Annotated in this window: 51 protein-coding genes and 1 pseudogene (1 of these 52 cut by a window edge); 25 read left to right on the top strand and 27 right to left on the bottom strand. The window is 70.8% G+C overall.

Annotation, left to right across the window (positions count from 1 at the left end; all coding sequences use genetic code 11):
• Window positions 1-1874: the 5' portion of an ATP-dependent Clp protease ATP-binding subunit gene (locus OU416_RS30870; protein ID WP_270930570.1), read on the bottom strand. 610 nt of this gene lie to the left of the window's left edge; 1874 of the gene's 2484 nt are visible here — the first part of the coding sequence; it begins with the start codon at window positions 1872-1874; its stop codon lies off the left edge, out of view.
• Window positions 1875-2083: 209 nt separating this feature from the next.
• Here OU416_RS30870 and OU416_RS30865 point away from each other — a divergent pair, with 209 nt between their 5' ends.
• The 4 genes from OU416_RS30865 to OU416_RS30850 all read left to right on the top strand — a co-directional run bounded on the left by OU416_RS30865 (window position 2084) and on the right by OU416_RS30850 (window position 5336).
• Window positions 2084-2710: a class I SAM-dependent methyltransferase gene (locus OU416_RS30865; protein WP_372907122.1), complete on the top strand. Its 627-nt coding sequence runs from the start codon at window positions 2084-2086 to the stop codon at window positions 2708-2710.
• A gap of 57 nt (window positions 2711-2767) precedes the next feature.
• Window positions 2768-3256, top strand: a complete 489-nt coding sequence (locus OU416_RS30860) for an XdhC family protein (protein ID WP_270930569.1) — start codon at window positions 2768-2770, stop codon at window positions 3254-3256.
• Window positions 3257-3363: 107 nt separating this feature from the next.
• On the top strand, window positions 3364-4104 hold the full coding sequence (locus tag OU416_RS30855; protein ID WP_270930568.1) for an Abi-alpha family protein: 741 nt from the start codon (window positions 3364-3366) through the stop codon (window positions 4102-4104).
• Window positions 4101-5336: a DUF445 domain-containing protein gene (locus OU416_RS30850; protein WP_270930567.1), complete on the top strand. Its 1236-nt coding sequence runs from the start codon at window positions 4101-4103 to the stop codon at window positions 5334-5336. Before OU416_RS30855 ends, OU416_RS30850 begins: the two co-directional genes overlap by 4 nt.
• Here the strand turns inward: OU416_RS30850 and recQ are convergent, their stop codons facing one another.
• Complete coding sequence (recQ, locus tag OU416_RS30845) at window positions 5337-7184, bottom strand: DNA helicase RecQ (protein WP_270930566.1); 1848 nt, start codon at window positions 7182-7184, stop codon at window positions 5337-5339.
• A gap of 389 nt (window positions 7185-7573) precedes the next feature.
• Here recQ and OU416_RS30840 point away from each other — a divergent pair, with 389 nt between their 5' ends.
• Window positions 7574-8689: an LLM class flavin-dependent oxidoreductase gene (locus tag OU416_RS30840; RefSeq protein WP_270930565.1), complete on the top strand. Its 1116-nt coding sequence runs from the start codon at window positions 7574-7576 to the stop codon at window positions 8687-8689.
• Window positions 8686-9285, top strand: coding sequence for an FMN reductase (locus OU416_RS30835; RefSeq protein ID WP_270930564.1), 600 nt, complete (start codon window positions 8686-8688; stop codon window positions 9283-9285). Before OU416_RS30840 ends, OU416_RS30835 begins: the two co-directional genes overlap by 4 nt.
• Window positions 9286-9329: 44 nt before the next feature.
• On the opposite strand, the gene OU416_RS30830 is transcribed toward OU416_RS30835, so the two are convergent.
• Window positions 9330-10028, bottom strand: a complete 699-nt coding sequence (locus tag OU416_RS30830) for an alpha/beta hydrolase (RefSeq protein ID WP_270930563.1) — start codon at window positions 10026-10028, stop codon at window positions 9330-9332.
• A gap of 153 nt (window positions 10029-10181) precedes the next feature.
• Here OU416_RS30830 and OU416_RS30825 point away from each other — a divergent pair, with 153 nt between their 5' ends.
• Window positions 10182-10814, top strand: coding sequence for an isochorismatase family protein (locus OU416_RS30825; protein WP_270930562.1), 633 nt, complete (start codon window positions 10182-10184; stop codon window positions 10812-10814).
• Window positions 10815-10912: 98 nt separating this feature from the next.
• Here the strand turns inward: OU416_RS30825 and OU416_RS30820 are convergent, their stop codons facing one another.
• Entirely contained in the window at window positions 10913-11398 is a 486-nt protein-coding gene (locus tag OU416_RS30820; RefSeq protein WP_270930561.1) for an AAA family ATPase, read from the bottom strand.
• A gap of 134 nt (window positions 11399-11532) precedes the next feature.
• On the opposite strand from OU416_RS30820, the gene OU416_RS30815 reads away from it, so the two are divergent.
• Complete coding sequence (locus OU416_RS30815; protein ID WP_270930560.1) at window positions 11533-12906, top strand: type I glutamate--ammonia ligase; 1374 nt, start codon at window positions 11533-11535, stop codon at window positions 12904-12906.
• A 4-nt stretch (window positions 12907-12910) separates the two neighbouring features.
• Here the strand turns inward: OU416_RS30815 and OU416_RS30810 are convergent, their stop codons facing one another.
• Window positions 12911-14323, bottom strand: a complete 1413-nt coding sequence (locus tag OU416_RS30810; RefSeq protein ID WP_270930559.1) for an amidase — start codon at window positions 14321-14323, stop codon at window positions 12911-12913.
• Between the two features lie 156 nt (window positions 14324-14479).
• Here OU416_RS30810 and OU416_RS30805 point away from each other — a divergent pair, with 156 nt between their 5' ends.
• From OU416_RS30805 to OU416_RS30790, 4 genes are all read left to right on the top strand, one after another.
• Entirely contained in the window at window positions 14480-15658 is a 1179-nt protein-coding gene (locus OU416_RS30805) for a TetR/AcrR family transcriptional regulator (RefSeq protein WP_270930558.1), read from the top strand.
• Window positions 15659-15874: 216 nt separating this feature from the next.
• Entirely contained in the window at window positions 15875-17512 is a 1638-nt protein-coding gene (locus OU416_RS30800) for an acyl-CoA carboxylase subunit beta (RefSeq protein ID WP_270930557.1), read from the top strand.
• A 22-nt stretch (window positions 17513-17534) separates the two neighbouring features.
• Entirely contained in the window at window positions 17535-17789 is a 255-nt protein-coding gene (locus OU416_RS30795; protein WP_270930556.1) for an acyl-CoA carboxylase epsilon subunit, read from the top strand.
• A 57-nt stretch (window positions 17790-17846) separates the two neighbouring features.
• Window positions 17847-19610, top strand: a complete 1764-nt coding sequence (locus OU416_RS30790) for an acetyl/propionyl/methylcrotonyl-CoA carboxylase subunit alpha (RefSeq protein ID WP_270930587.1) — start codon at window positions 17847-17849, stop codon at window positions 19608-19610.
• Window positions 19611-19665: 55 nt separating this feature from the next.
• Here OU416_RS30790 and OU416_RS30785 read toward each other — a convergent pair whose 3' ends face one another.
• From OU416_RS30785 to OU416_RS30765, 5 genes are all read right to left on the bottom strand, one after another.
• A complete protein-coding gene (locus tag OU416_RS30785) occupies window positions 19666-20862 on the bottom strand; it encodes an MFS transporter (protein WP_270930555.1) in 1197 nt (398 codons plus the stop codon).
• A gap of 36 nt (window positions 20863-20898) precedes the next feature.
• Window positions 20899-21321 carry a MerR family transcriptional regulator gene (locus OU416_RS30780; RefSeq protein ID WP_270930554.1) on the bottom strand — a complete coding sequence of 141 codons (423 nt, stop codon included), beginning with the start codon at window positions 21319-21321 and terminating at the stop codon, window positions 20899-20901.
• Between the two features lie 78 nt (window positions 21322-21399).
• Window positions 21400-21717: a DUF1048 domain-containing protein gene (locus OU416_RS30775; RefSeq protein WP_270930553.1), complete on the bottom strand. Its 318-nt coding sequence runs from the start codon at window positions 21715-21717 to the stop codon at window positions 21400-21402.
• A gap of 1 nt (window position 21718) precedes the next feature.
• On the bottom strand, window positions 21719-22075 hold the full coding sequence (locus OU416_RS30770; protein ID WP_270930552.1) for a DUF1048 domain-containing protein: 357 nt from the start codon (window positions 22073-22075) through the stop codon (window positions 21719-21721).
• Window positions 22072-22398 carry a PadR family transcriptional regulator gene (locus OU416_RS30765; protein WP_270930551.1) on the bottom strand — a complete coding sequence of 109 codons (327 nt, stop codon included), beginning with the start codon at window positions 22396-22398 and terminating at the stop codon, window positions 22072-22074. Before OU416_RS30765 ends, OU416_RS30770 begins: the two co-directional genes overlap by 4 nt.
• Before the next feature lie 275 nt (window positions 22399-22673).
• Between OU416_RS30765 and OU416_RS30760 the strand changes: the two genes are divergently transcribed.
• Window positions 22674-23972, top strand: a complete 1299-nt coding sequence (locus OU416_RS30760) for a family 43 glycosylhydrolase (RefSeq protein ID WP_270930550.1) — start codon at window positions 22674-22676, stop codon at window positions 23970-23972.
• A 40-nt stretch (window positions 23973-24012) separates the two neighbouring features.
• Window positions 24013-24294: pseudogene (locus tag OU416_RS30755) on the top strand (DUF885 family protein); the annotation flags it as partial.
• Here the strand turns inward: OU416_RS30755 and OU416_RS30750 are convergent.
• Window positions 24266-26140, bottom strand: coding sequence for a CocE/NonD family hydrolase (locus OU416_RS30750; protein WP_270930549.1), 1875 nt, complete (start codon window positions 26138-26140; stop codon window positions 24266-24268). The pseudogene OU416_RS30755 and the gene OU416_RS30750 sit on opposite strands and share 29 nt — an antisense overlap.
• 87 nt (window positions 26141-26227) lie before the next feature.
• Entirely contained in the window at window positions 26228-27004 is a 777-nt protein-coding gene (locus tag OU416_RS30745; RefSeq protein ID WP_270930548.1) for an ATP-binding cassette domain-containing protein, read from the bottom strand.
• A gap of 240 nt (window positions 27005-27244) precedes the next feature.
• Between OU416_RS30745 and OU416_RS30740 the strand changes: the two genes are divergently transcribed.
• Together OU416_RS30740 and OU416_RS30735 are read left to right on the top strand one after the other, a co-directional pair.
• The gene (locus OU416_RS30740; protein WP_270930547.1) at window positions 27245-29098 is read left to right on the top strand and encodes an AAA family ATPase; all 1854 of its coding nucleotides are present in this window, start codon (window positions 27245-27247) and stop codon (window positions 29096-29098) included.
• Window positions 29099-29112: 14 nt separating this feature from the next.
• Complete coding sequence (locus OU416_RS30735) at window positions 29113-30648, top strand: ABC transporter substrate-binding protein (protein WP_270930546.1); 1536 nt, start codon at window positions 29113-29115, stop codon at window positions 30646-30648.
• Window positions 30649-30725: 77 nt separating this feature from the next.
• Here the strand turns inward: OU416_RS30735 and OU416_RS30730 are convergent, their stop codons facing one another.
• Window positions 30726-31538 (bottom strand): class I SAM-dependent methyltransferase, encoded by an 813-nt coding sequence (locus tag OU416_RS30730; protein WP_270930545.1) that lies wholly within the window; start codon window positions 31536-31538, stop codon window positions 30726-30728.
• A gap of 66 nt (window positions 31539-31604) precedes the next feature.
• Between OU416_RS30730 and OU416_RS30725 the strand changes: the two genes are divergently transcribed.
• Window positions 31605-32225: a TetR/AcrR family transcriptional regulator gene (locus OU416_RS30725; protein ID WP_270930544.1), complete on the top strand. Its 621-nt coding sequence runs from the start codon at window positions 31605-31607 to the stop codon at window positions 32223-32225.
• Between the two features lie 60 nt (window positions 32226-32285).
• On the opposite strand, the gene OU416_RS30720 is transcribed toward OU416_RS30725, so the two are convergent.
• Complete coding sequence (locus OU416_RS30720) at window positions 32286-33539, bottom strand: amidohydrolase (RefSeq protein WP_270930543.1); 1254 nt, start codon at window positions 33537-33539, stop codon at window positions 32286-32288.
• 20 nt (window positions 33540-33559) lie between these two features.
• Window positions 33560-35083 carry an AbgT family transporter gene (locus OU416_RS30715; protein ID WP_270930542.1) on the bottom strand — a complete coding sequence of 508 codons (1524 nt, stop codon included), beginning with the start codon at window positions 35081-35083 and terminating at the stop codon, window positions 33560-33562.
• 120 nt (window positions 35084-35203) lie between these two features.
• Here OU416_RS30715 and OU416_RS30710 point away from each other — a divergent pair, with 120 nt between their 5' ends.
• Window positions 35204-36247 carry an Lrp/AsnC family transcriptional regulator gene (locus OU416_RS30710; RefSeq protein WP_270930541.1) on the top strand — a complete coding sequence of 348 codons (1044 nt, stop codon included), beginning with the start codon at window positions 35204-35206 and terminating at the stop codon, window positions 36245-36247.
• Between the two features lie 32 nt (window positions 36248-36279).
• Here the strand turns inward: OU416_RS30710 and OU416_RS30705 are convergent, their stop codons facing one another.
• The 4 genes from OU416_RS30705 to OU416_RS30690 form a co-directional block, all read right to left on the bottom strand.
• Window positions 36280-36549 carry a hypothetical protein gene (locus tag OU416_RS30705; protein ID WP_270930540.1) on the bottom strand — a complete coding sequence of 90 codons (270 nt, stop codon included), beginning with the start codon at window positions 36547-36549 and terminating at the stop codon, window positions 36280-36282.
• 527 nt (window positions 36550-37076) lie between these two features.
• Window positions 37077-38207 carry an amidohydrolase family protein gene (locus OU416_RS30700; RefSeq protein ID WP_270930539.1) on the bottom strand — a complete coding sequence of 377 codons (1131 nt, stop codon included), beginning with the start codon at window positions 38205-38207 and terminating at the stop codon, window positions 37077-37079.
• Window positions 38208-38362: 155 nt separating this feature from the next.
• On the bottom strand, window positions 38363-39385 hold the full coding sequence (locus OU416_RS30695) for an MBL fold metallo-hydrolase (protein WP_270930538.1): 1023 nt from the start codon (window positions 39383-39385) through the stop codon (window positions 38363-38365).
• A 179-nt stretch (window positions 39386-39564) separates the two neighbouring features.
• Window positions 39565-40311 (bottom strand): SDR family NAD(P)-dependent oxidoreductase, encoded by a 747-nt coding sequence (locus OU416_RS30690; protein WP_270930537.1) that lies wholly within the window; start codon window positions 40309-40311, stop codon window positions 39565-39567.
• Between the two features lie 94 nt (window positions 40312-40405).
• Here OU416_RS30690 and OU416_RS30685 point away from each other — a divergent pair, with 94 nt between their 5' ends.
• Window positions 40406-40999: a TetR/AcrR family transcriptional regulator gene (locus OU416_RS30685; RefSeq protein WP_270930536.1), complete on the top strand. Its 594-nt coding sequence runs from the start codon at window positions 40406-40408 to the stop codon at window positions 40997-40999.
• Window positions 41000-41061: 62 nt separating this feature from the next.
• On the opposite strand, the gene OU416_RS30680 is transcribed toward OU416_RS30685, so the two are convergent.
• A complete protein-coding gene (locus OU416_RS30680; protein ID WP_270930535.1) occupies window positions 41062-42018 on the bottom strand; it encodes a LysR family transcriptional regulator in 957 nt (318 codons plus the stop codon).
• Between the two features lie 130 nt (window positions 42019-42148).
• On the opposite strand from OU416_RS30680, the gene OU416_RS30675 reads away from it, so the two are divergent.
• Together OU416_RS30675 and OU416_RS30670 are read left to right on the top strand one after the other, a co-directional pair.
• Window positions 42149-44035 (top strand): collagenase, encoded by a 1887-nt coding sequence (locus OU416_RS30675; protein WP_270930534.1) that lies wholly within the window; start codon window positions 42149-42151, stop codon window positions 44033-44035.
• A 213-nt stretch (window positions 44036-44248) separates the two neighbouring features.
• Window positions 44249-44527 carry a DUF3040 domain-containing protein gene (locus OU416_RS30670; protein WP_270930533.1) on the top strand — a complete coding sequence of 93 codons (279 nt, stop codon included), beginning with the start codon at window positions 44249-44251 and terminating at the stop codon, window positions 44525-44527.
• 12 nt (window positions 44528-44539) lie between these two features.
• Here OU416_RS30670 and OU416_RS30665 read toward each other — a convergent pair whose 3' ends face one another.
• The 4 genes from OU416_RS30665 to OU416_RS30650 form a co-directional block, all read right to left on the bottom strand.
• On the bottom strand, window positions 44540-44734 hold the full coding sequence (locus OU416_RS30665) for a DUF2795 domain-containing protein (RefSeq protein ID WP_270930532.1): 195 nt from the start codon (window positions 44732-44734) through the stop codon (window positions 44540-44542).
• A 30-nt stretch (window positions 44735-44764) separates the two neighbouring features.
• A complete protein-coding gene (locus tag OU416_RS30660; RefSeq protein WP_270930586.1) occupies window positions 44765-46597 on the bottom strand; it encodes a transketolase in 1833 nt (610 codons plus the stop codon).
• A 202-nt stretch (window positions 46598-46799) separates the two neighbouring features.
• Complete coding sequence (locus OU416_RS30655; RefSeq protein ID WP_093147355.1) at window positions 46800-47312, bottom strand: histidine kinase; 513 nt, start codon at window positions 47310-47312, stop codon at window positions 46800-46802.
• A 498-nt stretch (window positions 47313-47810) separates the two neighbouring features.
• Window positions 47811-49073 (bottom strand): aminotransferase family protein, encoded by a 1263-nt coding sequence (locus OU416_RS30650; RefSeq protein ID WP_270930531.1) that lies wholly within the window; start codon window positions 49071-49073, stop codon window positions 47811-47813.
• Window positions 49074-49548: 475 nt separating this feature from the next.
• Between OU416_RS30650 and ssuE the strand changes: the two genes are divergently transcribed.
• Window positions 49549-50109 carry an NADPH-dependent FMN reductase gene (gene ssuE, locus OU416_RS30645; RefSeq protein WP_270930530.1) on the top strand — a complete coding sequence of 187 codons (561 nt, stop codon included), beginning with the start codon at window positions 49549-49551 and terminating at the stop codon, window positions 50107-50109.
• A 49-nt stretch (window positions 50110-50158) separates the two neighbouring features.
• On the opposite strand, the gene OU416_RS30640 is transcribed toward ssuE, so the two are convergent.
• Window positions 50159-51052, bottom strand: coding sequence for an ABC transporter substrate-binding protein (locus OU416_RS30640; protein WP_270930529.1), 894 nt, complete (start codon window positions 51050-51052; stop codon window positions 50159-50161).
• Window positions 51053-51519: 467 nt separating this feature from the next.
• Between OU416_RS30640 and OU416_RS30635 the strand changes: the two genes are divergently transcribed.
• From OU416_RS30635 to OU416_RS30625, 3 genes are all read left to right on the top strand, one after another.
• On the top strand, window positions 51520-52440 hold the full coding sequence (locus tag OU416_RS30635) for an amino acid ABC transporter permease (protein ID WP_270930528.1): 921 nt from the start codon (window positions 51520-51522) through the stop codon (window positions 52438-52440).
• Window positions 52440-53192, top strand: a complete 753-nt coding sequence (locus OU416_RS30630) for an amino acid ABC transporter ATP-binding protein (protein WP_270930527.1) — start codon at window positions 52440-52442, stop codon at window positions 53190-53192. Before OU416_RS30635 ends, OU416_RS30630 begins: the two co-directional genes overlap by 1 nt.
• 146 nt (window positions 53193-53338) lie before the next feature.
• Entirely contained in the window at window positions 53339-53926 is a 588-nt protein-coding gene (locus OU416_RS30625; protein WP_270930526.1) for an HAD family hydrolase, read from the top strand.
• 40 nt (window positions 53927-53966) lie between these two features.
• Here the strand turns inward: OU416_RS30625 and OU416_RS30620 are convergent, their stop codons facing one another.
• On the bottom strand, window positions 53967-54554 hold the full coding sequence (locus OU416_RS30620) for a TetR/AcrR family transcriptional regulator (protein ID WP_270930525.1): 588 nt from the start codon (window positions 54552-54554) through the stop codon (window positions 53967-53969).
• Between the two features lie 10 nt (window positions 54555-54564).
• Window positions 54565-55968, bottom strand: a complete 1404-nt coding sequence (locus tag OU416_RS30615; RefSeq protein ID WP_270930524.1) for an MFS transporter — start codon at window positions 55966-55968, stop codon at window positions 54565-54567.
• Window positions 55969-56309: the final 341 nt, after the last annotated feature.

Below are 56309 nucleotides of genomic sequence, written 5' to 3'. Positions count from 1 at the left end.
CGCACGGCCTCGGTCAGCTCACCGGCCTCGCCGTGGCCGACGTAGCCGGGCGGGGCGCCGACCAGGCGGCTCGCGGTGTGCCGCTCCTGGAACTCGCTCATGTCCAGCCGGATCATCCGCTGCTCGTCGCCGAACAGGGATTCGGCCAGCGCCTTGGCCAGTTCGGTCTTGCCGACGCCCGTCGGCCCGAGGAACAGGAAGCTGCCCACCGGGCGCTTCGGGTCGCCGAGCCCGCTGCGCGAGCGCCGCACCGCGCGGGCCAGCGCCCGCACCGCGTCGTCCTGGCCGACCACGCGTTCGTGCAGCTCCTGCTCGAGGTTCTGCAGCCGCTCCTTCTCCGCGGCGGTCAGCCTGCTGACCGGAACCCCGGTCGCCCGCGCCACGATCTCGGCGATGTCCTCGGCGGTGACCTCCAGAACTCCGGTGGCGGCCGCGTCGCCGAGCCCGGAGCGGGCCTGGTTGATCTCGTCGCGCAGCGCCGAAGCGCGCTCGTAGTCCTCCTCGGCGACCGCCTCGTCCTTCAGCTGCTCCAGCCGCTCGATGCGGTCGCGCAGCGCGGCCTCGTCCGGCGTCAGCGCGGCCAGCCGCTTGCGGGCCCCGGCCTGGTCGATCAGGTCGATCGCCTTGTCCGGCAGGAACCGGTCGTTGATGTACTGGTCGGACAGCCGGGCCGCGGCCTGCACCGCCTCCTCGGTGTAGCGGACCTGGTGGTGCTCCTCGTAGTTCTCGCGCAGGCCCTGCAGGATCAGCACGGTGTCCGGCACGCTCGGCTCGGGCACCTGCACCGGCTGGAACCGCCGCTCCAGCGCGGGGTCCTTCTCGATGTGCTTGCGGTACTCGTCGAGGGTCGTCGCCCCGATCACGTGCAGTTCACCGCGGGCCAGGCGGGGCTTGAGCATGTTGCCCGCGTCCATGGCGCCCTCGGCACCACCGGCGCCGACCACGGTGTGCAGCTCGTCGACGAAGACGATCAGCTCGTCGCGGTGCTCGGAGACCTCGTCGATGACCTTGGTCATCCGCTCCTCGAAGTCGCCGCGGTAGCGGGTCCCGGCCAGCATGCCGGACAGGTCCAGCTGCACGACCCGCTTGCCGTCGAGCACCTGCGGCACCTGACCGGCGACGATGCGCTGCGCCAGGCCTTCGGCGATCGCGGTCTTGCCGACCCCGGCCTCGCCGACCAGCACCGGGTTGTTCTTGGTGCGCCGGGACAGGATCTCCACGGCCTGCTCGATCTCGGTGGCGCGGCCGATCACCGGGTCGAGCTCGCCGGCCCGGGCCCGCGCGGTCAGGTCGCGACCGTACTGGTCGAGGGTCGGGGTGCTGCTGTCCTCGGCGGACGGCGCGGGTTCGGTCTGCGGGCGCTGGGTCGCGGCGCGCAGCGCCTCGGGGCCCGCACCGGCGGAACCGAGCAGCCGCCCGGTCTCCGACTCGGGGCTGGCCGACATCGCCAGCAGCACGTGCAGCGGGCTGATGTAGGTGGAGCCGAGCGCGCGGGCGACCCGGTGCGCGTCGGCGAGCACCGTGCGCGCCGCCAGGGTCAGCGTCACCTGCTGGTCACCGGTGGCGTCACCGGCGGCGGGCAGGTGCTCCTCGACCTCCGCCGCGAACGCGTCGGGGTCGACGCCGACCTGCTTCAGCTGGGCGCGGGTGGGCTCCTCGTGCGCGGCCGACCACAGCAGGTGCAGCGCGTCCAGGTCGCTTTGCCCGCGGTCCCGGGCGAAGCGCGCGGCACCGCTGACCAGCTGCTGGGCCTGCTCGGTCAGCAGCTGCCCGATGTCGATGCGCCGGGAGCCGGACGCGGCGTCGTCGGCCCCGAAGAAGCGCGCGAAGTACTCGTCGAACGGGCCACCTGCTGGTCCGAAGAACGTCGCCATGCCTAACCTCCTCGCGACGGTGTTGCTGGCTTCCGCCGCCATCTACTTGAGTCCGTTGCTATCAACCAACGTCAGTCCGCGCCGGGTAATTCCCAGCAGTCACACGAGTGGCGCACGTCACTGCGCCCACGTCTCGGCGATCGAGGTGTTGACTTCGAGCGAGGTCGAAGTTGCACGTTGTGACCAGGGAGTTCGTGGAGAGGATGAACATGACTTCGGTTGAGCGTTCGGCGTTCGACGCCGCGTACGAAGAGGGCACGGCACCGTGGGTGATCGGCGAGCCGCAGCCGGCCGTCGTCGAGCTGGAGCGGGCCGGCGGCATCAGCGGGAAGGTGCTGGACCCGGGCTGCGGCGCCGGTGAGCACACGATCCTGCTGGCCGGGCTGGGCTACGACGTGCTCGGCGTGGACTTCTCCGGCCCGGCGCTCGAGCGGGCGCGGGCCAACGCCGCCGAGCGGCAGGTCGAGGCCCGGTTCGAGGTCGCCGACGCGCTGGCGCTGGACGGCGGCCCGTACGACACGGTGGTGGACAGCGCGCTGTTCCACGTCTTCGGCCCGGAAGACCGGGCGAAGTACGTGCGCAGCCTGCACGCGGTGTGCCGCCCGGGTGCGACCGTGCACGTCCTCGCGCTGTCGGACACCGAGCCCGGCTTCGGCCCGCGCCTGCCGGAGTCGGTGATCCGCGAGGCGTTCGACGTGCCGGGCTGGCGGCTGGAGGAGGTCCAGGAGCGCCGCTACCGGGGCATCGCGCGCGGCGAGCGCGCCGACGGGCTGGGCGTCGCCGATGGATCGCTGGTGGACGTCGCCGCCTGGCTGGCCCGCGCCACCCGGCTCTGACGTCCACAGTGGAGTCTGGGGGTGGTTCCGGCCGGCCGCGGCTGGCATCCTCGGTCCATGACCGAAGATGCTGCGTGCGCGGTGGCGCACGGCGAGGTGCCGGTGGACGAGGGCGACCGCGCGCTGATCGCGGTGTTCGCCTCACCGGTGGCCGAGCACCTGCTGCGGTACGGCCGGGACCTCGGCTTCCGGACGGTGCTGGTCGATCCGGACCCCGCCGCGGACGGCGCGGTGGCCGAAGTCCCGGAGCTGGGGCCGGACACCGACGTCGTGGTGACCGACCACCACCGCGCGGAGATCGGCCCGGTGCTGCGCGAGGTGCTCGAGCGCGATGTCCGCTGGGTCGGCGTCATGGGCAACCCGCGTCACGCCGGGCCGCACGTCGCCGCGCTGCGAGAGCTCGGCGTCCCGGAGTCCGAGATCGCCCGGGTGCACCGCCCGATCGGCCTCAACATCGGTTCCCGGACGCCGCCCGAGATCGCCATCGCGACCCTGGCCGGGTTGCTGGCCGACCGCAACGGAAAGCCGGGCGGCTTCGCCTTCTGAGGCGCCTCCGCGGATGCTCGCTTTAGCCGGGGTGCCCTGGTTATGCTCCGGGCACCCGGCGCCGGGTCGACCCGGTGTCCGGGTGGTGCGGAGCGGAGGGGTGCGGGGTGGACGGTGATCGGGCGAGCGGATCGCAGTCCGAAGCGCTGGGTGATCTGGTCGGCTGGGCGGCGAGAACCGGTTGGGGCGCGGCGCGCATCGGCTTCGGCCTGATCAAGCAGCTGCCCGGCGGGGTCGAGGCCGAGCGCGGGTTCCGGACGGTGGAGCAGGTCGTGGCCACCGGCGTGCGCCAGTGGCTCGACGACGTGGACTCCCGGCCTGCGGAGACCTCGGACGACCCGGTGGAACCGGCCGAGGAAGCTCCGAAACCGCCTGACCTGCGCGAGCGGATGGCCGAGCTGCTGCACCGCTCGGCCATGACCGGCCGTGAAGAAGCCGCCGAAGACCTGTACTCCGGCATCCTCCGGCTCCTCACCCCGGACGAGGCCCGCATCCTGGCCGGGCTGGGCGACGGCTCGGCGTACCCGGTGCTGCACGTGGCCGAGCGCGGCGTGGTGGGCGGAACCGCCCGGTTCGTGCTGCGCAACGGCTCGACGGTGGGGCGCGCGGTGGGCGTCTCGCTGACCGAGGAGGTGCCGCACTACCTGACCCGTCTGCACGCGTTCGGCCTGGTCGAGATGGGCCCGGCGCTGCCGGGCCTGGACGACCAGTACGAGCTGCTGCAGACCGATTCCCGGGTGCGCGAGGCGCTGCGCTCGTCGAAGGCGGCCAAACCGGTGCGCCGCAGCGTGCGGATATCGGCGCTGGGGGCCAGGTTCTGGAAGCGGTGCGCGGAGGGGGTGGGATGAACGCGATCGTCCAGGACTTCGCCGAGCACTGGCCGATCTACCTGTCGATCCCGGTGGTGGCCGCGCTCATCGGCTACGTCACCAAGGTGATCGCGATCCGGATGATGTTCGGCCCGGTCGAGTTCAAGGGGATCAGACCGTTCCTGGGCTGGCAGGGCATCGTGCCCAAGCACGCCGCGAAGATGGCCGGGGTCGCCTGCGACACGCTGACCCAGCAGCTGATCAGGCCGCAGGAGGTGCTGGACCGGCTGGATCCCGAGCGCATCGTCGCCGAGGTCTCCGAGCCGCTGCGGCAGACCATCGAGGAGATCGTCCGGGAGGTCGCCTCGGCCTACCAGCCGGGGTTGTGGGAGTCGTTGCCGCGCAGCGTGCAGCGGGCGGTGATCAGCCGGGTGCAGGCCGACGCGCCGCGGCTGCTCGCCGAGGTGCTGGCCGAGATCAAGTCCGATGTGGACAACGTCTTCGACCTCAAGGACATGGTGGTCACCAGCCTGGTCCGGGACAAGGAGCTGCTGAACCGGATCTTCCTGGAGGCCGGCGGCAAGGAGTTCCAGTTCATCCGCCGCTCCGGCGCGGTGTTCGGCGCGCTGATCGGCCTGGTGCAGATGTCGGCCTGGGTGGTGTTCAAGGTGCCGCTCATCATGCCGCTGTTCGGCCTGTTCACCGGCTGGTTCACCGACTGGCTCGCGCTCAAGATGATCTTCCACCCGCGCCGGCCGAAGCGCTACTTCGGGCTCTTCGAGTGGCAGGGGCTGTTCCACAAGCGCCGCGACGAGGTCGCCGAGGCCTACTGCGAGCTGATCGCGGCGGAGATCATCACCCCGCGCAACGTCATCGAGGCGGTGCTGCGCGGCCCGATGTCGGACAAGGTGATGGTCCTGGTGCAGCGCCAGGTCGACGACGAGCTCAGCCGCCGCGCGAGCATCGCCAAACCGCTGCTGGTGCTGGCCATCGGCGGCCGCCGCTACCAGGACCTCAAGCAGCGGATCTCGGAGCTGCTGATGGCCAAGCTGCCGCAGACGATGGGCTACGTGGAGGACTACGCGGCCGACGCGATGGACATCCGAAACACCCTGGTCGGCAAGATGAAGGAGCTCGACGCGGAGGAGTTCGAGGAACTCCTGCGCCCGGCGTTCCGCGAGGAGGAGCGCACCCTCATCGCCACCGGCGCCGCACTCGGCTTCATCGTCGGAGAGGCCCAGGTGCTCGCCCTGGAGCACCTGGCCCCGTGATCACTCCTCCGCGGCGAGGGCTTCCAGAACCGCTTGGCCGTACTTGTTGAGCTTCTGCTCGCCGATGCCGCTGATGCCGCCGAGCTCGTCCAGCGTGGTGGGCCGGACCGCGGCGATCTGCCGCAGCGTCGCGTCGTGGAAGATGATGAACGGCGCTTTGCCCTCTTCGCGCGCGGTGGCCAGCCGCCAGGCGCGCAGCTTCTGGAAGACCGGCTCGGCCTCGGCGGGCATCTCCTGCGGGGCGGCCTTGGCGGTCTTGGTCTTGGGCGCCGATGCGACGCGCTTGGGCTCGGTGCGCAGCAGGACCTGGCGCGGATCTTCCCGGCGCAGCACCTCGCCGCTGGATTCGGTGAGCACCAGCGTGCCGTAGTCGCCCTCGACGGAGAGCAGGCGCTGCGCGAGCAGCTGCCGGATCACGCTGCGCCACTCGTTGTCGCTGATGTCGGCGCCGACCCCGAACACGCTCAGCGAGTCGTGCCGGAACTGCTCGACCTTCGGGGTCTTCTTGCCGCGCAGGATGTCGATGACCTGCCCGGCGCCGAACCGCTGGTTGCGCTCGCGGTCGAGCCGGACCACGGTCGACAGCAGCTTCTGCGCGGCGACCGTGCCGTCCCAGGACTCCGGCGGGCTCAGGCAGGTGTCGCAGTTCTGGCAGGCCACCGGGGTGTCCTGGCCGAAGTAGGCGAGCAGCTGGGTGCGGCGGCAGCTCACCGTCTCGCACAGCGCCAGCATCGAGTCCAGGTGCCGGGACAGCGTGCGGCGGTGGGCCTCGCCGCCGTCGGAGAGGTCGATCAGCTTGCGCTGCTGCACCACGTCCTGCAGGCCGTAGGCCATCCAGGCGGTGGAGGGCTGCCCGTCGCGGCCCGCGCGGCCGGTCTCCTGGTAGTAGCCCTCGACGGACTTGGGCAGGTCGAGGTGCGCGACGAAGCGCACGTCGGGCTTGTCGATGCCCATCCCGAAGGCGATGGTCGCCACCATCACCAGGCCTTCCTCGCGCAGGAACCGCGCCTGGTGCCGCGCGCGGACCTCCTTGTCGAGACCGGCGTGGTAGGGCAGCGCGTCGATGCCGTTGGCGACCAGGAACTCCGCGGTCCGCTCCACCTCGGCGCGGGAGAGCCGGTAGACGATGCCCGCGTCCCCGGCGTGCTCGCTGCGCAGGAACTGCAGCAGCTGCTTGCGCGGGTCGTTCTTCGGCACGATCCGGTACTGGATGTTGGGCCGGTCGAAGTCGGCGACGAAGTGGCGGGCCTCGGTCAGCTCCAGCCGGGTGGCGATCTCCTGGCGGGTCGCCGGGGTGGCGGTGGCGGTCAGCGCGATGCGCGGCACCTCCGGCCAGCGCTCGTGCAGCACCGACAGGTTCAGGTAGTCGGGCCGGAAGTCGTGGCCCCACTGCGCCACGCAGTGCGCCTCGTCGATGGCGAACAGCGAGACCTCGCCGCGGCCGAGCAGCTCCAGCGTCGAGTCCAGGTTGAGCCGTTCCGGTGCGAGGTAGAGCAGGTCGAGCTCGCCGGAGGCGAACGCCTGCTCGGTGCGGCGGCGCTGCTCGTAGGTCTGGGTGGAGTTGAGGAACCCGGCCTGCACGCCGAGCTCGTTGAGCGCGTCCACCTGGTCCTGCATCAGCGCGATCAGCGGCGAGACGACGACCCCGACGCCCGGCCGGACCAGCGCCGGGATCTGGTAGCACAGCGACTTGCCGCCACCGGTGGGCATCAGCACCAGCGCATCGCCGCCACCGATGACCTGCTCGACGATCTCCTGCTGCGAGCCGCGGAAGGAGTCGTAGCCGAACACCCGCTGGAGGACCTGCTGCGCATCGGTCAAGAGATCGGGGGAAGCCACGGCGCGCATCTTAGAGGTCCTCCTGGGGTCACGTTGCGTGGCGGTGCGGGTAGCGGAACCTCAGCGCCCGCCTGGACTCCGGGATTCCGGACTTATGTATGCCCAATACACGCTCGGGCTGTCCTCGCCAGGTGAACGCTGAGAACCCGCGGCGGTGCGAGCGCCGAAGGTGGGCCAAGCGGCTGCGCCGCTTCAAAGACGAAGGTGATCGTACTCAGGTCGGGTGGCTGCCCCCGGCTCCGCCGGTGCCGACATGCGGGGGCGTGTCGGGCACCGGCTGTGACGTGCGTCCCGGCGGGGTGGGCTGGCGCCAGGAATAGCTCGTAGGGAAGAATCGTTCTCGGAAGTAGTTGAATCTCGTACTAAAGGGGCGGGATCTGGCCAGCGAGGGAGCTGACATGCAGTTCGGAATCTTCTCGGTCGGTGACGTCACCGCGGACCCGACCACCGGCCGCACGCCCACCGAGGCCGAGCGGATCAAGGCCATGGTGCGGATCGCGCTGAAGGCCGAGGAGGTGGGGCTGGACGTCTTCGCCACCGGCGAGCACCACAACCCGCCCTTCGTGCCGTCCTCGCCGACCACCATGCTCGGCTACGTGGCGGCCCGCACCGAGCGGCTGATCCTGTCCACCTCGACCACGCTGATCACCACCAACGACCCGGTGAAGATCGCCGAGGACTTCGCGATGCTGCAGCACCTGGCAGGCGGCCGGGTGGACCTGATGATGGGGCGCGGCAACACCGGCCCGGTGTACCCGTGGTTCGGCCAGGACATCCGCCAGGGCATCCCGCTGGCGATCGAGAACTACCACCTGCTGCACCGGTTGTGGCGCGAGGACGTGGTGGACTGGGAGGGCAAGTTCCGCACCCCGCTGCAGGGCTTCACCTCCACACCGCGCCCGCTGGACGACGTGCCGCCGTTCGTCTGGCACGGCTCCATCCGCAGCCCGGAGATCGCCGAGCAGGCCGCCTACTACGGCGACGGCTTCTTCCACAACAACATCTTCTGGCCCGCGCAGCACACCCAGCGGATGGTCGAGCTGTACCGGCGGCGCTTCGAGCACTACGGGCACGGCTCGGCGGACCAGGCGATCGTCGGCCTGGGCGGCCAGGTGTTCATGCGCAAGAACTCCCAGGACGCGGTGCGCGAGTTCCGGCCGTACTTCGACCACGCGCCGGTCTACGGCGGCGGGCCGTCGCTGGAGGAGTTCACCGAGCAGACCCCGCTGACCGTGGGCAGCCCGCAGGAGGTCATCGACCGGACGCTGGGCTTCCGCGAGTACGTCGGCGACTACCAGCGCCAGCTGTTCCTGATGGACCACGCCGGGCTGCCGCTGAAGACGGTGCTGGAGCAGCTGGACCTGCTCGGCGAGGAGGTCGTCCCGGTGCTGCGCAAGGAGTTCGCAGGGCTGCGGCCCAGCCACGTCCCGGAGGCGCCGACGCACGCCTCCCTGCTGGCCGCGAAGAACGAGAAGGACGCGAAGGACACGGCGAAGGCAGGGGTGGCGGAATGACCGAGCGGAAGCTGGTCGTGGTCTCGGCCGGGCTGAGCCAGCCGTCGTCGACCAGGTTGCTGGCCGACCGGCTGGCGGCGGCCACCGAGCGGGAACTGCCGGTGCGCACCCGGGTGGTGGAGCTGCGCGACCACGCCAAGGACGTGGCCGACAACCTGGTCACCGGGTTCCCGGGCACCGAGCTGCGCGAGGTGCTCGACGAGGTGGCGGCGGCCGACGGGCTGATCGCGGTGACACCGATCTTCCAGGCCTCCTACAGCGGCTTGTTCAAGTCGTTCTTCGACGTGCTGGACAACGAGTCGCTGCAGGGCAAACCGGTGCTGATCGGTGCCACGGGTGGCTCGCCGCGCCACTCGCTGGCGCTGGAGCACGCGATGCGCCCGATGTTCAGCTACCTGCGCGCGGTCGTGGTGCCGACGGCGGTCTACGCGGCGTCGGAGGACTGGGGCAACGGTGGCGACGGCACCGCGCTGGCCGACCGCATCGACCGCGCGGCGGCCGAGTTCGCGGCCCTGATCGCCGCCCGCCCGGCGACCTCCCGGCCCGATCCCTTCGAGGACGTCGTCCCCTTCGAGCAGCTGATGGCCCAGAACTGACGGCCGCCCGCCCCGGCGCGCTTCCGCCGCGCTGGGGCGGGCCGTCACGAACCGGTCGCGTCCTTGGCGGCCTCCTCGATCAGGTCGGCCACGGCTACCGGCTGCGAGGCCAGGGACGCGTGGCCGGTCTCGAGTTCGACGGTGCGGCGCGGCGACATCCGCTGCGCCATGCGCCGCTCGTTGTCCGGGGCGATCATCCGGTCGTTCGCCGAGACCTGGTACCAGGTGGGCTTGTTCCGCCACGCCGGGGCGCTCACGGTGTCGCCGAAGGTCGAGGCCAGCGGGGCCTTCTGGGTGACGGCCATGACCAGGGCCTCGTTCTCGGGCAGGTCCTGGCAGAAGCTCTCGCGGAACTTGTCCTGCCTGATCCAGAGGTAGCCGTCCGAGTCCTGGTCGAGGTTCTGGATCGCCTCCGGCGGCATCTCCTGGCTGAGCTGCCCCGGGCTCTCCCCGGCGTCCGGTGCGAACGCGGCGACGTAGACCAGGCCGGTGACGCCGGGGAGGTCACCGGCCTCGGTGATCACCGCACCGCCGTAGGAGTGGCCCACCAGCACGACGGGACCGTTCACCTGGTCGACCATCTTGCGGGTTCGCTCGGCGTCCTCGGCGAGCGACGTCAGCGGATTCTCGACCGCGCGAATCGAGCGGTACCCGCGCTGGTCGAGCTCGACGATGACGTTCGCCCAGTGCGCGGCACCTCCCCAGAAACCGTGCACGAGCACGATCGTCGGTCGTTCCGACATGAGATCCCCCCAATCGCGATGTGCGCCGAACGACGCTACGCGGGACGCGATCCGCTCGCAGGCCGCGCGGAATCCCGTTTGCGCCTCCCGTTGCGGGGTAGACCTCTCTTGGCCGTGCGAGTCGGTGACCTCCGCGCCCGAAGGGAGATGGCCATGGCCAAGACCGAGCCCGAGCCCCGACGTGATCCCCGGACCGACCACCTGCTCACGCCCGAGAACTGCATCGTCGCGCTGATCGACTACCAGCCCGAGCAGTACGCGACGATCACCTCCAGCACCCGCGAGGAGATCGACCTGAACGTGGTCGCGGTGTGCAAGCTGGCCACGGCCTACGGAGTGCCGGTCGTGCTCTCCACGGTCGGGGTCGACATGGGCGTGAACGAGGGCACCGCGCAGCTGATCCGCGACGAGCTGCCGGGCGTCGAGGAGATCGACCGCACCGGCGTCAACGCCTGGGAGGACCCCGACTTCCACGAGGCGATCGAGAGCTCGCGGCGCCGCAAGGTGGTCATCGCCGGGCTCTGGACCGAGGTCTGCCTGACCTACCCGACCCTCGACATGCTCGCCGCGGGCTACGACGTCCACCCGGTGGCCGACGCGGTCGGCGGGATCAGCCCGGTGGCGCACGAGCGCGCGTTCGACCGCATGATCGCGGCCGGCGCGCGGCCGGTCACCGCGATCTCCTTCGGCGCGGAGCTGATGCGCAACTGGGCGCGCCCCGACTCCGACAACCTCCGCAAGGTCATGCGCTGGTACTTTCCCGAACGCCAGCGCCTCGGCCTCTGACGACCTCCGCTGCCTGGAGTGGTGGGTCGATCTCGTGAGAACCGCGGTCGGGCGGCCCTGCGGTGCCGGAGCCGCCTAGAGCGAGGTTCGGACAGTTCTCAGCCGTCGATGACGATCATCGGTAGCCCTTCATCGACAGCGGGCGACTCGAAGATCGACGCGAGGTGACGTACGGCGGCCGCATCGAGAGGGTGCGCTCCGGGCTCACCATCGGCGGTCCTCGCCTCGGCGCGTGCCACAGCTGTCTCCAGAGGTACCCGGACGTAGTGCAGGCGCACGGCGAAGCCTGCATCCATGGCGCGTGCGCGCCACTGCGCCCGGCGTGCCCTGCTCCACTGGTTCCAGTCCAGCACCACGTCGGTACCGGTGCGCAGTACCTGCAGCGCCGTCTCCCAGATCAGCTCCTTGCACACCTCGGCTCGCATCGCGTACTCGGCGGTGTCGTACCGGTGCGGGTAGAGGCGCAGCATCCATTCATCCAGCCCGAATCGGACGGCGGGCAACTGCTCGGCGAGATGCCGGGCGTACGTCGTCTTCCCCCCGCCGTTCAGTCCGCACAGCAGGTGAACGACAACCTCCGGCACGCCAACCACTCCGATCTCGCTGCCCGGACCTCCGTGGCACGAGCCTACTGATCACCGGCCTCCGATGTTGACGTTCACCCGGGTGACGGTCGAGTTCTCGCGAAATCGCGGTGTTCCGGCGCTACCGTGGTGGGATGGGTGATCGGATTCCGGTGTCCGAGCCGGCCGGGATGGTCGATGTCGCGCAGTTGCGCCTCGACGGCGTGGAGCTGGTCGAGGTGTCCTTTGTGGACAACGCGGGGAACGTGCGGGTCAAGGCGGTGCCGCTGGACCGGCTGTCCGATGCGGCGCGGTTCGGGGTCGGGGCCTCGCCCTGCTTCGAGACGTTCACCTTCGACGACGTGATGGTGCGCGGCCGCTACCTGGGCGGGCCGGACGGCGATCTGCGCCTGGTGCCGGACCTGGACCGGCTGGTGCGGTTGGCGGCGATGCCCGGGTGGGCCTGGGCGCCCGCCGACAAGTTCACCCAGGACGGCGGCCGGTTCGTCGGCTGCCAGCGGGCGTTCGCCGCACGGCAGGTCCGGGACGTCGCGGCCGCCGGGCTGACGGCCCGTGCGGCTTTCGAGCACGAATGGGCGCTGGGGCAGCCAGACTCGGAGGAGTTCGTCCCGGCCTTCGACGGCCCCGCCTACAGCCAGATTCGGCTGGAGGCCACCGCCGACTACGCGCGCGAGCTCGTCGCCGCCCTGCGCGGCCAGGGTCTGCAGGTCCAGCAGTTCCACCCCGAGTACGCGCTCGGCCAGGTCGAGCTCTCGGTGGCGGCGACCGACCCGGTCACCGCGGCCGACGACGCGGTTCTGGTGCGGCACACCGTGCGCGTGGTGTCGCGGCGGCACGGCTGGCGGGCCAGCTTCGCCCCGTGCCTGGTGCCCGGTGGCGCTGGCTCCGGCGGGCACCTGCACCTGTCGGTGCGCGATGCGGACGGGAACCTGTTCGCCGGTGGGAGCGGTCCGCACGGGCTGCGCCCGGCGGGGGAGTCGTTCCTGGCCGGGATCCTGCGGGAACTCCCCGCGCTGCTGGCCATCGGCGCGGGCAACCCGGCGAGCTTCCTGCGCCTGGAGCCGTCCCGCTGGGCCGGGGTGTGGCAGGTGTGGGGTCGTGAGGCGCGCGAGGCGGCGTTGCGGCTGATCACCGGGACGACCGGGACCCAGGAGTGGGCGGCCAACGTCGAGGTGAAGTGCTTCGACGCCACCTCGAACCCCTACCTCGCGGTCGGAGCGGTGCTCGCGGCCGGTCTTGCGGGTGTGCGCGAAAAGCTCCGGCTGCCGGCGGAGGTCGCAGGAGACCCGGCGACGCTGGACGAGCACGACCGAACCGCGGCCGGAATCCGCCGACTGCCCACGAACGCGGCCGAAGCAGCCGACGCCCTGGCCGAATCGGCGGTGCTGGCCGAGGCGATGGGGCCGGAGCTGCACGACGCGATGCTGACCGTCCGCCGCGCCGAAGCCGAGCGCTACGCCGACGCCGACCCGGCGGAGATCGCCGCCGCCACCCGCTGGCGCTGGTGAGCCATCATCGCGCGGTGAGCTCGAACGCCCTGGCCAGGCGCAGCAGGTCCGATTCGGCGTGGTGGGCGCCGATGAGCTGCACTCCCACCGGGAGCCCGTCGCCGGTGAGCCCCGCCGGGACGGAGATCGCCGGGAGCCCGATCACGCTGACGCCGAAGGTGTAGCGGACGAAGGTCGGGAACGGGTCGGCCGGACGTCCGTTGTGCTGCATCAGGCCGCTCTGGGCCAGCGGGATCGCCGGTGCGGGAGCGGTGGGCGTGAGCAGAACGTCCACATCGGACAGCGCGGTCAGGTAGCCGCGGCGGATGGCGGGCACGGTCTGCTCGACCGCGGTCAGGTAGGCGTGCGCGGGCACCGGAGAGGCGTCCGGGCCGACCTGGCTGCCGAGCAGCGCGGCGACGTCGGCGCCGAAACCGCCCAGCTGCTCCTCGATCGAACCGAGCCCGCGCTCGCGGAACAGCTCGGCCACCAGCACGACCGCCTCCGGCGTGGCGATCAGGAACCCGGTCTCGCTGCCGATCTCGGCGTGCTCGACGGTGACCTCCCGCAGCTCGGCACCGGCATCGGCGAACCGCTGCGCGGCTGCCCGGTACAGCCGCTCGACCTCCGGGTGGTTGTCCGCCCAGTAGTCGCCGACCGGAACACCGATGCGGACACCGCGCAGCGCCGCGGGATCGGTGGGCAGCTCGCCCGGCGCCACCGTCTCGCCACCGGTGAGGACGTGCATCAGCAGCGCGGCATCGGTGACGTCCCGGGTGATCGGCCCGGCGACGTCGAAGCCCGCCGACACCCGCAGCACGCCCTCCAGCGGCAGCCGGTCGCGCGTCGGCTTCAGCCCGACCGCACCGCAGACCGCCGCCGGGATGCGCACGGAGCCGCCGGTGTCGGTGCCCATGGCGGCGGGCACGATGCGGGCGGCGACGGCAGCGCCGGACCCGCCGCTGGAACCGCCCGCGCTGCGCGCCGGGTCGTGCGGGTTGCGCACCGGGCCGAAGTGCGGGTTGTCCGAGGTGATGCCGAAGCTGTACTCGTGCATGTTGGTCTTGCCGAGCACGAGCGCACCGGCTCCGGTCAAGCGCTGCACCACCGCGGCATCGGTGTCGGGCACCCAGTCCCGCAGCACTGCCATTCCGCCGGTGGTCCTGGTGCCCGAGGTGGTGTAGTTGTCCTTGAGGCTGACGGGAACTCCATGCAGCGGCCCGACCGGCCCGCGCTCGGCGAGCTGCCGGTCGAGTTCCCCGGCGCGCTGGGCGGCGTCCTCGGCGATGGTGATGTGGGTGTTGAGCTCGTCGTGCGCCGCCTGCGCCAGGCAAGCCGAGACCAGCTCACGGCTGGACAGCCCGCCGTCGCGGATCTGCGCCGCGAGCGCGGTGACCCCGCTGCCGATCAGGTCGGCGTGCTCCGAAGCTGCTGCCATGCGTCGACTCCCGATCGTCCGGTGTGGATCGCCCGCCGGAGTATCGCCCGGGACGGGCCCGATCGAAAGACCCGCCGGGTAAGGGTTCTACGTACGCGGCAGCGGGCCCCGGCCGCGCACGTATGCTCGGGGTCGGCTGGGGAAGGGACGGACGCGATGCCTGAGGTGACCAATCCGCCTGCCCGGAACACGCGCCCGCGCAACCGGCGCGCGCTGATCACCGCGGCCGCGGCGGACCTGTTCTACCGCCAGGGCTACGCGCGGGTGGGCATGAGCGACATCGCCGAGGCCGTCGGCGTCGGCTCCTCGGCCCTGTACCGGCACTTCGCGGGCAAGCAGCAGCTGCTGACCAGGGTGGTGCTCGACGAGCTGCACCCGTTCAGCGAGATCACCGCCGAGGTCGCCGACCTGGACCAGGTGGTCGAGCGGCTCGCCGCGGCCGCGCTGGAGCACCGGCAGCTGGGCGTGCTCTGGCAGCGCGAGGCCCGGCAGCTGCCCGAGGAGCAGCGCGACGCGCTGCGCAAGGAGCTGCGCGAGGTGGCCAGCGGCCTGGCCGAGGTGGCCCGCGCCTTCCGGCCGGAGCTGACCGGGCAGGACGCCCGCTTCCGCGCCTGGTGCACCTTCAGCGTGCTGACCAGCCCGTCCTACCACCAGGTCGACCTGCCGAGGCGGGAGTTCGAGCAGCTGCTGCGGGCGATGGTGGTGGTCATCGGCAACCAGCCCCCGCACCGGTTCGCCGAGCGCCGCGACGACTCCGAGCAGCGCTCGGCGCTGTTCGCCGGCCGCGCCTCCCGGCGCCGGTTGCTGCTGGCCGCCGCGATGCGGCTGTTCTCCGACGCCGGCTACACCAAGGTGACCACCGAGGACGTCGGCGCGGCGGCCGGGATCGCCGGGCCCAGCCTCTACAACTACTTCGCCAGCAAGCAGGAGCTGCTCGGCACCGTGATCACCCGCGGCAACGCGTGGCTGGAGGTCGAGCTCGAACGCACCCTGGCCAGCACCCCGGCCGCCGCCGACGCGCTGCGCGAGCTGCTGCGCTCCTACATCACCTTCGCCTTCGACCACGGGCGCTTCATCGACATCCTGGTCAGCGAGGTCAACCACCTGCCGGACGCCGAGCGGCACCGGGCCCGGCAGACCCAGCACGCCTACGTCGCCGAGTGGGTCGGGCTGCTGTGCGAGGCGCGGCCCGAGCTGGACCAGGTGCGCTCCCGCATCCTGGTGCAGGCGGCGCTGACGGTGGCCAACGACATGGCGCGCACCGGCGCGGTCCGCGACGTGGACGCGCTGCTGCGCGTCGGAGCGGCCCTGATGCTGGATACCCCGATCGGCTGAGTGCGCTCGGCCACAGCGTGAGCCTCGACTACCCGTCATTCACTTAACCGGCGAATCCGCAGCTGGTTGCCGGTTCGGGTGAGCTATCCGCAGGTCACTTCCGCATTGACTGGAGACGGCTGCCGAACTAATCTCCGCGAGGGCCAGTGCTGCGCCCGCCGAGCGGCCGGAGCGCGGATACTGGGGTCGAGCAGGTAACGAGGACGGGTTGGTTGCATGAGCAGCGCGACGGAGCCGGTCGGTCAGCCGCCGGCGGACGTGCCGGACATCCACACGACCGCGGGCAAGCTGGCGGATCTGTACCGGCGCAACGACGAGGCGGTGCACGCCGGCTCGGAGCGCGCGGTGGCCAAGCAGCACGCCAAGGGCAAGTACACCGCTCGTGAGCGGATCGACCTGCTGCTGGACCCGGGCTCGTTCGTGGAGCTCGACGAGCACGCCCGGCACCGCTCCACCAACTTCGGCCTGGACGCCAACCGCCCCTACGGCGACGGCGTGGTGACCGGCTACGGCACCGTCGACGGCCGCAAGGTGTGCGTGTTCTCCCAGGACTTCACCGTCTTCGGCGGCTCGCTGGGCGAGGTCTTCGGCGAGAAGATCGTCAAGGTGATGGACCTGGCGCTCAAGACCGGCTGCCCGCTGATCGGCATCAACGACTCCGGCGGCGCGCGGATCCAGGAGGGCGTCGCGGCGCTGGGCCTCTACGCCGAGATCTTCAAGCGCAACACCCACGCCTCCGGCGTGATCCCGCAGATCTCGCTGATCATGGGCCCGTGCGCGGGCGGCGCGGTGTACTCGCCGGCGATCACCGACTTCACCGTGATGGTCGACCAGACCTCGCACATGTTCATCACCGGCCCGGACGTGATCAAGACCGTCACCGGTGAGGACGTCACCTTCGAGGACCTCGGCGGCGCCCGCACGCACAACTCGCGCTCGGGCAACGCGCACTACCTGGCCGCCGACGAGGACGACGCGATCGGCTACGTCAAGGAACTGCTGTCGTTCCTGCCGAGCAACAACCTCGCCGAGGCGCCGGTCTTCGACGCCGACATCGCCGAGGGCGCGATCGCGGACTCCATCACCGACGTCGACCGCGAGCTGGACGTCCTGGTCCCGGACTCGCCGAACCAGCCCTACGACATGCTCCAGGTCATCTCCCGCGTCGTCGACGACGAGGACTTCCTGGAGACCGGATCGCTGTTCGCGCCGAACATCATCACCGGCTTCGGCCGCGTCGAGGGCCGCCCGGTGGGCGTGGTGGCCAACCAGCCCACCCAGTTCGCGGGCACCCTGGACATCGACGCCAGCGAGAAGGCCGCCCGCTTCGTGCGGACCTGCGACGCCTTCAACATCCCGGTGCTGACCTTCGTGGACGTGCCGGGCTTCCTGCCGGGCACCGACCAGGAGTGGAACGGCATCATCCGCCGCGGCGCGAAGCTGCTCTACGCCTACGCCGAGGCGACCGTCCCGCTGGTCACCGTGATCACCCGCAAGGCCTACGGCGGCGCCTACGACGTGATGGGCTCCAAGCACCTGGGCGCGGACGTCAACCTGGCCTGGCCGACGGCGCAGATCGCGGTGATGGGCGCGCAGGGCGCGGTCAACATCCTCTACCGGCGCCAGCTGGCCGAGGCCGCGGACAACGGCGAGGACGTCGAAGCGGCGCGGGCGCGGTTGCAGCAGGAGTACGAGGACACCCTGTGCAACCCCTACGTCGCCGCCGAGCGTGGCTACGTCGACTCGGTGATCCCGCCGTCGTTCACCCGCGGCTACGTGGCGCGGTCGCTGCGGATGCTGCGCGACAAGCGGGAGAGCCTGCCCGCCAAGAAGCACGGCAACATCCCGCTGTGACCGCTGCCGGAGGAGGAGCGCAATGAGCCACGACGCGGACGCGGTGCCGGAGCGGCCGGTGCTGCGCATCGTGCGCGGTGATCCCGACGAGGTCGAGCTCGCCGCGCTGACCGCCGCGCTGACCGGCCTGGCCGCGGCCGGGGCCGCGTCGGCCGAGCCGCGGCCCGAGCCGATGTCGCGGTGGGGCGACCCCGCCGCGGCGGTCCGCCACCCCGCCGGGCGGCGGCCGCTGATCCCCGGCCCGCACGCCTGGCGCGCTTCAGCGCTGCCGGGCTGATCAGACAAGAGTTTTCGCCAGTCCGGCGTCGCGCCGGGAGTTGAGGAGTTGGCCACTGTGGACGTGACGCCGATCAGCAAGGTCCTGATCGCCAACCGCGGTGAGATCGCGGTGCGGGTGATCCGCGCCTGCAAGGACGAGGGCATCGCCTCGGTCGCGGTGTACGCCGAGCCGGACGCGGACGCGCTGTTCGTGCGGCTGGCCGACGAGGCCTTCGCGCTGGGCGGGTCGACCCCCGGCGAGTCGTACCTGAACATCGACAAGATCATCGACGTGGCCAAGCGCTCCGAGGCCGACGCGGTGCACCCCGGTTACGGGTTCCTGTCGGAGAACGCCGACTTCGCCCAGGCGGTGCTGGACGCGGGCCTGATCTGGGTCGGCCCGTCGCCGCAGGCGATCCGCGACCTCGGCGACAAGGTCACCGCCCGGCACATCGCCACCCGCGCGGGCGCGCCGCTGGTGCCCGGCACCAAGGACCCGGTGTCCGGCGCCGACGAGGTGGTCGCCTTCGCCGAGGAGCACGGCCTGCCGGTGGCCATCAAGGCCGCCTTCGGCGGTGGCGGCCGCGGCCTGAAGGTCGCCCGGACCATCGAGGAGATCCCCGAGCTCTACGCCTCGGCGGTGCGCGAGGCCGAGACCGCGTTCGGGCGCGGCGAGTGCTTCGTGGAGCGCTACCTGGACCGGCCGCGGCACGTGGAGGCCCAGGTGCTGGCCGACCAGCACGGCAACGTGGTCGTGGTCGGCACCCGCGACTGCTCGCTGCAGCGCCGCCACCAGAAGCTGGTCGAGGAGGCCCCGGCGCCGTTCCTCAGCGACGAGCAGCACCGCACCATCCACGAGGCGGCCCGCGCGATCTGCGCCGAGGCCGGCTACTACGGCGCGGGCACCGTGGAGTTCCTGGTCGGCCTGGACGGGACGATCTCGTTCCTGGAGGTCAACACCCGGCTGCAGGTCGAGCACCCGGTGTCGGAGGAGACCACCGGCATCGACCTGGTGCGCGGGCAGTTCCGTATCGCCGAGGGCGCGAAGCTCGAGCACACCGAGGACCCGAAGCCGCGCGGCCACTCCATCGAGTTCCGCATCAACGGCGAGGACGCGGGCCGCGGCTTCCTGCCCGCGCCCGGCACCGTGGCCCGCTTCGTCGCGCCGCAGGGCCCCGGCGTGCGGGTGGACGCGGGCGTGGAGTCCGGCAGCGTGATCGGCGGGCAGTTCGACTCGCTGCTGGCCAAGGTGATCGTGACCGGCGCGGACCGGCAGCAGGCGCTGGAGCGCTCGCGCCGCGTCCTCGACGAGATGGTGGTGGAGGGCATGGCCACCGTTCTGCCGTTCCACCGCGCGATCGTGCGCGACCCGGCGTTCACCGGCACCGACGGCTTCACCGTGCACACCCGCTGGATCGAGACCGAGTTCGACAACACCATCGAGCCGTTCACCGGTGGCGCCGAGGCGGAGGAGCCGGAGGCGCGCCAGAGCATCACCGTCGAGGTCGGCGGCCGCCGCCTCGAGGTGACGCTGCCCGCCGAGCTCGCGGTCTCCGGCGCCGCCCCGGCGTCGAAGGCCAAGCCGCGCAAGCGTTCCGCGAGCAAGGCCGCAGCGGCGGTCTCCGGTGACGCGGTGACGGCGCCGATGCAGGGCACCATCGTCAAGGTGTCGGTGACCGACGGCCAGCAGGTCGAAGCGGGCGAGCAGATCGCGGTCCTGGAAGCGATGAAGATGGAGAACCCGGTGACGGCCCACAAGGCGGGCACGGTCACGGGCCTGTCGGCCCAGCCGGGCGACTCGGTCTCCCAGGGCACCACCCTCTGCGAGCTCAAGGAGTGACCGCGATTCGGCCCTGCCCGGCGATCCGGGCAGGGCCGAACCGCGTCAGCCGCGCTCACGCGGGCGTGGCGATCCGGGCGGGTGCGGGAGCCCAGGCGAGGGCGAAGGACAGCGCCATCAGGAGGGCGGCGGCCAAGGGGAGGTGCGGGACGCCGACGGTGCTGATCACCGCTCCGCCGAGCGCCCCGGCGACGCCGGTGCCCAGGTAGAGCCCGGAGATGTTCAGCGCGAGCGCGGTCATCCCCGCGCTCGGACCGGCGGCCAGCAGGATGCTGCCCTGCACCGGCGGTGTCAGGCCCCAGGCGAAGACGGCCCAGAAAGCGATCACCGCGGCCAGCGGGACGATGCCGCCCACACCGCTGAACGCCAGGAACGCGGCGAGAGCCAGGGCGATGGCGTGCCCGCCGATCACGGTCCGCAGGCTCCGGTGCGGGCCCCAGGAATCGGTGACCCGGCCTGCGAGCAGCGCACCGACCAGCCCGGCCACTCCGACCACGAAGAGCAGGAACGGCAGTGCGGTGGCGGAATCCCCGGCGACCTCGCGGGTGTAGGCGGCCAGGTAGGTGTAGAACATCAGCCCGCCGCTGGCGGCGAGGAACGTGACCAGCACGAGCCGCAGCACACCGGGATCGCGCAGCGGTGCGAGGCGTTCGCGCAGCGGGGCGGCCTCCCCGCCGGACACCTTCGGCGCGGTGCCGAACACACCCGCCATCGCGATGGCGCCCACCGCGGCGATCAGCCAGAACGTGGCCCGCCAGCCCATCGCCCCGCCCAGCCAGGTGCCGAGCGGCACACCGGTGAACAGCGCTGCGGTCATCCCTGCCGTGACCACCGCCAGGTAACGACCCTGCTGCTGCGGCGGCGCCCCGGCCCCAGCGGTGGCGAAGGCGGCCGAGGCGATCACCGCGGCGGCCAGCGCGGCAGCGACCCTGGCGGCCATCAGCCACCAGTAGCCGGGCGCGATCGCGGCGGCCGCGTTCGCCACCGCGAAGACCCCGAGCCCGCCGACCACGACCGCGCGGCGCGGGAACCGCTCGCACACCACTGCGAGCGTCGGCGCCCCCACCGCGTACACGACGGCGAACACGGTCACCAGCTGCCCGGCCGCGGCGACGCTCACCCGGAGGTCGTCGGCGATGGCCTGCAGCACCCCGGCGATGATGAACTCATCGGTGGCCGTGGCCAGCAGGGCGAGGAAAAGCACGTACAGCCAGCTCGGGAGAGCGGGCTTGCTTGCGGTGACAGCACTCATGGAACCGCACGCTAAGTACTGACACCGGTGTCAGGGTCAAGCCGCGGATTCCGCCTCGGCGTCGCGCAGCACCTCGCCGAGGTCCTCGTCCGGTCGCCCGGCGCGCAGCGTCGCGATGCGCTCGACCAGCTCGGCCCGGTACCGGGCCAGCTCGGCGGCCTTCGCCTCCACCGCGGCCAGCCGGCCCTCGTACATCGCCAGCACCTCGTCAGGACTGTTCCGGCAGGCGAGGAAGTCCGCGGTCTTCATGTCCAGGCAGGGCGCCACCTTCCGGATGTCGTCCACCGTCAGCCCGGCGCCGAGCAGTTCGCGCACGTTGAGCACGCGGTGCACGGCGGGCTCGTCGTAGACGCGCCACCCCTTGCCGGTGCGGTGCGACTCCAGCAGACCGTGCTGCTCGTAGTAGCGGATCGACCGCCGGCTGGCTCCCGTGCGCTCGGAGAGCTCCCCGATCTGCATGCCTTCTCCTCCCGTTCGTGCGCGGTTCGACCCGATCGTCTCAAAGTCGGCGTGATGCGGGACGGGCGGAGAGCCCGGTCATGACCGGGGCTTTCCGCTGATGGACTGCTGGTAGATCTCGGCGTAGGTGGGGGAGTCCTTGATCAGGCCGTCGCAGAAGGCCGCGACGTCGTCGCCGATGAGTTCCAGGACTCCCTTGCCCGCCGCGACGCCCTCCTCGAAGAAGTCGACGATCTCCGGGAGCAGGGGGCCTTCGGGCAGGTCGACCGGCCCGACCTTGAACAGGTACTTCTGCATCTCCTTGTAGACGATCTGGTAGTCCGGCGGGAGCGTCTTGACCCGCGCCACGTGCGCCCGCCACTGCTTCTTGCCCTCGATGATGTCCTGGATGCCCACGTCAGCCTCCCAGCCGGTTCAGTTTCCTCGCGACGTTCCGGTTCAACTGCTCGCGCCACCGGTCGCGGTAGTCCCGGCTCCGCTCTCCACCGGCCAGCGCCGCGCAGAAGCCCTTGATGTCCTCGCCCAGCACCTCGTGAACGCTCTGCCCGTCCGACGCCGTCTCCTCCAGCAGCCCCAGGGCGCCATCGAGAATCGGCGTCAGGTTGCGGCCCGTGAAGTCCGAGTAGGGCGAAAGGTGCTCCTTGATCTCCGCCCACGCCGCCCGGTAGTCGGCGGGCAACGCCTCGGCCCGGGCTTCGAACGCCTTCCACTCCCTGGTCAGGTCACTTCCCGTGACCGTCTCCCAGAAGTTCATCTCCCGCCCCCTTTGAGCGTGTCGATCCGCGATGAGAGGTACTCCCACTTCGCCCAGAACGCCGCGAGCTCCGCGCGCCCCGCGTCGTTGAGCGCGTAGAACTTGCGCGGCGGCCCCTTCTCCGACGGCCGTTTCGTGACCTGGACGAGTCCGTTCTTCTCCAGCCGCAGCAAGATGGTGTAAACGGTCCCCTCGACGACGTCGGCGAAACCGAGTTCGTTCAGCCGATGCGTGATGGCGTACCCGTAGGTCTCCTCGCTGCTGATGATCTCGAGCACGCAACCCTCCAGCGTGCCCTTCAGCATCTCCGTCAGGTGGTCCATCGCCACCTCCTCCCGGCCCTCTCAGTACTGCGTAACACCGAGTACCAGTACAACGTACCACGGAGTAGCAGGTCGTTGCGAGAACTCCCTCACCTGTTCGCGGGATCGCCGGCAGGGCGATCGGGCAGGACCGCGAGTACGAACGGGTCCTTTCCCCCGGCGCGCGCCGCTCGGTCGAGGTCGGCCCGGTGGGAGCTGCGTAGTGTCGATCACCGGGCTGGTGCGGCGCACCGGCCCGAATCGCGATCTGGCGGAGCACAGCGAGGAGAATGTCGATGCCCGGCCCGAACCTGAACCGACGGACCCTGCTGCTGGGTACCGCGAGCACCATCGGACTGGCGGCCGCACTGCCCGCCGTCACGTGGGCGAAAGAGCTTTCCCCGCAGCAGGAGTACCCGCCGAACTGGCCGGGCGTGGAGCCCTACGGTGCCGCGGACGTCCGCGAGGACCTGTGGCCGCGCAACGACAACTCCCGCGTTCTCGAACTCGAACTCCGTCCGCGCGACCAGGAACTCGGCCGGGTCTGGATCCGGGACACCTACGTCAACTGCTTCGTCGTCGACGGCAAGCCGCGCTACGTCGCCACCGGCACCACCAACGCGGCCGGTCTCAAGGGCCCGGCACCGTGGAACGACGGCATCTTCGTCTGGGTCGCCGACTCCATGGACGGGCCGTGGAGGCTGGTGGACACGACCGGCGTCCGGCCCGACGCGGAGAAGGGCAAGGTCTGGTCGCCGGAGTTCGTCGGTGAGAACGAGCCCGGGCGCACCGTCGTCGCCCCGTGGCAGGAGTACTGGCGCGACGACAAGGGCGACAAGCGCGGCAACGCGTGGGCGCCGGAGGTGCACTACTTCCGCGGCGCCTGGTACATCGTCGCGTGCATGGGCGACCACTCCAAGAAGGTCGGCTCGTTCATGCTCAAGAGCGAGGGCGGCGTCGAGGGCCCGTACCGGGTCGTCAAGGGCAACCTGGACAAGCCGTTCGGCGACCTGGCGCCCGGCGGGCCGGAGTGGATCGACCCGAAGGTCTACTACCACATCGACGGCGGCCTCTACACCGAAGGCGACAAGGCCTGGCTGGTGCTGCACAACCACCTGCACGCCGAATTCCAGGACGACATGGAGGACATCGTCCAGAAGACGAAGCTCCCGCGGTTCGAGCAGGCGGCGTACTCGCCCGAGCCGTACCTCGAAGGCGCGAACGTCATCAAGTACGAGGGCAAGTACTACCTGATGCACGCTGCCTGGAACAAGACGTCCAAGAATCCCGACGGCAGCCAGCGGCACGCCTACACGCCCGAGGGCGAGCGGTACCAGTACGACGCGATCATCGCGGTGGCGGACAAGTTCGAGGGACCGTACTCGAAGCGCTGGACCGCCGGCGTCGGAGCCGGTCACAACAACCTCTTCGTGGACGCCGACGGCCAGCTGTGGGCGACGTTCTTCCGGAACCCGGTCGCCGGCTACTGGGCCGACCCGTCGCGGAAGGACGACGCCGCGGTGGCCGGTGTGGTGCGCATGGAGTGGACCGGCCCGGAGGGCAAGCGCATCTACGTCCGCCGCAAGCAGGGGTGACGTTCGGAGCACATCGGGGGAAACAACGACCAGTACGGCCAGGCTGGTGGTCGACACGGGACTGCACGCGCGGGGCTGCACCCGCCGTCAGGCGGTCGACTTCACGCTCTCGCACACGCTGCTGTCCGAAGTGGACGCCGACGTCGAGGTGGACCGCTACGTCGAGTGGCCCGGCCAGGCGCTGTCGTACATGATGGGGCGCCTGGAGATCCAGCGCCTGCGAGCCGGTGCGGAGCGCGCGCTCGGCGCCGCGCTGCCGATGACCGTGCTGGCCGAGGTCGTCGAGAACTGGGTCACCTCGCGGGGATCGTCGGCAGGGTGAGCAGCGACGGCTGTTCCGGCGAGGTGTGGATGGTCAGCGGGGGCAGGGCCGCAGGCAGGTCGCGCAGGGTCGGGAGCAGGTGCGGGACGTCGTAGGCCTGGACGGCGATGCGCAGCTTGTGGCCGGGCGGGATGACCGCGCCGGTGGGGAAGACCTCGACGTCGACCGGTGCGATCTCGCCCGGTTTCAGCAGGTTCTGGGCGTCCTCGGTGAACGGGTGGTACGGCTGGATCAGCTGTCCGTCGAGGTAGCGGGAGCGGGACTCGTCCAGCGCCCGGTGCGACAGGACCTGCCAGCCGCCGGTGAGGCGGTCGACCTCACCGGTCGGGGACACCGACGACACCGAGACCGACAGCATCCCGTTGCCGGTCGGCGTCGAGACGTTCAGGCGTGCGTTGATGGGGCCGCGCATCCGGAGCGGCTCCAGCACGGGTTCGGTCTCGAAAACCGCGCCGGACAGGTCGTTCCAGCGGTTGTCCTCGCACAGCTTCCCGAGCCCGGCGGCGTTGGGCAGCCCCGCGGTCCACTGGTTGGCCGACCGCGTGCACAGCCCGGAGACCGGGACCGGAGCGACGGTGCTGCGTCCGGGCCCGGCGCCGTCGGCGACCAGCCCGCCCGGAGCGCCGGGGAGCGAAGTGCCGGAGAGCTCGAAGGTGGTGGCGCGTTGCTCGTCGATCCAGTCCTGCGCTCGGTGCCACTGGCCGGAGCCGATCTCGTGCCAGGTCAGCGGCGGGATGTCCGAATCCAGCGCCGGGTCGGGCAGGCCGCGCACGTGGTGGTCGAACCAGCGCAGCTGGAGCTCCTGCAGCGAACCGTGCCCGGCTTCCTCGACGCCCTCGCCGGTGCTGGCCTGCAGGTGGTCCCACGGCCCGAAGATCATCTTGGTGGGCACGCCGCGTTCGCGGAGCCGGTCGAACAGCATCGGAGTGCCGCGCTGGAACAGGTCGTACTCGCCGCCGACGAGGAAGGTCGGCACCTCGATCCGGTCGACCACGTTGATCGGCGAGCGCTCGGCGTAGAACGGCCCGTCGAAAGCCGAATCCAGCCCCAGCGTCGCTGAAAGCAGCAGCGGCGCGGTGAACCCGGTGGCGCCCTGCACCCGCGAGAGGTACATCTGCAGCGCGTTGTCCGGCTCGGCGGGCCCGTAGGCGGGCGGGATCAGCCCGGTCCCGGTGACCAGCCCCAGCCACAGCGGGATGAACCCGACGTCGAGCGCACCACCGGAGGCGACCACATCGCGATAGGTGTCGGCGGCCGGGACCTGCGGGAAGATGGCCTTGAGCCCGGCAGGCCGGCTCGCGGCGGCGTTGAGCTGGCTGATCCCCATGTACGAAGGGCCGTGCATGCCGACCGAACCGCTGCTCCACGGCCGTTCGGCGGAGGAGGCCCACTCGACGACCTCCCCGGCATCGGCGTTCTCCCGCGCGCTGAACGCGGCCCACGAACCACCGGAACTGCCGGTACCCCGAGCATCGACGTTGACCTGCACGTACCCGCGCTTGACGAAGTAGCTGGGATCGCCCATCACGCCGGCCCCGGCCCGGTACAGCACGGCCTTGTTGTAGGCGGTGATGGTCACCAGCACGGGAAACCGGCCCTCCACCGGATTCCCGCCGGCATCGGCCGGCCGCTGGACGTCCCCGCGCAGCACGGTCCCGTCGGACATCGGAATGGCGACGTCGGTCTCGGTGGCGACCCCGGGGTGCTCCTCCCCGCGAGCAGTCCACCCGGCCTGCGCGAACGCGGTGTTCACGCCGGTCACGCCGCCGAAAAAGGTGGCGAGAGCGAGCAACAGAGCCAACCAGCAGCGCCGCATGATGACCTCCCAGCACATCGGGGAGATCAACGATCAGAACCTCCCGGGGTTACGCGCGAACCGGAGGTGTGCGGGGCGGGACGGGCTGCTCCTGGCTCGGATCGGTGAGCGCCTCGGTCACGCCATCGTCCGTGCGACGCACGATCTGCAGGACTGGCCGAGCGGATGGAAGAAGCCCTGCACGTAGGGAACTTCGAGGGCATGCATCTCGGCTGGTGGTCCGGCGGCGATGGTGCGGCCATCGCGCATGAACACCATCAACTCGGCGACGCCGGTTTCGGTCAGCAGTGCGACGTCGTGGGTGATGGCCAGCACGGCAGCACCGGTATCGGCGTAGGCGCGCAGAGTCGCCCACACCCGGTGGGCAGTGGCCGTGTCGAGGGAAGCGCTGGGCTCGTCCACGACGAGCAGTTCGGGGCCCGGCAGCAAGGCCGCGGCCAGCGCGGCCCGCTGGATCTGCCCGCTGGAGTGCTGGTGCGGATGCAGATCGAGCACCTCGGACGGGTACAGCGCGGCCTCGCAGGCATCTTCGACGCTCCGACCGCGATGCAGCCGTTGAAGCTCGCGCAGCTGCGCGCCGACGGTGCGCTCCGCTGCGAACGCTGCGACCCCGGATTGCGGCACCAGTCCGATGGTTCCGGCGCGGAGCTTCCGCCACTGCCGCTGATCTCGCACGACCGCGCCGTTGATGCGCACGTCCCCGGTGCTGCGCGCAGCTGGGGGAAGCTGCCCCGTGAGCGCGGCGGCGACCATGGACTTGCCGCACCCGGATTCACCGAGCAGCGCGGTGATCCGGCCCGCCGGCACCACGAGGTTCACCGAGTCCAGGACGGTTTCGCTCCACCGGCCCGTGTCGACGTGAACGGTCAGATCGCTCAACTCAGCGGTGTGCATCCGTTCCCCTCTGCACGTGGCACCACGATCGGCGGATACCTGACCACGGGTACGGGCAGGACTGCTCCGAGGGCAGGATAGACCGGTACGACTCAGTCTCGTAGAACTCGGTGATCAACCGGTTCGGGCGGAATGTCATCAGAGCGGCGGCGTGGGCGGATTTTCGTTTTTCGCTTGACTTGCGACCGTGGGTGACGGGACAGTTACCCGCTGGCTTGATCACGGGGGTGGGTGGGCCGGATGGCTGGTGGTGACGGTTTAGCCGGGCGTTCTGGAGTGGTCGAGGACCTCGTCGGCTCGTGCGTGCGGCGGGAAGCGGCGGCGGACCGGGGGTCTGAGCTGCCCGTCGTCGTGCTGACCGGGCCGCGGGGGAGCGGGAAGACCGCGGCGCTGGCCGACATCCTGGAGCGGTGCCGGGACCGGGTGCCCTACGGGCATTCCGACCTGGAGCGGCTCGCCAAGCCGCCCCGGGCGATCATCACCCAGCTGGCCTTCAACCTCAGCCGCAAGTTCGAGGGCCAGCCGCGCATCCAGTTCCGCCAGCTGTGGTTGTGCACGCTGGTGGAAGGCGCGGAGCTGAACCCGGAGAACCGGGAGAAGGCGCGGGCTCAGGTGCGCCAGGCGCTGGCGTCCGATGCGGAGTTCTCCGCGCGCACGTACAGCGTCGTCAGCGACGTCGCTGACAAGGCCGCGCAGGCCGGGGTGATTCCGTGGTGGTCGTCGCTGGCCGCCAGCACCCTGCTGCACGGCGTCGAGGCGCTGCGCTGGCGGAACTGGCTGCGCCGGGCGGCCAAACTCCGCGATGCCACTCCGCAGCGCTCGCCGAACCTGCAGGACGTGCTGGTCGACATCGGGGTCGCCGACGACGATGTGATGGACGAGGTGTTCTGCGCGGCGTTCCTCGCCGACCTGCGGGAGGCCTACCGGGGGCGAGCTGCCGGGCGGCGCAAGGCCAACTGCGTGGCGCTGCTGGACAACGCCGACTCGGCCGGTGGTGTGCGGCTGCTCGACCTGCTGCTCGACATCCGCCAGCGGCACCGGCAGGACCCCGATCCGCTGGTGGTGGTCGCCACCAGCAGGCAGTGGCGGCCGAAGTGGGGACCGCAGGGCAGCGCGCGGACCCCGGAGCAGGCCGGTCTCGACGACTGGGCGCGGCACCGGGAGATCGACCTCGGGCCGAATTCGTGGTGGTACCCGGTCGAACTGCGCGATCTGACGCCCGCCGAGGCGGTCGAAGTCGGCCGGTTCGGCGGTGGCACGGCACCGTTCGTGCACGGGCTGACCCGCGGCCACCCGTGGGGGACGCGGGAGATCCGCTCCGTGCTCGGCGAGCAGGCCCCGGGCCCGGCGATGCGGGCGTTCCTGGAACACCGCGGTGCCGACGAGATCTCGTTCGCCGAGCGGGCGCGCGACTACCTGCTCCAGGACTTCGATCCCGTGCAGCGGGAAGTCCTGGTCAGCCTGTCGGCGGCGCCGAACCTGGAGCTGGCGACCAGGGCGCAGGTCCGGCCCGGTCGCGACGACGACGCGGATGTGCTGCACGAGATCCGCAAGCGGCTGTGGTCGGTGCTCGACGGGGAGAACCGGATCGCGCTGCACCCCTGGCTGCGCCGCCTGCTGCTGCACGAACTGGCCGGGCGTCCCGACGATCACGAGGAGCGCTGGGTCGTCGTGCACGACCGGCACCGGCAGCACCACAAGGAGAACGGCAACACCCCGCTGGCGCTGTACCACGCGATGGCGCTGGGAGACCTGGGCGCGGTGGTGGCGCACCTCCAGCGGCAGTTCGAGCAGATCGAGACGGAGACCGACGTGGCGCCGTGGCTGGCGCGGCTGGAGCTGATCACCGCCGCGCCCAACCGGTTGCGCACCGACCGGGAACCCCGGGAGCAGGTCGAGGAACTGGCGCGGTTGGTGCCGTCGGCGGATGCGGACCTCGCGCGGCTGGTGGCGGCGAAGTGGCTGATGTCGGATCCGCTCGGCGATCCGGGGCGCACGTTGCGCGGCATCGCTCGCAGCGAGTTCGAACAGCTGGCGCGGCAGGCCCGCGCGGGTTTCGTGGTGTTTTTCGGCGAGAGCGAGAAGTACGCCTGACCTGGAGGCATTCGGTGGCGAACTACGTGGATCGGTCGTGGTGGCGGAAGCACCGGCTGAAGGTGCTCGCCGTGGCGTGCGTGGTGGCGCTGGTGGCCGGGGCGACCGCGTACGTGATGTGGCGGTCGGGGCGTTGCGCTGACGGCATCGTCCGCGTCGAGGGCGGCGAGTGCGTCGGCATGACCGACGGTTCCTACTCGTTCGACGAAGAGGACGATCGCCTGCGCAGCGTCATGGAGAAGATCAAGGCCGAGAACGACCGGGTGCTTCAGACCGGTGATCCGTACGTCAGCATCGCCTACTTCGCGCCGATGACGTTGGCCGCCGAGACCGACACGGTGACCGCGGTGTCGACCAAGAACTCGTTGCAGGGCGCACATCTCGCGCAGTTGCGGGCCAACAGCACCCGTGAAGTGGACGGGAGCCTACCGCTCATCCGCCTGCTCCCGGCCAACCCCGGGAGCAGGGCGGAGCACTGGGAGCCGGTGGTGCGGCAAATAGTCGAGGCCCAGGAGACCGAGCGGCTGGTGGCGGTCGCCGGTCTCGGGCAGAGCCACGACACGACCGCGGCGGCGATCGGTGAACTCGCCGAGCACGGCATCCCGATGGTCGGGGCCACCATCACCGCTGACTCGTTCACCGAAGCGGAGAAGCGGGGCGAGTTCATCGGCTTGATGCGCGTGGCCCCGTCGAACTCCGATCAGATCAAGGCGATCGTGCAGCGGTTGCAGGACACCCAGCGCGCGATGCTGGTGCAGGACATCAACCAGTCGGACCTCCTCGCCGATGACCTGGCCAAGGCGTTCAACTCCGAGTACCCCGAGAACGGTCGGCAGCTGACCCCCACGGAGAACTACGACTCCAGTCGCGGCACCGCGAACACGTTCCCGTCGATGGTGCGCAACATCTGCATCTCCAGACCGGACGCGATCTTCTTCTCCGGCCGCTACCACGATCTGACGCTGCTGATGGAGGCGTTGCAGGGCCGACCGTGCGAGGACCTGGAGCTGCGGGTGCTCACGCTGGACAGCGTGGTGGAGATCGCCGGTGTCGAGGAGGTGCGCAAGAGCCTGGCACCCAACACGTCGCTGGAGTACACCCACCTGTCCAGCCCGCTCGCCTGGCGCGTCAAACCCGAGGCGTTCGATGCGGGCGCAGTGCGCTATTTCGACGCCAACTACGGCAAGACCTTCCCGGACGACCGCAACGCGGGGGACGGCATGGCCATCACGTCCTACGACGCGATGGCGGTGGCGATCACGGGAGCCCGGCGCGCGGCGAGCGGTCCGGAGGCAGGTGCACTAGTCACGGCGAACTCCGTGGCCGAGCAGTTCCTGCAGATGAAGGGCGCTAACGCGGTGGCAGGTGCCAGCGGTTGGCTCTCCTTCGAGACCAGCGATTCGGGAGGCACCGGCGACCGGCACCGAGGGCACCCGGAGGCCAAGGCGTTCTCGGTGTTCACCTTCTCGGCGGGCGACCGGCGGCCCACCGAGGACATCCTCCCGGAGGTGGTCTCGGCAACCGGCCAGGTCTTCACCTACCCGCGCTGATCGGACGAGCGGTGAAGGGCACCCTTAGGCAAGTATGTTGCTAAAAGGTGCCCTTCACCGCCGCGCTCCTTCGCCGCTCACCGGATTGCGCTGGTCAGCCAGACGGTTCCGCTCACCTGCACGCCCTGCGGCGTTTCGTGCGGCTGGAGACCGGTGGCCAGCTCGCCGCGAAGGCGGTCCACAGTGGACGTATCGACGTCGCGCAGGTTGAACTGGACCGGTGCCAGCGAGCAGATGAAGTCCGCCGCGTCGGCGGCGTTGCGGCCCAGGTTCTCGGTGGCCCGCACCTTCTCCACCGCGATGTCCCGGAATCCGGCCGCGTCGAGCACTTCGTCGATGCGGTCCGGCGTGGCCAGGGACATCATGCCGCTCGACGCCGGGGACGGCCGGGTCATGAACTCGGCCAGGGCGCTGGTCGCGCGGGCGTAGTTGCCAGCGGGATCGGGTGCGGTCGGGCTGATGAACGCCAGTCGGCCGCCGGGGCGCAGCGCGCGGCGGATGTTGGCGAAGGCCGCGACCAGGTCGGCGAAGAACATCACCCCACCGCGGCTGATGACCACGTCGAAACCGGCCTCCGGGAACGGGTGGACCTGGGCGTCGGCCTGCACGAACTCGATGTTGTCGAGGTCGGCCGCATCGGCGCGGGCGCGCGCCACCATCGCGGCGGAGATGTCGACGCCCACGGCGCTCTTGGCCCGGCCTGCCGCCAGCCGGGTGGTGCTCCCCGGGCCGCAGCCGACGTCGAGGACCCGATGATCTGCGCCGATGCCGGCGGCGGCGAACAGCGGTGCGTTGAAGTCGTCGAGCATTCCGTCGTAGCGCTCCGGCCGCGACGCCCAGAGCTGGCCTTCCCAGCCGTTCCAGGCCTCGGCCTGCTGGATGTTGGTCACGGGACTCCCTCCCGAATTTCACTAGAGTCGCTCTCTAGTGTTCAACTCCAGTTATAGACTCCGCTCATGAGTCCGGTCAACAAACGGGCCGAGAAGGCCAGGCAGACACGTGCGCGGATGCTGCGCGCGGCGGGCGAGCTGTTCGTGGAGCGCGGCTACGGCGCGACGCCGCTGCAGGACATCGCCGACCGGGCCGGAGTGGCGGTGCAGACCATCTACTTCACCTTCCGCAACAAGCGGAACCTGCTGAAGGAGGTCGTGGACACCGCGATCGCGGGCGACGACGAGCCGGTCGCGACGATGGACCGCCCGTGGTTCCGCGACGCGCTGGAGGCCGAGACCGCGGAGGCCCACCTCCGCGCCCACGTCGCGGGCACACGCCAAGTCCTGCAACGGGTGGCGGAGATCGTCGAAGTGCTGCGCGTAGCAGCGGCAGTGGACCCGGAAGTGGTCGACCTGTGGCCGAAGGGCGAGAACCCGCGCTACACGGTCCACGCGGAGGCGGCGGAGTCCCTGGTCGCCAAGCCCGGAGCACGGCCGGACCTGTCCGCCCCCGAAGCGGCCGACGTCCTGTTCGCCCTGCTCAGCCCGGAGCTCTACCTGCTGCTGGTGCGAGATCGGGCGTGGACCCCCGAACGCTGGGAGCGGTGGGCCTGCGAAACCCTGCGCCACCAGCTCATCCGGTGAACCGGTGAAGGGCACCTTTAGGCAAGTATGTTGCTGAAAGGTGCCCTTCACCGGGGCTCGTCAGCGGCGGATGAGGTGTTCGAGGGTGTCGAGGGCGACTGGTATCGAGCGCTCGTCGATGTCGAAGAGGGGGTTGTGGTGGGGTGCGGTGTTGCCGCCGCCGACCGTCATGTAGGTGGCGATGCCGCCGTTGCGCTGGACTTCGCGGGCGAACAGGCTCGCGTCGTCGCTGCCGCCCATCTGCTTGAAGCCGTCGGCGGTGGTGGCTTCCGGGAGTTCCGCGGCGATGGCGTTGATCGCGTCGACCAGTTCCGCGTCGCAGTCCATCGTGGCCGAACCGCCGGTCTCCACCACCTCGACGGCGACTCCGTGCATTTCGCCGGAGCCGCGCAGAGCGGCCTTGATGCGCTCGGTCAGCGAAGCGCTGACCTCGGAGTCCGTGGAACGGGCCTCCAGGGTCATCCGCGCCCAGGAGGGCACGATGTTGACGTTGTCGCCGCCGTGCAGCGTGCCCACGTTGATGCGGGTGTCCGCGGTGGAGTAGCGCGGTAGCGCCATCACGTTGAGCAGTGCGCTCGCCGCGGTGACCAGCGCGTTCGCGCCCTGCTCCGGGGCGCCGGCGGCGTGCGCCGCGGTGCCGGTGAAGGTGGCGCGCATCTTGGTGGTGGCCAGCAGGCCCTGGATGCCGCCGCTGACCCTGCCCGCCGGTTCGTCCAGGCCGAGGTGCACGGCGACGAACCGGTCCACCCCTTCGACCGCGCCTGCGGCGAGCATCGACGCCGCGCCGCGCCCGCCTTCTTCGGCCGGCTGGAAGAGGAACCGCGCGGTTCCCGCGAAGTCGTCGTCGGCGACCAGCCGGCTGGCCAGGCCGAGGCCGATCGCGGTGTGGCCGTCGTGCGCGCAGGCGTGCATCGCTCCGTAGTCGCAGCGGAAGCCGTTCGCAGCAGGGGCGTGCTCCGGGCTGTCCGACTCGGCCAGCGGCAGGGCGTCCATGTCGAAGCGCAGCCCCCAGGTGGGACCCGGGCGGTTGCCGCGCACCTCGGCGATCACGGCGGTGCCGGACTCGATTGCGCGCGCGACGTTCTCGGCGTCCGCACCGGTGCGCACCGCGCGCTCGCCGAACAGCTCGCGCTGCTGCGCGGTGGGGTAGTCCACGACGGTCTCAGCGCGCATCGCCTGCTGCCCGGTCAGCGGCTCCAGGCCCAGTTCGCGCAGGCGCGACACGACGATGCTGGAGGTGCGGATCTCCAGGAACGCCGGTTCGGCGTACCGGTGGAAGTCGCGCCGCAACGCCACGAGCTCGTCGAAGTGCATCATCTCTCCTCTGCGGTCGGTTACAGCCGGATGCCCGAACCCGGGCCCACCGGCAGGTCGAAGAAGTAGAAGACGGCCAGGATCAGCAGCCACATGGCGAAGAACGGCAGCACGAACACGCTCAGCCGGGCCAGCAGCGTGCCCAGCTGGGTTTCCGGCTGGTACTTCCGGTTCACGCTGAGCAGGATGTAGACGTAGGCGTTGAGCGGGCTGACCGCCTGGGTGGTGGAGTCGCCGATCCGGTACGCGGCCTGGATGAAGGCCGGGTCGTAGCCGAGGATGGTGAAGGCCGGGATCATCACCGGGGCCAGCAGCGACCACAGCGCCGAGCCGGACGTGATGAACAGGTTCGCCACCGTGGCCAGCAGCACCATCACGATGATCGCCGGGAACCCGGTCAGGTGCGCGGCGCGCAGGCCGTCGGCCGCGCCGATCGCGATCAGGGTGCCCAGGTTCGACCAGGTGAACAGGGCGATGAACTGAGCGGCGACGAAGATGAACACGATGTAGCCCGCCATGTCCTTGACGGTCTCGGTCATCATCCGCGGCACGTCGGCGCGCTCGGCGACCGTGCCCGCGGTCAGGCCGTGGGCGAGCCCGGCCAGCAGGAAGGCGATGATGATCAGCGGCACGATGCTGTCCAGGAACGGCGAGGGCACCAGCTCCCCGGCCTCGCCGCGCAGGAAGCTGCCCGGCACCAGCCAAGCGCCGAAGGCCACCACCGCGTAGCCGACCAGCACCGCGAACGCCCGGCGCACTCCCTTGCGCTGCCGCGCGGTGAGCTCCGCGGTCGGCTCGCCATCGGGGTCGCTCCACGGGCCCAGCCGCGGCTCCAGGACCCGGTCGATCAGGAACCCGCCGACCAGCGGCAGCAGCAGCCCGGCGGTGGCCGCGAAGAAGTAGTTCATCGCGATGTGGGTGTGCACCTCGACGCCGAGCGGGGCGATCTGGACCGCCTTCTCGGTGATGCCCACCAGCAGCCCGTCCAGCGATCCGACCAGGATCCCGCCGCCGTAACCCGTTGCGCCGCAGGCGAAAGCGCCGATGAGGCCGGCGACCGGGTGGCGGCCCGCGGCCTTGAACATCAGCGCCGCCAGCGGCGGGATCACGATCAGCGACGGATCCGACATGACGTGCGCCTGGCACGCCACGAACGCCACCGCGTAGGGCAGCAACCAGCGCGGCGCGCGGCCGAAGACCAGCGTCACCGCGGCGGACAGGAAGCCCGTCCGCTCGGCGAAGCCGACCACCAGCATCATCGCCAGCACGGTGCCCAGCGGCGGGAAGCCGATGAAGTTGTCCACGAAGTTTGTCAGGAACCAGACCAGTCCCTCGGAGCTGAGCACCGCGCGCACCGGGACCGGTTCGGCCTTGCCGGGAACGTCCACGGTGATGCCGAAGGCGGCCACCGCGGTGGAGATCACCGCCAGCGCGGCGAGCAGGTAGACGAACAGGAAGAACGGTTCGGGCAGCTTGCCGCCGACCCGCTCGATGCCTGCGAACACCCGGTCCAACCGGGTCTGCCGGGTACGCGCTGTGTCCATGTGTGCTCCGGGCGATGTCGTGCCTTCCCGCAGCTCGGCCACCGCGGTTGGCGGCAAGCGTGGACAGCGCACCAGCACCGCTGCTTGGATTGCCGGAAATCGTCACATGAGGGTTCGTGCATGCAAGATTCGTCCAGCCTCGACGAGCTCGACCTGTCGCTCGTCAACGCCGTGCAGATCGCCCCGCGCGGTTCCTGGCAGGTCATCGGGTCGGTGCTGGGAGTGGACCCGAGCACCGTCGCCCGCCGCTGGCAGCGCATCACCGAGCAGGGATTGGTGTGGGTGACCGCCTACGCGCGGCTCACCGCGCCGTCGGCGTTCGTGCTGGGCTGCGTGGAGATCGACTGCCGGCCGAGCGAGCGGGACCGGCTCGCGGTGCTGCTGGCCCGGCTGCCGCAGGTCGTCTCGGTGCACCACGTCGGCAGCGGGCGCGATCTGCTGGTGCTCATCAACGCGCGGAACCTGCCCGCGCTGTCGCGGTTCGTGCTCGACGAGCTCAGTCATCACCCCGGGGTGCGGCGGACGAGCGTGCACACCGCGACCGCGGTCTTCGGCGAGGGTGTGCAGTGGCGGCTCAACGCGCTGTCGCCTGCGCAGCGCGCGCAGTTGGCCGCGCATGCGCCTCCGCGCGCGAAGCAGGGTGTGCTGACCGAGGAGGACCGGGACCTGATGGTCGCGCTGAGCACCGACGGCAGGCGGACGGTGGCCGAACTGGCCGAGCTGACCGGGGCGAGCGCGTCGACCGCGCGGCGGCGGTTGGCCAAGCTGGTCGACCGGGGACTGGTGTCCCTCCGCTGCGAGGTCGCGCAGAGCCTCACCGGGTGGCCGGTCTCGGCGATCTTCTGGGCCAACGCGCCCGCCGATGAGCTCTCGGCGGTCGGCCGAGCGCTGGCCGAGCTCCCGGAGATCCGGTTCTGCGCCGCGGTGACCGGCGAGCACAACCTGGTCATGATCGTCTGGCTGCGCTCACCGGAGGACTGCCAGCGCCTGGAGGAACGCCTGGCCGCCCGCCTGCCGTCGCTGTCCCTGGCAGAACGCGCGATCACCCTTCGCCAGCTGAAGCGGCAGACCCGGGTCCTGGACGACCTGGGGCGCGGCACGGAGGTCGTGCCCACCGACCCGTGGGCAGAACTCCGCCTGCCCGTCCTGGACGGGTCCGGGTGAGAGGATGGCGCATTTCCGGGCGAGGTCTCGGCTCACTGGAACGGGCGCTTGAGCGCCTGGATGCGCACGTCGTGGAGCGATCGCCGTTCGTTCTCGTCGTAGTGGTCGTCCGGCGGCCGTCCGGCCTCCGGGTTCTCCCCGTCGGCCGCGTCATCGGCCTCGTGGAAGGCGTGGGCCTCGGCAGCGAATGCGTACGACTCGTAGGCGGCGGAGCTCTCCTCAGCGCTGTGCATCAGGCCGGAGACGAGCACCACGAGGAGCACGCACAGCGCGACTGGAGCGCTGAGTCGACCAGTTCGCAAATCCGGTGCTTGTGAAATGTTCTTGAGCACGGCAACCTCTCTCTGGGAGATCTTGTCAGTGCGGCGAGAACAGCAGTGGTCCCGTGTCGTGACCTGCATCGGTTCGCGCAGGTCGGTTCTGAAATCAGTATTGATATCCCCGAATCAGGGGTCAACCGATGTTCGTGGAGAGCTCCAACACAGGACTTTTGTCAATTGACAGCCCGTCGCGAACGCGATATCGATCGGGTCCGATGTTGTGGGCAGGCGGACGTGCGAGCTTGATCGTGCACTGCGAAGTTTGGGTAAATGTGCTGTTCAGGGGATTGCTGGGCTGCTTTCTCCGGATCTTCGGCCACATTTGCCGCAGTGCGGGAATGGTGCGCGCACCGTCGGTGTTGCTCTTGTGCTCTGCCCGAATAGCGCGGTGGATCACGCGGATTCGGGGAGTCCGAATTCCGTTTTCGGAGTGCCGGTGTCCGAGGGAGAAGTGCGCACCGCTGTGAATCTCACCGCACAGCTGTCCGGCCGAGTGGTGTCAAGAGGCGCTATCGCTGATCCAGGCGGTAGATGCGGCGGGCGTTGTCGCGTCCGATCATCCGGGCCACGCGGATCGCGTCCGAAGCGGACCATTCGTCCGCGGTCACCCACTGGGCCAGTGCGGCGCGCATTCCGCGTCGCCACAGCAGGGCGCCGAGGTGGTGCAGTTCCGGTGGGCCCCATGCGTCGGAGGAGAACAGGAGCTTCGCGAACGGCGCGAGCTCCAGGGATTCGGCCACCACCGCTGCCGAGCGCGCGCCGGTGTGGTTCACCGCGAGGCCCACGTCGAAGTACACGTGCGGGAAGGCCTGCGCGAGGTAGCCGGCGTTGCGGTGGTAGGGGTAGCAGTGCAGCAGCAAGAGGTCCACGCCGTGCGGTTCGACCAGCTTGATGAACCTGGTCAGCAGCGCCGGGTCGCAGCGGTGCAGCTCGATGTCGGGATCGCCGTACCCGGCGTGCAGCTGCAGCGGCAACCCGCGGTCGACGCCGGACCAGAGCAGGAACCGCAGCAGCACCGGGTCGTCCACCCGGCCTCCGGTGCGCAGCCAGCGTCCCGCGGCGGCGACGACTTCGGAGGTCGACGGGCGCTGCGGGTCGAAGTCGAAGCCGAAGCGGTAGGCGACGACGCTCTTGAGCCCCACGGCATCGACCGTGCGCTCCGCCAGCAGCTCCGGGAACCGGGCCGGCAGCTCCTCGGCGCTCACCTCGCTGCGGGCGAGGTCCTCCAGCACCGTCTCCAAGCGCACGACCTCGTCCGCACGCGCGCCGGAGGACGCCGCCATCTCGGCGGGGGAGAGGATCGCGTCGCCCTCGTAGCCGGTTTCCACCAGGAAGTGCTCGACGCCGCTGGCCGCCAGCAAGCGGCAAGTGACCTCGTGGACGCCCAGTTCTTCGCGCCGTGCCACGTAGTCGGCGGCGTCGGCGTGCGGTGGCAGCCCGAGCACGGGAGCGCACCAGCGGCGCACCGCGAACCCCAGCTGCGAGTCGAACTGCGTCATCCACCCCGGTATCGGCCGATCCGACTCGGTGAGCATCCCCTCCAGCCCGGCCCGGTCGACAGGGCTCCGGAGCGCCCCGTGCACGTGGTGATCCACCAGCGGCAGCTCATCAACGGCCGCCGTCAACTCATCGATAGCCATGACCCCTCCGCTCCGGAACCCCCGCCGTGACCACAGTTTCCACGGTGAGCACCGGGGTACCGGGTGCCGGACACGCCGACGAATCGCTCGGTCCAGGGACCCTTTCCGCGGTTTCAATGGAAGTCGGACGCCTGATTTCCATTGAAACCGCGGGCTCAGGACAGGACGTAGTGCTTGACCTCGTCGATGGTCTCCGCGCGGAGCCTGGCCTGGAGGACCAGGACGTCGAGGTGGGCCGCCGTTTCGAGGACCGCCAGCATCTGGTTGTACGGGTCCATGTCGTCCAGCGCGTGCTCGCGGCGGGTCCAGGTCAGGCCGCGGGCCACCTCGTAGGCGGTGGACGCGCCGCGTGCCACGACCGCCGCCGTCGCCGCCAGCCGGCGGTCGTGGTGGTCCAGCAGCTCGTCGATGCGCTGGTGCGCGCTGTCGGTGACCGGGCCGTGCGCGGGCAGCAGCCGCATGTCCGGCAGGGCGCGGACCAGCCGCAACGAGGCCATGTAGTCGCGCAGCGGAAGTTCGCTCGGGGCCTGTTCGAAGCCGATGGACGGGGTGATGTGCGGCAGCACGTGGTCCCCGGCGAACAGCAGGCCGGTCCCGTCGTCGATGAACACCACGTGGCCGCGGGTGTGGCCGGGAGTCGGCAGCGCGCGCAGCGGCCGGTCGGTCAGGCCGACGTCGGTGGACTCGGTGATCCACTCGTCGGGTTCCTCCCAGCCCGCGGTCCGGGGCTTCTCGCCGCGGAGGGCGATCACCGCGTCCAGCACGGGTTTCGCGCCGCACCCGGCCAGCAGCTCGACCTGCTTCTCCAGCGCCACGTGGTCCGGCCGCATCAGGACCTGGAGCGTCGGCCGCTCGCCTTCGCCCAGCAGCACCCGGGATCCGTACTCCCGCCGCAGGGCCACCGCCTGCGTGTAGTGGTCGCGGTGCGCGTGGGTGACCAGGAACCGCCGGATGTCGCCGAGCCCGGCGCCGATCTGGCGCAGCCCGGCGCTGAGCTGTTCGCGGGCTTCGGCCAGCGCCCAGCCGCCGTCGACGAGGGTGAGCGCATCGCCGTCGGCGATCGCGTAGACGTTGACCGCCCGCAGGCCGTCGTTGGGAAGGGGCAGCGGGATCCGGTGCACGCCGGGCGCGACCTCGTGCGCGCCGGGCCGCATCCACTCGTGCCGTGAGTCGCCCATGACCACACCTCCGAGCCCGCCCCCGTTCGGAGGCGTCCAAGTAGACGTACCACAGGCATACCGACCGGTCAGTGTGTCCAGCGCCACGTCCGACGGGCCGGAGGGTGGCGGACGGCTGCGTGGCAGCAGGGGACCGCACTCCTGCGCCGCGGCCGTCCGCCGTCAGCCGCGGGGCCGGGCTATGCGCCGTATCCGCCGTCGATCCTCAGCACTGCGCCGGTGACGTAGGAGGCTTGCGGGCTGGCGAGGAAGACGACGCCTGCGGCGATCTCCTCCGGCCTGCCGTAGCGCCCGATCGCCGTCGTCGGGAGGAACACGGCTGCGGCCGGGCCGTCGGCGGGATTTCCTTCGGTGTCGATGAACCCGGGCTGGATGACGTTGACCGTGATGCCCCGGGGCGCCAGATCGCGGGCGGCGCCCCGGCTGAAGCCCTCGAGCGCCGACTTCGTGGCCGCGTAGTGCGCCATCCCCTGGAAGCCCGCCCGGGCAGCCGCACCAGAGCTGATGCTGACGATCCGCCCGCCATCGGGCAGCAACGGCACCGCCGCCTGGATCCCGGCCACCACGCCGGTGTAGTTGACGGCGAGCTGTCGGTCGATGGCGGCCTGGTCGACGTGCTCGCTGTCGACGAGGCCACCACCACTTGCGGCCGCGTTGTTGACCAGGACGTCCAGCTTCCCGAAGTGCTGGACCACGTCGTGCATCAGCCCGGCCGCCTGCGCCGCATCCGCCTGGTCGGCCCGGAAGGCCGCCGCGCGCACTCCCTTCGCCTCCAGATCGGCGACCACGGCCTCGGCCTGATCCGCCGAGGACGAGTAGCTGATCGCGACGTCGGCTCCTTCGTCGGCCAGCGCCAGCGCCGACGCCGCCCCGATCCCCCGCGACCCGCCGGTCACGATCGCCACCTTGTTGTGCAGCTTTCCCACGCGCTTCCCACTTCCCTGGATCCGGAGTTATTGACCGTGCGGTCCACAATAAGCATGGTGGACCGCACGGTCAAGAACTCGTATCCTGGTTCGCATGGCACGTCCGCGAGCGTTCGACGAGAAGAAGGTGCTGAACGCTGTCCGCGATCAGTTCTGGGGCGCCGGTTACGCCGCGACCTCGCTGGAAGACCTGATGCGGGTCAGCGGGCTGGGCAAAGGCAGCCTGTACGCGGCGTTCGGCGACAAGCGTCAGCTCTTCCTCCGGGCGCTGCGCAGCTACACCGACGACATCCACGGCCAGCTCCGGGAAGCCCTCGCCGAGGCTCCACGAGCCCTGGACGCGCTGCGCATGCTCCTCGAAGCACCGATCGACGACCCGACCGGTGCCAGGCGTGGCTGCCTGATGGCCAACAGCACCTGCGAGCTCGGCAACGCCGATCCGGAAGTCCTCGACCACGCCCACCGCACCTACGAGACGACCACCGCGCTGATCGCCGACTGCGTCGCCCGCGCCCAACGCGAGGGCGACCTGCCGGCCGGAGCGGATCCGATCGCACTGGCCCGGGCCCTCCTGGCCGCGCAACAAGGGCTCGTGTTCATGAGCCGGACCGGGCTGGACGCGGCCGCGCTCACCGCCACGGCACGATCGCTCGCGGCTCAACTCCTGCCGGACCGCTCCGGCGACTGAACCGACCGTTCGCCAACCCGGGTGTACGTCGATCTCGTGCGAGATCGACGCCGGGTCGGCGTTCAGAGGATCGGGTGGACCTCGGGGTGGGCGTTCCACCAGCGGTGGAAGACCGGGTTGTCCGCGACGTGCGCCAGGTACGCCTGCGCCAGGTCCTGGTAGAGCAGGTCGGCCTGCTCCCTGGTCAGGCGGTCCGGGCGCCAGGCCACCACCAGCCGGGCCACCAGCGGATCACCTTCCAGCGGGCGCACGACGGTGCCCTCCGGAACGGCGAAGGTGGGTTCCACCAACCGGATCCCGTAGCCGCGCGAGACGAGCTCCCGCGCCCCGCCGCTCGGGGCCTCGAACCGGATCCGGGGCTCGAACCCGGCGTCCAGGCACGCGGCGCGGAAGGTCGCGAGCGAACCGTCGTCGGCACCCGGCGGCCCGATCCACGATTCCCCGCCCAGATCGGCCAACCGGACCTGGTCGAGCTCCGCGGCCCAGTGGTCGGCGGCCAGCGCGACGAACCACGGGTAGCGCGGTACCAGGACGCGGCTGGTGACCGGGCGCTCCAGCGGAACCTCGAAACCCTCGGCGTTGGCGACCAATCCCGCGTCGTAGCGGCCCCGCGAGAGCGAATCCGCCAGCACCGCGGCGGAAGACTCGACGTGCAGCATCACCGACTGGCCCAATCTGCCCTCCTGCACCCGGTCCACGATGCTCGGCACGCACGCCAGGTGCGCGCATCCGAGGTGCAGCGGATCGTTCGACGGCGACGGCCGCCCCGCCGCGCCGAAGAGGGAATCGACTTCCGACAGCACGATTCGCGCGCGGTCGACGGTGCGGCGGCCGAAATCCGTCGGCACCACACCGGTTCTGCTCCGCACGAACAGCGCGTCGCCGAGCATCTTCTCGATGGCCTGCAACTGGTTGCTCAGCGCGGGTTGGGTGAGCTCCAGCCTCGCCGCGGCGCGCGTGATGCTGCCGGTCTCCGCGATCGCGCAGATCATCCGCAGCTGCCGGATCTCGATCGTCATAGCGGAACTGTATATCGCAGGTTATGACCTCAGATCACCGCTGGCTGCCAGAATTGCCCGCACGTGCGCACGTTCCACACCATTTCCCCCGGTTTCGCACCGGACCTTCACCTCATCCAGGAGGCAGAACGTGCCGATCAGACCACCGAGTGCCGCCGGTTGGCGGAGTGCGTTGCGCCGCGCCACCTTCCTCGGCCTGGCGCTTGCCCTGATCTCGCCCGCGATTCCCGCACTCGCGGAAAACCCACCGGAGACAAGGAAGTTCTTCGGCGCGAACCAGCAGCAGAGCGCCGACGAGCGCGCCCCGCTGCCCGCCGACAACCCCAGCAAGAACTTCGGGGCGCCGGAGTTCCCGCGGCCCTCGATGCAGCTGGCACCGGCGCAGGAGTGCGACCCGTCGCGGTTCACCGGCACCACCGGTGAGGCGCTGGTCGGCGAGATCAAGGCCGCCCCGACTGACTGCATCAACACCCTGTTCGGCCTCTCCGGAGCGGACGCGCACGGTGCGTTCCGGGAGGAGCAGATGGTCACCGTCGCCAACGCCTACCAGCAGAACGCGGTCGACTACCCCGGCGACAACAGCACGAGCACCGCGCAGCTGGTGCTGTTCCTGCGCGCCGGCTACTACGTCCAGTACGGCGACCCGGAAAGCGTCGGCGAGTACGGCCCGGCGCTCAAGACCGCGATCCAGGGCGCGCTGGACGCGTTCTTCGGCAACGCCAAGTCCGGGACGGTCAGCGACGCCAACGGCGAGGTGCTCGCCGAATCGGTCACGCTGATCGACAGCTCCGCCGAGAACGGGCGCTACCTGGAGGTCGTCAAGCGGCTGCTCACCGCCTACGACTCCTCCTACGACCAGTACTGGTGGATGCTCAACGCGGTCAACAACGTCTACACCGTGCTGTTCCGCGGCCACCAGTTCCCCGACTTCGTCGAGGCCGTGCACGCCGATCCCAGCGTCCTGGAGACCCTGCGGACCTTCGCCGCGGAGCACCTCGACCTGCTCGGCACCGACAACAGCTTCCTCACCGCCAACGCCGGTCGCGAGCTCGCCCGCTTCGTGCAGCACGAGGGGCTGCGCGACCAGGTCCGCCCGATGCTCAAGGACCTGCTGGGCAAGAGCGACCTGACCGGCCCGACGGCGCCGCTGTGGGTGGGCATCGCCGAGATGGCCGACTTCTACGACGGTGCGAACTGCGCCGAGTACGGCATCTGCGACCTGCAGCAGCGGTTGATCGACGCGGTGCTGACCGTCGAGCACACCTGCGGCCCGAGCATCGGCATCCGCGCCCAGCAGCTCAGCGCCGAGGAGCTGGCGGCCACCTGCACCAGCCTGACCGGCCAGGACGAGTTCTTCCACGAGAAGGTGCAGTCCGGCGGGCAGCCGGTCGCCGACGACCACAACACCAACATCGAGGTGGTCGTCTTCGACTCCAGCGACGACTACCGCACCTACGCGGGCGCGATCTACGGCATCGACACCAACAACGGCGGCATGTACCTCGAAGGCGACCCGGCGCAGCAGGGCAACCAGCCGCGGTTCATCGCCCACGAAGCCGAGTGGCAGCCCGCTTTCGAGATCTGGAACCTCAACCACGAGTACACCCACTACCTCGACGGCCGCTTCAACATGCACGGCGACTTCGCGGCGTCGATGAGCACGCCCACGGTGTGGTGGATCGAGGGCGTCGGCGAGTACATCTCCTACGGCTACCGCCAGCAGCCGTACCCGGAGGCGGTCGAGGAGGCGGGCAAGCAGACCTACCGGCTCAGCGAGCTGTGGGACACCACGTACGAGAACGGGGACACCACCCGCGTCTACCGGTGGGGCTACCTGGCCGTCCGGTACATGTTCGAGCGGCACCCGGACGAGCTCACCACGGTCCTCGGCCACTACCGCGCGGGCGACTGGGCCGGTGCGCGCGAGTTCCTCACCGGCACCATCGGCACGAGCTACGACGCGGACTGGTCGGCCTGGCTGGCCGAGTGCGCCGCGGGTGCGTGCTCGACGCCGTGAGCCCGTGATCGGCCCGGCGAGCCCGCCGGGCCGATCACGCCCGGTGACGAATCCTCAACCCTGGTGATCGCTCTGCGTGACGCAAAATCACCCGGTCGCCGCGTGGGGCGGCGCACCCGGCCGTGCCAATCTGTATGGGCCCTCCCGGGGGCTTCAGTCGGATGGGGGGCGGGTACCTCTTTGGGGTCGAAGGGAACGTCGCTAGGAGCTCGTATGTTGAGCAGGCACGAGCGGGACCGGCTCGCCGAGATCGAGTCGGCGCTGGCCTCCGGTGATCCTCGGCTGGCGGAGAAGTTCGAGCGCTTCGACGGGCGCCGGGACTGGACCGGAGTGCGCCGGTTGCTGGTGGTCCTGGTGTTCGCGCTCATCGCGCTGCTGGCGGTGCTGTGCCTGCTGAGCGGCCTGGTGCTGAGCGCGATCACGCTGTTCACGGCGGCCGCCGCGGGCGCGGGCGCGCTCTGGTGGCGGAGCAGGCGCGCGAATCCGACCTGATGTCCGATGTGGTCACGGGCGCGGCAGCGCCTGCAGCACCGTGTCGGCCTCGACGTAGGTGCCTTCGGGCAGGGTTTCCAACCGGGCCAGGTGCGCGGCGGGCGCGCCCAGCTCCGCGCACTGCCGGTAGATCTCCTGCTTGGTCGCCGGGAACTGCACGTGGCAGAGCACCCGGAGCAGCTCGCCGCGATCGGGCACCGACGGCATCACCGGCCTCCTCCTCGCCGAAACCCCGCTTCAGCGCCGGGTTTTGAGCAGCTCGCGGGCTTCCGCGGCGATGGAGGCGGCGTCGATGCCCGCCTGCCCGAGCAGCTCCGCCGGGGTTCCGGAACCGGGCATGATCCGCACGGCCAGCACGCGCACCGGCGGCGCTCCGACACCGGCCAGCGCGCTGAGCACGGTCTCGCCGAGCCCGCCTTCCGGCCAGTGGTCCTCGACGGTGACCAGTCCGCCGGTCTCCTGCGCCGCGCGGCGCAGCGTCGCGGCGTCCACCGGTTTGATCGAGTAGAGGTCGATCACCCGCGCTCGGATGCCCTCCGGCGCGAGGATCTCCGCGGCGTGCAACGCCTCGTGCAGGGTGATCCCGGCGCCGACCAGCGTGACGTCGTCGCCCTCGCGCACCACCCGCGAGCCGCCGACCGGGAACTCCTCGTCCGGCGCGTAGATCACCGGCGTGGCGCCGCGGCTGGTGCGCAGGTAGTTCACGCCGGACCGGTCGGCCATCGCCGCGGCCAGCTGCACCGTCTGGTTCGCATCGCACGGGTAGAGCACGGTGCTGCCGTGCACCGCGCGCAACGCGGCCAAGTCCTCCAAGGCCATCTGGGAGGGCCCGTCCTCGCCGATGGCGACCCCGGCGTGGGAACCCATCAAGCACACGTCGGCCCGGCTCACCGCGGCCATCCGGATGAAGTCGTAGGCGCGGGAGAGGAAGGCGGCGAAGGTCGAGGCGAACGGGCGCCATCCCCGCACCTGCATGCCCACCGCCGCGGCCACCATCTGCTGCTCGGCGATGTACATCTCGAAGTAGCGGTCCGGGTGCGCCTCGCGGAACATCTCGGCGAACGTGGAGTTCGACACCTCGCCGTCCAGCGCCACCACGTCGCCGCGGCGGTCGCCGAGCGCGCGCAGCGCCTCCCCGTAGGCCTTGCGGGTCGCGACCTCGGTGCCCGGTTCGAAGGCGGGCAATCCGCCGCCGCGCACCTCGAAGACGTGCGGCTGCGCCCGCGCGGTGGGCTTGGCCGGGGTGACCCGCAGGTCGCGGATGCCGCCGAGCTCCTGGATCGCCTCCTCCGGGTGCACCAGCGCCTTGCCGTGGAAACCCGGCTGGTCCTCGACCGCGGCGACCCCTCGGCCCTTCTTGGTCGCGGCCAGCACCGCGACCGGCCGGCCGTCGCCGTCCTCGGCGTCCTTCAGCGCGGTCTCGATCTGCTCCGGGTCGTGGCCGTCGATCTCCAGCACCCGCCACCCGGCGGCCCGCGCGCGGGCGGCGTAGGCGTCGAGGTCCCAGCCGTGCATGGTCTGCCCGGTCTGGCCCAGCCGGTTGACGTCGACCAGCGCGATCAGGTTGTCCAGCTGCTCGAACCCGGCGTGCTCCAGCGCCTCCCAGACCGAGCCCTCGGCCATCTCGCTGTCCCCGCACAGCACCCACACCCGGTAGGGCAGCCGGTCCAGCCGCTGCCCGGCCAGCGCCAGGCCGACCCCGATCGGCAGTCCCTGGCCGAGCGAGCCGGTGGCCACGTCGACCCAGGGCAGCACCGGGGTCGGGTGGCCCTCCACCCGGCTGCCGAACTCGCGGAAGGTCATCAGCTCGGCGTCGTCGATGGCCCCGACCGCCTTCAGGCACGAGTACAGCAGCGGTGAGGCGTGCCCCTTGGAGAAGATCAGGTGATCGTTGCGCGGATCGCCGGGGTGCTCGAAGTCCAGCCGCAGGTGCCCGTCCAGCAGTGCCGCGAGCAGGTCGGCGGCCGACATGGAGGAGGTCGGATGCCCGGACCCGGCGGCGCTGCTGCACCGCACGGAGTCCACCCGCAGCTGCTGCGCCAGCTCGTGGCGGAAGGTCAGGTGGTCCATGCCCAACCAGATGCCCACCAGCGCAGATCCCGAAACGCCGCCGCGCTCGCGCTTCGTCCAAGACCGGGTTTCGTGCGGCGACCGCGACGGCACGGCTGGCACCGATCTAAAGGTGTCGCATGCGCCGCAGGCGCACAACCCACCTACGGCGCTGAGGTTCCGCCACCCGCACCGCTGTGCAAGGTGAGCCCGGAAACCATCATCAGCGGAGGTCGGAGTTGCTCAGGCCGGAGAGCAGGCGCTTGACGACCTCGGGGTCGATCTCGGCCGTTTCCTCGGCCGCGTGCTCGGCCATCGGGTGGCGCTTGGTCCGGGAGCGGCGGGGGAGCGGGACCGCGTCAGCCGAGACCCCACCCGGTAGCGGCACCTCGCACCACACGAGGCTGCCGCCGCCGCGCAGGGCGGTCGAGCCGCAGCGACCACCGGCGAACCCGGGTGCCAGCGCCGGCGGGAGGGTGGCCTGCTCGTCCTCGACCTCGGCGACCAGCTTGTCGCCGCTGAGCCGCAGCCGGATGGTGAGGAAGCCCGCGGAGTCCTGGTTGGCGTTGTCCACGGCCGCGGTGACCAGGGCGGTGGTGAGCTGCGTGGTCTCGTCGACCAGATCGCGCAGGGACCACTCGGCGAGGGTGAAGCGGACGAACATCTCGGCGCAGTTGACCGCGCTGGGCAGTGCGATGAGTCGCAGGTCGTCGACTTGTGCGGTTTGGGTGTTCACCTGGCTGTCGTCCTCCATCCGCGTCCGCTGCGCGCTTGTCACCCGGAAGCCGTATTTTGCCAACTCGTTCGGGCGGCTCGTGCACAGGGGCGGTGGTTTTTGCTCGCTGCTCGCCGGGCCCGGTTCCGGGAATGCCGATTTCTCCGAGGCGTGCACCGCGAGCCCCCGGCCGGGTGCCGCGGTCGGGCCTCACGTGACTCGGTGCATGTCGACTTCCTCGATGGTCTGCTGTGGACGATGTGGTTGTGGATCTCGTTGTGGCGCAGCTCTTTTCGGCACCACGCGCAGCGGTGCCGGGCTGGTCCGCCGACGGCTGCGACAACGGTCCCGAACAGAAACGTACGTGACGGATCCGGTCTGGTACAGACCGCAACGTATCGTTTCCACAACGGGAATATTCCAGCCGGATGAGCGGCCGATGTCCAGCCGCTGAATGGGCGGAGTCGAATAACCCCAGCTCGGGGTGAATGCGGGCACTTCGCATTCACCCCGACGAGGTCACCCGATAGTGTCGAGCCCTTCCTTGAGGGCCTTGCCGAGCAATTCGATCTCCGGCTCGGCGATGGTCAGCGGCGGCGACACGGCCAGCGCCTTGCCCAGCGGGCGCACGATGACGCCGAGGTCGCGGACGGCCTTCTGCACGCGTCCGACGGCGCCCGGGTCGGCGGCCAGCACCTCCGGGGCCAGCTCCACCGCTCCCAGCAGGCCCACACCGCCGCGCACCTCGCCGACGGCGGGGTGGTCGGCGAGCCGCAGCAACGTCTGGTGCAGCGGGCGTTCCAGCTCGTCGGCCCGCTGCAGCAGCTTCTCCCGCTCCAGGATGTCGAGGTTGGCCAGCGCCGCGGCGGCGACCGTGGGGTGTCCGGAGTAGGTCGCGCCGTGGCGGAACACGCGGCCGGGCCGGTCCCAGAACGGTTCGGCCACCCGCTCGGCCACCACGACACCGCCCAGCGGCAGATAACCGCTGGTCACCCCCTTGGCGAAGGTGATCATGTCGGGCTTCAGGCCCCACCGCTCGACGCCGAACCAGCTGCCGACCCGGCCGAACCCGCAGATCACCGAGTCGGCCACGAACAGGATGTCGTGCTCGGCGCAGAGCTTGGCGACCGCCTCCAGGTAGCCGGGCTGCGGCGGGTAGAGGCCACCGGCGCCCATCACCGGCTCGGCGAAGAACGCCGCGACCCGGTCGGCCCCGAGCCGCTCGATGGCCTCGCGCAGGGCCTCGGCGTCGTCGTGCACCACGCGGGCGGTCGCCGGGACCAGGTCGCCGAACCCGCTCCGGTTGGCCTCGATGCCGCCGATGCTGGTGCCCATGCCGTTGGTGCCGTGGTAGGCGTTGCCGCGGCTGATGATGTGCGTGCGCTGCGGCTGCCCGCGCTGCGCCCAGTACTGCCGGGCCAGCTTGGCCGCGGTGTCGATGGCCTCGCCGCCGCCGGTGGTGAGGAAGATCTTCGCGTTGTCCACCGGGGCGAGCTGGGCGAGCCGGTCGGCCAGCTCCTCGGCGGGCGGGTTGGTGAAGTCGTTGAACACGAAGTAGGACTCCAGCGTGCGCATCTGCGCGGCCGCGGCCTCGACGATCTCGGCGCGGCCGTGCCCCGCGTTGGCGTACCACAGGCTCGCGGTGCCATCGAGGTAGCGGCGTCCGTCCTGGTCGTAGATCCAGACCCCGTCGGCTCCGCTGACGCAGAACTGGCTGGACTTGACCTCGAACATGTCCGCGAACGGGTGCCACAGCGCAGTGCTGCGCGGTGCTGTAGACATGCTGTTCCGCCTCTCCGGGATTTTCAGTGGTGGTTGCGTTTGGGGGTGATCTTGCGTTGGGGAGGTTTCTTGTGGCTGGGTCGCGTCACGTTCCCCTGGGGTGCGGTTGGGAGTGCAGGGGTGCTTGTCGGTCCGCTGCCGGTGTTGCCCTCACTCTTACCGCCGGTCGGCTGCTGTGCCAGTGCCAAAACGCCGAAGTTCGGCTCGCGGATTGGCCAGATTGCCAATCGTGATCACGCTCCGTGTTCAGTCCACTGTGTCCGGCGGGGCCCGCTCCCGGGTGCTGGGAAGCGTTGACGCGCCCGCGGCGGGGCGCCGACGATTGGCGCGTGATGTTCCCGGTGCTCACGAGGCGGCGGCACGTCGACTTCCGGCGGGTCTGCGCCCAGGCGTGTCGACCCGGTGTTCCGCGCAGCTGCTGAGCGGAAGACGCGGATCAGTCCACAATGGAGGACTTCGAACCCAGGGAGCACGTGTGTCCAGCGTTCTGGTAATTTCCGGCAGTCCGTCGCGCACCTCGAAGACCGAGCGGATCGGCGAGCACATCGCCCAGCGCCTGTCCGCGGCCGGTCGCGACGTCGACCACCTCCGCGTCCGGACCCTCCCGGCGGACGCCCTGCTCGGTGCCGACACCCGCGCCCCGGCCATCGCCGAGGCCATCGCGGCGGTCGCCGCGGCCGACGGCATCGTGCTGGCCACCCCGACCTACAAGGCGAGCTACTCCGGCCTGCTCAAGTCGTTCCTGGACCTGCTGCCGCAGTTCGGCTTCGCGGGCAAGGCGGTGCTGCCGCTGGCCACCGGCGGCACCATCGCCCACGTCCTGGCCATCGACTACGCGCTGCGCCCGGTGGTGCACTCGCTCGGCGCCCGGCACGCGGTGCAGAGCTTCTTCCTGCTCGACAAGCACGTCACGGTGGTCGACGGCGGGATCAGCGTGCACCCGGACAGCGGCGGCCCGCTGGCCGACGTCATCGAGCAGTTCGACAAGGCGCTGGACGGAATCCCGCACAGCACGGTTCTCGGCCGGTCTGCGTGAGGAGAGCGAAAGCGGGGTGCGGGTTCGGCCCGCACCCCGCTTTCGCCGTTCAGCGCAGTTCCGGCGGGCTGATCCGGGAGGACTCGATCGCCGAGGGCTCGACGCCCCACTTGCGCAGGATGCGCTGGTAGGTGCCGTCGGCGATCAGCTTGTTCACCGCCGCCTGCAGGGCCGGGGCCAGCGGCGATCCCTTCGCCAGCGCGAAGCCGACGTCCAGCCGGCGGAATTCGTTGAGGAAGCGGAGGTTCGGCTGCTGCGAGGTGGCGTGGCGCAGGCCGTTGATGGTGCTCATGAGCACGTCGATCTTGCCCTGCCGCAGCGCGGAGTAGTAGGCGCTCTGCTCGGAGAACACCTGGACCTGGTACGGCGGCAGCCCGGCCTCCGCGCAGCGGTGCACCTGGGCGTTGAGGGTCGACTCGAAGGTGGTGCCCGCGCCGGTGCCGACGATCCGCCCGCACAGCTGCGCGATGTCGGTGACCGGGGCGAGGTCGCTGTCCTGGCGGACCGCGAAGCCCTGGCCGTCGTCGACGTAGGTGACGAAGTCGATGGTCTTGCGGCGTTCCTCGGTGACGCCGAAGTTGCCGGTGCCGACCTGGAACTTGCCGCTGCCCAGCGCGGGCAGGATCGCCTCGAACGCGGCCTCCTGCCGTTCGACGCGCACCCCGAGCACCCGCGCCACCGCATCGGTGATGTCGACGTCGAGTCCGACGGCGGTGCGGTTGTCCGGCAGGTGGAACGCCGACGGCGGGCTGCCGATCGAGCTGCCGAACCTCAGCGCTCCGGCCTCCCGCACCTCCGGCGGCAGCAGCGCGGCGACGGCTTCGTCCTTCGCGACGGGTGACACGACGTCGGCGCCGACGTCCAGGCCGGAGTTCTGGTCGGGAGCGGGGGCGCAGCCGGCGAGCAGACCGGCGGCGACGAGTGCGGTGACGGCTGTTCTCACGCGCGTGAGCATTCGGTGGGAGCCCTTCCGGGAACGGCGAACGGGTGTGGTGGTGGAGTGGCGGCACCCGTGCGGAGCGAGAACCGGCAGTGCGGCCGGCGGCGCGAAGCGGGCAGCGTCAGCCGCGACAAGCGGCCGACCACACCAGGGCGAGGTCGACGTGGTTGCGCTTCACCAAACGCGGTTGCCTGGTCACGACCCGAGAATCGCCCGGTCCCGCGCGGGGTGTCAACGTCGATCATCCTGTGGGACGGCCTTGACGGTCCGGCCCCGGCGGCTAGCGTGGCAGGCGGTGGTGAGTGGCTCCTCCGCGCGGCGCTTTTTCCGATCGTTCAGCGCGATTCCGGTTTTCCCGCCTCGATTTCGCGAGCGCGCAACAGCGTTGTGCGCTCACGATCCCCGGCGCGGGCCGTCGGATCGGCGCTTGGCGGTTCCGAGTGAAATCGCTGCTCCGACAGGAAGTCCTGATGACCAGATCCTCGCATCTCCAGGCGGTCCCGGAGGCCCGGCCCGCCGATTCCGCACGACCACCGCGGGTGGTGCCCGCCCGGCACCCCGGCAGGTGGATCGCCGCGCTCGTGGTGCTGGCGGTGCTCGCCGCGGTGCTCCAGTCGATCGCCACCAACCCCAACTTCCAGTGGTCCGTGGTCGGCGCCTACTTCACGCTGCCCGCGGTGCTCAACGGGCTGTGGCTGACGCTGTGGCTGACCGCGGTGACGATGGTGCTCGGCTTCGCGCTGGGCACCGCGCTGGCCGTGATGCGGCTGTCCGGCAACCCCGTCCTCAGCGCCGTGAGCTGGCTCTACACCTGGCTCTTCCGCTCCATCCCGCTGCTGGTGCAGCTGCTGTTCTGGTTCAACATCGGCGCGCTGTACCCGACGGTGAGCATCGGTCCGTGGTTCGCGCTGGACACCGTCGACCTCATCGGCGGCACCGCGACCGCGGTCATCGGGCTGGTGCTGCACGAGGCCGCCTACGCCGGTGAGGTGGTGCGCGCCGGAATCCTGTCCGTCGACGCCGGGCAGACCGAAGCCGCGCAGTCGCTGGGCATGTCCAGGCTGCGGGTGCTGCGGCGGATCGTGCTGCCCCAGGCGATGCGGGCGATCGTGCCGCCTGCGGGCAACATGCTCATCGGAACGCTCAAGAGCACCTCCATCGTCAGCGTCATCGCGGTGCACGACCTGCTGTACTCGGTGCAGCTGATCTACAACCGCACCTACGAGGTGATCCCGCTGCTGCTGGTGGCGACCGTCTGGTACCTGGTGGTCACCTCGATCCTCACCGCGGGCCAGTACTACGTCGAGCGCCACTACGCGCGGGGCGCCGAGCGCGAGCTGCCGCCGACACCGCTGCAACGCCTCCGGGCCGCGTTGAAGGGAAACCGCTGATGCTGGAGATCACCGGGCTGCGCAAGAGCTTCGGGCAGGCGCAGGTGCTGCGCGGGGTGGACCTGTCGGTGCGCCGGGGCGGGGTGACCTGCGTGATCGGGCCCTCCGGATCGGGGAAGAGCACGCTGCTGCGCTGCGTCAACCACCTGGAGAAGGTCGACGCCGGGCGCATCGAGGTGGACGGGGAGCTGATCGGCTACCGCGAATCCGGTGGCGGGCTGCACGAACTCGGCGATCGCGCGATCGCCCGGCAGCGCGCCCGGATCGGCATGGTCTTCCAGCAGTTCAACCTCTTCGGTCACCTGACGGTGCTGCAGAACCTGGTGGAAGCGCCGGTCGGCGTGCTCGGTCTGTCCAAGAAGGACGCGGCGGCGCGAGCCCGGGAGAAGCTGCGCCGCGTGGGCTTGGCGGACCGCGAGAACGCCTACCCCCGGCAGCTCTCCGGCGGGCAGCAGCAGCGGATCGCCATCGCCCGCGCGCTGGCGATGGAACCGAAGCTGCTGCTGTTCGACGAACCGACCAGCGCGCTGGACCCGGAGCTGGTGGGGGAGGTGCTGGCGGTGCTGCGGGACCTGGCCGAAGCCGGGCACACGATGCTCGTGGTGACCCACGAGATCGGCTTCGCCCGCGAAGCGGCCGACGAAGTGGTGTTCCTCGACCGCGGCGAGGTGGTGGAATCAGGACCACCGGGCCGGGTTCTGGACCACCCGAGAGAAGCCCGCACCAAGGAGTTCCTGCACCGCACGCGCTGAACGAGGCTCCGTTTCCGCAGGTAGGGACCCGTGAGTGCTTTGGGGTGCTATAGCACCCCAAAACGCTCACGGGTCTGACCAGGGGAAACGGAGCTGTTCTCGCGGCCGTCGGCACCACGGGAACCGTGCGTGTGAGACTGACCGTCGTGGGATTCGATGCGGTTCTGTGCGATCTCGACGGCGTGCTGCGGTGGTGGGACCCGGCGATCATGCGGGATGCCGAGCGGATCGGTGCACTGCCGCCGGGGACGTTGGCCGGTGCGGCGTTCGCGCCGGAGCGGCTGGTGCCTGCGATCACCGGTGTGCAGAGCGATGAGCAGTGGCGCGAGGCGGTGGTTGCGGATATCGCCGGGCACTGCGGTGCGGACACCGCGCGGCAGGTCGTCGCCCGGTGGTCCGAGCCGGTAGGTGAGGTCGTCGACGAGGTGGCCGCGATCCTCGCCGGTTTGCGCGTGCCGGTGGTGCTGGTGTCCAACGCGACGAGCCGGCTCGAATCGGACCTGGCGGCGTTGGGCGTGCTCGACCTGTTCGACGCCGTGGTGAACAGCTCCAGCGTTGGCGTCGCCAAGCCCGAGCCGGGCATCTACCGCTTCGCGGCCGATCAGGCGGGGGTGGAACCCGATCGCTGCCTGTTCATCGACGACACGCAGGCCAACGTCGAAGCCGCCCGAGCCCTCGGCATGACCAGCCTGCACTACCGCGATCCAGCCGGACTTCGGGCCGCCCTCGCCTAGGCCGGGGCGATCTTCGCGTGAAGTCGGCACGCGCCACCGGTCACAGCGGGGCGTCGAGCCAGCGCTGGATGAGCGGGGCCGTGATCGCGACCAGGTTCTCCTTCGGTTCCGCGCTGATCGCCTTCGTGCGGAGCACTAGGCGGGAGGCGCCCAGGCCCATCAGGTGGCTGCACACCAGCTCCGCGCGGAGGCGGGCACCGGGGCCGGTGAGCCGTTCGGCCAGGCGGGTCACCAGCTGGTGCTCGAAGTTCGCGCGGAACTGGGCGCCCGCCGGGCGGGAGGAGGTGAACACCGCGCGCACCAACGGGTCGCCCTGGGTGCGGTCGTGGTAGTCCAGCAGGGTGCGCACCAGGTGCTCGCCGAGGCGGGGGAGTTCGCAGTCCAGCAGCCGCTCGGCGTCCTGCTCGAAGCCCGAGGCCTCGGCGAACAGGTTCTCCTTGCTGCCGAAGTACTTCACCACCAGCGCGGCGCTCACCTCGGCGTCGGCCGCGATGTCGCGCAGCGTCACGTCGGCGTACCCGCAGGAGGAGAAGCGGCGCCGGGCCATCTTCAGGATCGCCTCGCGGGTCGCGCAGGCGTCGCGCCGCTGGTCCTCGCCGACCGCCGTGGCCGGTGCCGTGCTGGGCATGCCGTTCAGGCTAGCGCGATCGTCCGCCGGAGGTCGCCACCTGCGGGGTAACGGGCGCGTACCGACGTGCGGCGGGCGTGGCGGCGGCGATCAGCGCGGCCACCAGCGCAGCCGAACCGGCGACCAGGAAGACCCAGGAGTAGGCGGTCACCGACGGGTACTCGACGCCGGCGATCTGCACCACCGACCCGGTGGTCAGCGCCACCACGATGGCGCTGCAGCTGGAGGTGCCGATCGAGCGGGCCAGCGTGTTCAGGCTGTTCGCGGCGGCGGTCTCGGCGGGCGGCACGGCCCGCATGATCAACGTCGGCAGCGCCCCGTAGGCCAGTGCACCGCCGATCGCCACCACCGTCAGGTTGAGCACCACCAGCGGCAGCGGGTCGTGCAAGAAGGAGCCGGCGAGGTTGCCCGCGGTCAGCACCGCTCCGCCGATGATCAGCGTGGTGCGCGGCCCGTGCCGCCGCGAGATGCGCGCCGACAGCGGGGAGAACACGCCCATGGCGCCGCCGATCGGCAGCATCACCAGCCCGGTGACCACCAGCGACATCCCGAAGCCGTAGCCGGTGCCGACCGGCGCCTGCAGGATCTGCGCCCCGACCATGAACCCGGCGAACATCGCCAGCCCGATCAGCACCGACGCGATGTTGGTCAGCAGCACCGCGGGCCGGGCCGAGACCCGCAGGTCGACCAGCGGGGAAGAGGTCCGCAGCTCGTAGCCGCCCCACCCGGCGAACAGCACGGCGGCGGCGAGGAGCAGGCCGAGCACGGCCGGGCTGGTCCAGCCCCAGTCGTTGCCCTTGGAGATGGCCAGCAGCAGGCAGGTCAGCGCCGCCGAGAGTCCCAGCGCGCCGACCAGGTCGAACCGCCCGCCGCTGCGCAGCGGCGACTCCGGCACCACCAGCCGCACCAGCGCGAACTCGACCAGCCCGAAGACGGCCGCGCCTGCGAACAGCCAGTGCCAGTCGAGGTGCTCGGCCACCAGCCCGGTCACCGGCAGCCCGACGGCGCCGCCGATGCCGAGCGTCGCGCTCATCAGCGCGACTCCGGAGGTGATCCGCTCCTCCGGCAGCTCGTCGCGCATGATGCTGATGCCCAGCGGGACGACGCCGATGGCCGCGCCCTGCAGCACCCGCCCGACCAGCACGGCCTCGAAGTCGTTGCTGATCGCGCCGATGGTGCTGCCCGCGGTCATGGCGGCCAGTGAGACCAGCAGCATCCGCCGCTTGCCGTACATGTCGCCGAGTCGGCCCAGCACCGGCGCGCACACCGCGCCCGCCACCAGGGTCGCGGTGATCAGCCAGGCCGCGTTGGCCGGTGTGGTGTTGAGGAACCGCGGGAACTCCGGCAGCAGCGGCACGACCAGCGTCTGCATCAGCGAGACCGCGATCCCGCAGGAGGCGAGCACCCCGATCACGGCCTTCGACCGCCGCTGGGATGCGACCGTGGCTGTCCCGCCTCTCCGCGATTCGCAGTGGTGGTTGCGTTCGGGGGTGATCTCGCGTTTCGGGGTTTCTTGCGGCTGGGTTGCGTCACGTTCCCCTGAGGCGCGGTTGCGTGGGTCTGGGGTTGGCACAGGTTGCCCCTCGCTAGTGGGGTGAACTTGCGTTCACCAAGCAAGTAAACCTGTGTTCACCTCGGCTGGCAAGGTCCTTCGGGGTGTGATCCCGTCCAGTGAAAGGCGTTTCGCCCGATTATTCGTCCAATGTGGACTGTCGGGTTGCGCGACCTGGTGGCGCAGGTGGCCGACCTGCCCGA

It is taken from the genome of Saccharopolyspora indica, from assembly GCF_027853965.1.
GTDB classification, from domain to species: Bacteria; Actinomycetota; Actinomycetes; order Mycobacteriales; family Pseudonocardiaceae; genus Saccharopolyspora; species Saccharopolyspora indica.
The sequence above is the reverse complement of the archived record's forward strand: the minus strand, read 5'-3'. Positions and strand labels throughout refer to the sequence as shown.

Coding starts and splice junctions, on each gene's coding strand:
- OU416_RS30865 (WP_372907122.1), top strand. CDS start 2,084: ATGACTTCGGTTGAGCGTTCGGCGTTCGACGCCGCGTACGAAGAGGGC.
- OU416_RS30860 (WP_270930569.1), top strand. CDS start 2,768: ATGACCGAAGATGCTGCGTGCGCGGTGGCGCACGGCGAGGTGCCGGTG.
- OU416_RS30850 (WP_270930567.1), top strand. CDS start 4,101: ATGAACGCGATCGTCCAGGACTTCGCCGAGCACTGGCCGATCTACCTG.
- recQ (WP_270930566.1), bottom strand. CDS start 7,184: ATGCGCGCCGTGGCTTCCCCCGATCTCTTGACCGATGCGCAGCAGGTC.
- OU416_RS30840 (WP_270930565.1), top strand. CDS start 7,574: ATGCAGTTCGGAATCTTCTCGGTCGGTGACGTCACCGCGGACCCGACC.
- OU416_RS30835 (WP_270930564.1), top strand. CDS start 8,686: ATGACCGAGCGGAAGCTGGTCGTGGTCTCGGCCGGGCTGAGCCAGCCG.
- OU416_RS30830 (WP_270930563.1), bottom strand. CDS start 10,028: ATGTCGGAACGACCGACGATCGTGCTCGTGCACGGTTTCTGGGGAGGT.
- OU416_RS30825 (WP_270930562.1), top strand. CDS start 10,182: ATGGCCAAGACCGAGCCCGAGCCCCGACGTGATCCCCGGACCGACCAC.
- OU416_RS30815 (WP_270930560.1), top strand. CDS start 11,533: ATGGGTGATCGGATTCCGGTGTCCGAGCCGGCCGGGATGGTCGATGTC.
- OU416_RS30810 (WP_270930559.1), bottom strand. CDS start 14,323: ATGGCAGCAGCTTCGGAGCACGCCGACCTGATCGGCAGCGGGGTCACC.
- OU416_RS30805 (WP_270930558.1), top strand. CDS start 14,480: ATGCCTGAGGTGACCAATCCGCCTGCCCGGAACACGCGCCCGCGCAAC.
- OU416_RS30800 (WP_270930557.1), top strand. CDS start 15,875: ATGAGCAGCGCGACGGAGCCGGTCGGTCAGCCGCCGGCGGACGTGCCG.
- OU416_RS30795 (WP_270930556.1), top strand. CDS start 17,535: ATGAGCCACGACGCGGACGCGGTGCCGGAGCGGCCGGTGCTGCGCATC.
- OU416_RS30785 (WP_270930555.1), bottom strand. CDS start 20,862: ATGAGTGCTGTCACCGCAAGCAAGCCCGCTCTCCCGAGCTGGCTGTAC.
- OU416_RS30780 (WP_270930554.1), bottom strand. CDS start 21,321: ATGCAGATCGGGGAGCTCTCCGAGCGCACGGGAGCCAGCCGGCGGTCG.
- OU416_RS30770 (WP_270930552.1), bottom strand. CDS start 22,075: ATGAACTTCTGGGAGACGGTCACGGGAAGTGACCTGACCAGGGAGTGG.
- OU416_RS30765 (WP_270930551.1), bottom strand. CDS start 22,398: ATGGACCACCTGACGGAGATGCTGAAGGGCACGCTGGAGGGTTGCGTG.
- OU416_RS30760 (WP_270930550.1), top strand. CDS start 22,674: ATGCCCGGCCCGAACCTGAACCGACGGACCCTGCTGCTGGGTACCGCG.
- OU416_RS30745 (WP_270930548.1), bottom strand. CDS start 27,004: ATGCACACCGCTGAGTTGAGCGATCTGACCGTTCACGTCGACACGGGC.
- OU416_RS30740 (WP_270930547.1), top strand. CDS start 27,245: ATGGCTGGTGGTGACGGTTTAGCCGGGCGTTCTGGAGTGGTCGAGGAC.
- OU416_RS30725 (WP_270930544.1), top strand. CDS start 31,605: ATGAGTCCGGTCAACAAACGGGCCGAGAAGGCCAGGCAGACACGTGCG.
- OU416_RS30720 (WP_270930543.1), bottom strand. CDS start 33,539: ATGCACTTCGACGAGCTCGTGGCGTTGCGGCGCGACTTCCACCGGTAC.
- OU416_RS30715 (WP_270930542.1), bottom strand. CDS start 35,083: ATGGACACAGCGCGTACCCGGCAGACCCGGTTGGACCGGGTGTTCGCA.
- OU416_RS30710 (WP_270930541.1), top strand. CDS start 35,204: ATGCAAGATTCGTCCAGCCTCGACGAGCTCGACCTGTCGCTCGTCAAC.
- OU416_RS30700 (WP_270930539.1), bottom strand. CDS start 38,207: ATGGCTATCGATGAGTTGACGGCGGCCGTTGATGAGCTGCCGCTGGTG.
- OU416_RS30695 (WP_270930538.1), bottom strand. CDS start 39,385: ATGGGCGACTCACGGCACGAGTGGATGCGGCCCGGCGCGCACGAGGTC.
- OU416_RS30685 (WP_270930536.1), top strand. CDS start 40,406: ATGGCACGTCCGCGAGCGTTCGACGAGAAGAAGGTGCTGAACGCTGTC.
- OU416_RS30680 (WP_270930535.1), bottom strand. CDS start 42,018: ATGACGATCGAGATCCGGCAGCTGCGGATGATCTGCGCGATCGCGGAG.
- OU416_RS30670 (WP_270930533.1), top strand. CDS start 44,249: ATGTTGAGCAGGCACGAGCGGGACCGGCTCGCCGAGATCGAGTCGGCG.
- OU416_RS30665 (WP_270930532.1), bottom strand. CDS start 44,734: ATGCCGTCGGTGCCCGATCGCGGCGAGCTGCTCCGGGTGCTCTGCCAC.
- OU416_RS30660 (WP_270930586.1), bottom strand. CDS start 46,597: ATGGACCACCTGACCTTCCGCCACGAGCTGGCGCAGCAGCTGCGGGTG.
- OU416_RS30650 (WP_270930531.1), bottom strand. CDS start 49,073: ATGTCTACAGCACCGCGCAGCACTGCGCTGTGGCACCCGTTCGCGGAC.
- OU416_RS30635 (WP_270930528.1), top strand. CDS start 51,520: ATGACCAGATCCTCGCATCTCCAGGCGGTCCCGGAGGCCCGGCCCGCC.
- OU416_RS30630 (WP_270930527.1), top strand. CDS start 52,440: ATGCTGGAGATCACCGGGCTGCGCAAGAGCTTCGGGCAGGCGCAGGTG.
- OU416_RS30620 (WP_270930525.1), bottom strand. CDS start 54,554: ATGCCCAGCACGGCACCGGCCACGGCGGTCGGCGAGGACCAGCGGCGC.